This is a genomic window from Pacificimonas aurantium (genome assembly GCF_020092905.1).
Taxonomy (GTDB): domain Bacteria; phylum Pseudomonadota; class Alphaproteobacteria; order Sphingomonadales; family Sphingomonadaceae; genus Pacificimonas; species Pacificimonas aurantium.
The window spans coordinates 168736-226406 of the sequence record NZ_JAGSGB010000002.1 but is presented as its reverse complement, the minus strand read 5'-3'; the positions used below and the strand labels follow the sequence as shown (position 1 = coordinate 226406).

General features: G+C 63.8%; 50 protein-coding genes and 1 tRNA gene (2 of these 51 only partly in view). 26 read left to right on the top strand and 25 right to left on the bottom strand.

What is annotated here, in order from left to right; all coding sequences use genetic code 11:
* Positions 1-1308, bottom strand: the 5' portion of a protein-coding gene (locus tag KCN53_RS07905) for an LPS-assembly protein LptD (protein WP_088713474.1). The gene continues 879 nt to the left of window position 1, outside the view; the window shows 1308 of its 2187 coding nt (coding positions 1-1308); it begins with the start codon at positions 1306-1308; the stop codon falls past the left edge of the window.
* A gap of 194 nt (positions 1309-1502) precedes the next feature.
* On the opposite strand from KCN53_RS07905, the gene KCN53_RS07900 reads away from it, so the two are divergent.
* The 3 genes from KCN53_RS07900 to ndk all read left to right on the top strand — a co-directional run bounded on the left by KCN53_RS07900 (position 1503) and on the right by ndk (position 3980).
* Positions 1503-2996 (top strand): leucyl aminopeptidase, encoded by a 1494-nt coding sequence (locus KCN53_RS07900; RefSeq protein ID WP_088712859.1) that lies wholly within the window; start codon positions 1503-1505, stop codon positions 2994-2996.
* Positions 2997-3020: 24 nt separating this feature from the next.
* A complete protein-coding gene (locus KCN53_RS07895) occupies positions 3021-3470 on the top strand; it encodes a DNA polymerase III subunit chi (RefSeq protein ID WP_088712860.1) in 450 nt (149 codons plus the stop codon).
* Positions 3471-3557: 87 nt separating this feature from the next.
* Complete coding sequence (gene ndk / locus KCN53_RS07890) at positions 3558-3980, top strand: nucleoside-diphosphate kinase (RefSeq protein WP_088712861.1); 423 nt, start codon at positions 3558-3560, stop codon at positions 3978-3980.
* Between the two features lie 50 nt (positions 3981-4030).
* Here the strand turns inward: ndk and purN are convergent, their stop codons facing one another.
* Together purN and purM are read right to left on the bottom strand one after the other, a co-directional pair.
* Complete coding sequence (gene purN / locus KCN53_RS07885) at positions 4031-4987, bottom strand: phosphoribosylglycinamide formyltransferase (protein WP_088712862.1); 957 nt, start codon at positions 4985-4987, stop codon at positions 4031-4033.
* A complete protein-coding gene (gene purM / locus KCN53_RS07880) occupies positions 4980-6086 on the bottom strand; it encodes a phosphoribosylformylglycinamidine cyclo-ligase (protein ID WP_088712863.1) in 1107 nt (368 codons plus the stop codon). The genes purN and purM overlap by 8 nt, the downstream gene beginning before the upstream one ends.
* 109 nt (positions 6087-6195) lie before the next feature.
* Here purM and KCN53_RS07875 point away from each other — a divergent pair, with 109 nt between their 5' ends.
* The 5 genes from KCN53_RS07875 to KCN53_RS07855 are packed head-to-tail and all read left to right on the top strand — an operon-like array spanning position 6196 to position 12938.
* Entirely contained in the window at positions 6196-7527 is a 1332-nt protein-coding gene (locus tag KCN53_RS07875) for a hypothetical protein (protein ID WP_088712864.1), read from the top strand.
* Positions 7524-8624, top strand: a complete 1101-nt coding sequence (locus KCN53_RS07870; protein ID WP_088712865.1) for an AI-2E family transporter — start codon at positions 7524-7526, stop codon at positions 8622-8624. The genes KCN53_RS07875 and KCN53_RS07870 overlap by 4 nt, the downstream gene beginning before the upstream one ends.
* Positions 8621-9247, top strand: a complete 627-nt coding sequence (locus KCN53_RS07865; RefSeq protein WP_088712866.1) for an HdaA/DnaA family protein — start codon at positions 8621-8623, stop codon at positions 9245-9247. Before KCN53_RS07870 ends, KCN53_RS07865 begins: the two co-directional genes overlap by 4 nt.
* Positions 9244-11424: an RNA degradosome polyphosphate kinase gene (locus tag KCN53_RS07860; RefSeq protein WP_088712867.1), complete on the top strand. Its 2181-nt coding sequence runs from the start codon at positions 9244-9246 to the stop codon at positions 11422-11424. The genes KCN53_RS07865 and KCN53_RS07860 overlap by 4 nt, the downstream gene beginning before the upstream one ends.
* Entirely contained in the window at positions 11421-12938 is a 1518-nt protein-coding gene (locus KCN53_RS07855; RefSeq protein WP_088712868.1) for a Ppx/GppA family phosphatase, read from the top strand. Before KCN53_RS07860 ends, KCN53_RS07855 begins: the two co-directional genes overlap by 4 nt.
* Before the next feature lie 5 nt (positions 12939-12943).
* Here KCN53_RS07855 and rnd read toward each other — a convergent pair whose 3' ends face one another.
* Entirely contained in the window at positions 12944-14107 is a 1164-nt protein-coding gene (gene rnd, locus KCN53_RS07850; protein WP_088712869.1) for a ribonuclease D, read from the bottom strand.
* A 93-nt stretch (positions 14108-14200) separates the two neighbouring features.
* Between rnd and aspS the strand changes: the two genes are divergently transcribed.
* Entirely contained in the window at positions 14201-16015 is a 1815-nt protein-coding gene (aspS, locus tag KCN53_RS07845) for an aspartate--tRNA ligase (RefSeq protein ID WP_088712870.1), read from the top strand.
* Positions 16016-16037: 22 nt separating this feature from the next.
* Here aspS and KCN53_RS07840 read toward each other — a convergent pair whose 3' ends face one another.
* A complete protein-coding gene (locus tag KCN53_RS07840; protein ID WP_088712871.1) occupies positions 16038-18149 on the bottom strand; it encodes a lytic transglycosylase domain-containing protein in 2112 nt (703 codons plus the stop codon).
* 80 nt (positions 18150-18229) lie between these two features.
* Here KCN53_RS07840 and dapA point away from each other — a divergent pair, with 80 nt between their 5' ends.
* From dapA to KCN53_RS07800, 8 genes are all read left to right on the top strand, one after another.
* Positions 18230-19120 carry a 4-hydroxy-tetrahydrodipicolinate synthase gene (dapA, locus tag KCN53_RS07835; protein ID WP_088712872.1) on the top strand — a complete coding sequence of 297 codons (891 nt, stop codon included), beginning with the start codon at positions 18230-18232 and terminating at the stop codon, positions 19118-19120.
* Positions 19120-19590 carry an SsrA-binding protein SmpB gene (gene smpB / locus KCN53_RS07830; protein ID WP_088712873.1) on the top strand — a complete coding sequence of 157 codons (471 nt, stop codon included), beginning with the start codon at positions 19120-19122 and terminating at the stop codon, positions 19588-19590. The genes dapA and smpB overlap by 1 nt, the downstream gene beginning before the upstream one ends.
* Before the next feature lie 154 nt (positions 19591-19744).
* Positions 19745-20272: a DUF2062 domain-containing protein gene (locus KCN53_RS07825; RefSeq protein WP_088712874.1), complete on the top strand. Its 528-nt coding sequence runs from the start codon at positions 19745-19747 to the stop codon at positions 20270-20272.
* A gap of 11 nt (positions 20273-20283) precedes the next feature.
* Positions 20284-20931, top strand: coding sequence for a sulfite oxidase-like oxidoreductase (locus KCN53_RS07820; RefSeq protein ID WP_088712875.1), 648 nt, complete (start codon positions 20284-20286; stop codon positions 20929-20931).
* Positions 20932-21163: 232 nt separating this feature from the next.
* A complete protein-coding gene (locus KCN53_RS07815; protein ID WP_088712876.1) occupies positions 21164-23482 on the top strand; it encodes a TonB-dependent receptor in 2319 nt (772 codons plus the stop codon).
* Positions 23479-24048, top strand: a complete 570-nt coding sequence (locus tag KCN53_RS07810) for a hypothetical protein (RefSeq protein ID WP_224199513.1) — start codon at positions 23479-23481, stop codon at positions 24046-24048. Before KCN53_RS07815 ends, KCN53_RS07810 begins: the two co-directional genes overlap by 4 nt.
* Positions 24045-25544, top strand: a complete 1500-nt coding sequence (locus KCN53_RS07805; RefSeq protein WP_224199511.1) for a PepSY-associated TM helix domain-containing protein — start codon at positions 24045-24047, stop codon at positions 25542-25544. The genes KCN53_RS07810 and KCN53_RS07805 overlap by 4 nt, the downstream gene beginning before the upstream one ends.
* A gap of 196 nt (positions 25545-25740) precedes the next feature.
* Positions 25741-25817: transfer RNA gene (locus KCN53_RS07800), tRNA-Pro, on the top strand.
* Between the two features lie 124 nt (positions 25818-25941).
* Here the strand turns inward: KCN53_RS07800 and KCN53_RS07795 are convergent.
* Positions 25942-26466, bottom strand: a complete 525-nt coding sequence (locus tag KCN53_RS07795) for a GNAT family N-acetyltransferase (protein ID WP_207790613.1) — start codon at positions 26464-26466, stop codon at positions 25942-25944.
* A gap of 153 nt (positions 26467-26619) precedes the next feature.
* Between KCN53_RS07795 and KCN53_RS07790 the strand changes: the two genes are divergently transcribed.
* The gene (locus tag KCN53_RS07790; RefSeq protein ID WP_088712877.1) at positions 26620-28053 is read left to right on the top strand and encodes a P1 family peptidase; all 1434 of its coding nucleotides are present in this window, start codon (positions 26620-26622) and stop codon (positions 28051-28053) included.
* A 106-nt stretch (positions 28054-28159) separates the two neighbouring features.
* Positions 28160-30292, top strand: a complete 2133-nt coding sequence (locus KCN53_RS07785; RefSeq protein WP_172406252.1) for a TonB-dependent receptor — start codon at positions 28160-28162, stop codon at positions 30290-30292.
* 388 nt (positions 30293-30680) lie between these two features.
* Here the strand turns inward: KCN53_RS07785 and KCN53_RS07780 are convergent, their stop codons facing one another.
* The gene (locus tag KCN53_RS07780; protein ID WP_088712879.1) at positions 30681-32111 is read right to left on the bottom strand and encodes a peptide MFS transporter; all 1431 of its coding nucleotides are present in this window, start codon (positions 32109-32111) and stop codon (positions 30681-30683) included.
* A gap of 332 nt (positions 32112-32443) precedes the next feature.
* Between KCN53_RS07780 and ald the strand changes: the two genes are divergently transcribed.
* Positions 32444-33547: an alanine dehydrogenase gene (ald, locus tag KCN53_RS07775; RefSeq protein WP_088712880.1), complete on the top strand. Its 1104-nt coding sequence runs from the start codon at positions 32444-32446 to the stop codon at positions 33545-33547.
* A gap of 142 nt (positions 33548-33689) precedes the next feature.
* On the opposite strand, the gene KCN53_RS07770 is transcribed toward ald, so the two are convergent.
* Both KCN53_RS07770 and KCN53_RS07765 read right to left on the bottom strand, forming a co-directional pair.
* Positions 33690-35063, bottom strand: a complete 1374-nt coding sequence (locus KCN53_RS07770) for an aminotransferase (RefSeq protein WP_088712881.1) — start codon at positions 35061-35063, stop codon at positions 33690-33692.
* 110 nt (positions 35064-35173) lie between these two features.
* Positions 35174-35833 carry an FMN-binding negative transcriptional regulator gene (locus KCN53_RS07765; RefSeq protein ID WP_088712882.1) on the bottom strand — a complete coding sequence of 220 codons (660 nt, stop codon included), beginning with the start codon at positions 35831-35833 and terminating at the stop codon, positions 35174-35176.
* Between the two features lie 176 nt (positions 35834-36009).
* On the opposite strand from KCN53_RS07765, the gene KCN53_RS07760 reads away from it, so the two are divergent.
* A complete protein-coding gene (locus KCN53_RS07760) occupies positions 36010-37149 on the top strand; it encodes a serine hydrolase domain-containing protein (RefSeq protein ID WP_088712883.1) in 1140 nt (379 codons plus the stop codon).
* A gap of 12 nt (positions 37150-37161) precedes the next feature.
* Here the strand turns inward: KCN53_RS07760 and KCN53_RS07755 are convergent, their stop codons facing one another.
* Positions 37162-38133, bottom strand: a complete 972-nt coding sequence (locus KCN53_RS07755) for a LysR substrate-binding domain-containing protein (RefSeq protein WP_088713478.1) — start codon at positions 38131-38133, stop codon at positions 37162-37164.
* Positions 38134-38438: 305 nt separating this feature from the next.
* Between KCN53_RS07755 and KCN53_RS07750 the strand changes: the two genes are divergently transcribed.
* Complete coding sequence (locus KCN53_RS07750; protein ID WP_088712884.1) at positions 38439-39872, top strand: NAD-dependent succinate-semialdehyde dehydrogenase; 1434 nt, start codon at positions 38439-38441, stop codon at positions 39870-39872.
* A 14-nt stretch (positions 39873-39886) separates the two neighbouring features.
* On the opposite strand, the gene KCN53_RS07745 is transcribed toward KCN53_RS07750, so the two are convergent.
* The gene (locus tag KCN53_RS07745) at positions 39887-41020 is read right to left on the bottom strand and encodes a CaiB/BaiF CoA transferase family protein (protein ID WP_088712885.1); all 1134 of its coding nucleotides are present in this window, start codon (positions 41018-41020) and stop codon (positions 39887-39889) included.
* A complete protein-coding gene (locus KCN53_RS07740; protein ID WP_088712886.1) occupies positions 41020-42204 on the bottom strand; it encodes an acyl-CoA dehydrogenase in 1185 nt (394 codons plus the stop codon). Before KCN53_RS07740 ends, KCN53_RS07745 begins: the two co-directional genes overlap by 1 nt.
* Positions 42205-42560: 356 nt before the next feature.
* Here KCN53_RS07740 and KCN53_RS07735 point away from each other — a divergent pair, with 356 nt between their 5' ends.
* Together KCN53_RS07735 and KCN53_RS07730 are read left to right on the top strand one after the other, a co-directional pair.
* Entirely contained in the window at positions 42561-43349 is a 789-nt protein-coding gene (locus KCN53_RS07735; RefSeq protein ID WP_088712887.1) for an AraC family transcriptional regulator, read from the top strand.
* 66 nt (positions 43350-43415) lie between these two features.
* The gene (locus KCN53_RS07730) at positions 43416-44048 is read left to right on the top strand and encodes a hypothetical protein (RefSeq protein WP_143712242.1); all 633 of its coding nucleotides are present in this window, start codon (positions 43416-43418) and stop codon (positions 44046-44048) included.
* Between the two features lie 87 nt (positions 44049-44135).
* On the opposite strand, the gene KCN53_RS07725 is transcribed toward KCN53_RS07730, so the two are convergent.
* The gene (locus tag KCN53_RS07725; protein WP_088712889.1) at positions 44136-45869 is read right to left on the bottom strand and encodes a cation:proton antiporter domain-containing protein; all 1734 of its coding nucleotides are present in this window, start codon (positions 45867-45869) and stop codon (positions 44136-44138) included.
* Between the two features lie 62 nt (positions 45870-45931).
* The gene (locus KCN53_RS07720) at positions 45932-47260 is read right to left on the bottom strand and encodes a lipopolysaccharide biosynthesis protein (protein ID WP_088712890.1); all 1329 of its coding nucleotides are present in this window, start codon (positions 47258-47260) and stop codon (positions 45932-45934) included.
* A gap of 161 nt (positions 47261-47421) precedes the next feature.
* On the opposite strand from KCN53_RS07720, the gene KCN53_RS07715 reads away from it, so the two are divergent.
* Positions 47422-48165, top strand: a complete 744-nt coding sequence (locus KCN53_RS07715; protein WP_088712891.1) for a phosphocholine cytidylyltransferase family protein — start codon at positions 47422-47424, stop codon at positions 48163-48165.
* A 12-nt stretch (positions 48166-48177) separates the two neighbouring features.
* Here KCN53_RS07715 and KCN53_RS07710 read toward each other — a convergent pair whose 3' ends face one another.
* From KCN53_RS07710 to KCN53_RS07665, 10 genes are all read right to left on the bottom strand, one after another.
* A complete protein-coding gene (locus KCN53_RS07710) occupies positions 48178-48606 on the bottom strand; it encodes an HIT family protein (protein ID WP_088712892.1) in 429 nt (142 codons plus the stop codon).
* Between the two features lie 4 nt (positions 48607-48610).
* Positions 48611-49744 carry a CDP-alcohol phosphatidyltransferase family protein gene (locus KCN53_RS07705; RefSeq protein WP_088712893.1) on the bottom strand — a complete coding sequence of 378 codons (1134 nt, stop codon included), beginning with the start codon at positions 49742-49744 and terminating at the stop codon, positions 48611-48613.
* 62 nt (positions 49745-49806) lie between these two features.
* Positions 49807-50553: a metallophosphoesterase family protein gene (locus KCN53_RS07700; protein WP_088712894.1), complete on the bottom strand. Its 747-nt coding sequence runs from the start codon at positions 50551-50553 to the stop codon at positions 49807-49809.
* Positions 50550-51308 carry a nucleotidyltransferase family protein gene (locus KCN53_RS07695; protein WP_088712895.1) on the bottom strand — a complete coding sequence of 253 codons (759 nt, stop codon included), beginning with the start codon at positions 51306-51308 and terminating at the stop codon, positions 50550-50552. Before KCN53_RS07695 ends, KCN53_RS07700 begins: the two co-directional genes overlap by 4 nt.
* Entirely contained in the window at positions 51305-52222 is a 918-nt protein-coding gene (locus KCN53_RS07690; RefSeq protein ID WP_224199509.1) for a hypothetical protein, read from the bottom strand. Before KCN53_RS07690 ends, KCN53_RS07695 begins: the two co-directional genes overlap by 4 nt.
* On the bottom strand, positions 52219-53283 hold the full coding sequence (locus KCN53_RS07685; protein WP_088712896.1) for a diacylglycerol/lipid kinase family protein: 1065 nt from the start codon (positions 53281-53283) through the stop codon (positions 52219-52221). The genes KCN53_RS07690 and KCN53_RS07685 overlap by 4 nt, the downstream gene beginning before the upstream one ends.
* A 134-nt stretch (positions 53284-53417) precedes the next feature.
* Positions 53418-53897, bottom strand: a complete 480-nt coding sequence (locus KCN53_RS07680; RefSeq protein ID WP_088712897.1) for a DUF2141 domain-containing protein — start codon at positions 53895-53897, stop codon at positions 53418-53420.
* 148 nt (positions 53898-54045) lie between these two features.
* On the bottom strand, positions 54046-54459 hold the full coding sequence (locus KCN53_RS07675) for a hypothetical protein (protein WP_088712898.1): 414 nt from the start codon (positions 54457-54459) through the stop codon (positions 54046-54048).
* Positions 54449-54928, bottom strand: a complete 480-nt coding sequence (locus KCN53_RS07670) for a hypothetical protein (RefSeq protein ID WP_088712899.1) — start codon at positions 54926-54928, stop codon at positions 54449-54451. The genes KCN53_RS07675 and KCN53_RS07670 overlap by 11 nt, the downstream gene beginning before the upstream one ends.
* Before the next feature lie 269 nt (positions 54929-55197).
* Entirely contained in the window at positions 55198-55485 is a 288-nt protein-coding gene (locus KCN53_RS07665; RefSeq protein ID WP_088712900.1) for a hypothetical protein, read from the bottom strand.
* A 431-nt stretch (positions 55486-55916) separates the two neighbouring features.
* Here KCN53_RS07665 and ettA point away from each other — a divergent pair, with 431 nt between their 5' ends.
* A complete protein-coding gene (gene ettA, locus KCN53_RS07660) occupies positions 55917-57599 on the top strand; it encodes an energy-dependent translational throttle protein EttA (RefSeq protein WP_088712901.1) in 1683 nt (560 codons plus the stop codon).
* 54 nt (positions 57600-57653) lie between these two features.
* Here ettA and KCN53_RS07655 read toward each other — a convergent pair whose 3' ends face one another.
* A protein-coding gene (locus KCN53_RS07655; RefSeq protein WP_088712902.1) for a TadE/TadG family type IV pilus assembly protein crosses the window boundary here: on the bottom strand, positions 57654-57671 show its final stretch. Its footprint extends 642 nt past the window's final position; the window shows 18 of its 660 coding nt (coding positions 643-660); its start codon lies off the right edge, out of view — the gene reads right to left on this strand; its stop codon occupies positions 57654-57656.

Genomic DNA, 57671 nt, shown 5'->3' with positions numbered 1-57671 from the left:
GACATCGCCGCGCACGAGCCCCTCGAACGTGACCACCTGGCCCAGCGAAGTGATCTCCTGCCGCCACCAGGATGCCCCGCTCGTCAACCGGAACGTATCCATTCCGTCGGCGCGCGTGACGGTCGCGGAGGATGCCTCGATTTCGGCGCGGCCACCGGCAACGCGGGCTGCGGGGCGGTAGCTGAAATCCAGAAGCGGCAGGGCGACCGGAATCAGGCCCTGCTCGTCGTCCTGCGCCAGGCCCTGAAACGCCCAGGCCTCGGCCGACAGATAAGTTTCGGAATCGAGCATTTCCGTGCGCGCGAAATTGCGCAGCGTCGTATCGCGGCTGATCTCGTACCGGCGCAGGAACGTATCGTCGGTGGTCAGGCGCAGTCCGAACTCGCTGGACCAGCGCTCGTCATGCTGGAAGCGGCCATTGCCGTAGATATAGCCGCGGAACTGCTCGGCGCTTTCCTCGAACTCGCCCTCGTCGACTCGCCGTTCGATGCTTGCGACGGTGGCGATGCCGCCGAGCTGGAATGCGCCATTCGCCGCCGCCCGGCGATACTCCGCGCCCAGACTTGGCGCGACTTCCGTATAGACGGTCGGACGCAGGGTCAGGTCGCTCTGTTCGTTCAATGCCAGGAAATAGGGCAGCGTCGCCGATACGCCGACGTCATTGTCGATCTGGAAATCGGGAATGAGAATGCCGTCCGCGCGCGCGTCCACCCGGTCGGCATGCGACAGGGCAGGAAGCGACAGGACGGGTATCCCCAGAAACTCGAAGCGGGGATTCTGATAGCTGATCCGTTGGCGTTCGGGGTCGTGAACGACCCGCGACGCCTTGATCTGCCACAGCGGTTCACGCGGACAGCCGCTGCCGTCGACGACCCGGCACGGCGAATAGACCCCTTGCTCCACGGTCGAGACATTGTCCTCGCGCCGGCCTCGGGTCGCCGCAAGCCGTCCGCCATCGCCCAGGATCAGCAGGAAGCCTTCGATGGCGCCATCGCGAAGATCGTCCTCCAGCGCGACCTCTTCGGCGTAGAGTTGGTTGCCGGCCAGATCGACACCCTCGACGCGCCCGCGCGCCAGCACCTCTCCGCTGTTGCGGTCATAGGTGATCTCGTCGGCGCGGACCCGGTACGGTCCTCGGACCACTACCACATTACCGCGTGCGGTAACGATCCTGTCGTCGGCGTCATAGTCGATGCTGTCGGCGGCGAAGTCGATCGTCTGCTCGGAACTGGGTGCCGCAGACTCGGCATATGAGTCGTCACCCGACGGCCCTTCCTGCGCGGATACGACGCCGGGCAGGGCTGCCATCGCCGCAACGATGCTTGCCCTCGACAAAAATGCGACCTTGCGGGGAATGAAGCGCGCCTTCACGAACCGAAACCAGTCGGGCGTCTGTAGGTCGCGCCGACCTTCCCGGCAAGAACGGGGTGCGCTTGCCGCAGCGGCTGTCGCCGCTAGAACCGGGCGCGCACCATGTGGATCAAGAAGGATATCGTCGTTTCATGAACATCGAATTTCTGTCCGAAGCCCCGGCCGAGGGCGCGGCGCTGGTCGTGCTTAGCGCCAAGGACCTCGTCCTCTCGGAAGCGGCGCAGCGAATCGACGAAGCGGGCGACGGGGCATTGCGGCGGGCGGCCAAGGCCGCGCGTTTCTCTGGTGAGGAAGGCAAGAGCGTCGAATTGCTGGCACCTGCGGGGAGTAACGCGAGCCGCGTTATTCTGATGGGCACCGGCGCGCAGGGCCGCGGCACCGCCTATGCCTTCGAAAAGCTAGGCGCGGGGATCGCCGCGCAGCTGTCGCGGTCCGGCACCGTGCGTGCGGTGGTCGACCTCGGCGGCGCTGCCGATCTCGGCATCTCCAAGGAGGAAGCCGCCGCGCGGATCGCCAACGGCATCCAGATGCGGAATTACGCTTTCGACGGATACAAGACCAAGCTTCCCGAATCGAAGAAGGTGTCGCTCGACCATGTGCAGGTCGTTGGCTGCGGCGATGAAGCGGCGAAGATCTTCGCCGAGCTGGAGGCGATCAATCGCGGCGTCGCGATCGCCAAGGAACTGGTCTCGGAGCCGGCAAACATTATCTATCCGGAAAGCTTCGTCGAACGGGTGAAGGGTCTCGGCATCGACGGGCTGAAGGTCGACGTCCTGACCGAGGAGCAGATGCAGGAGAAGGGCATGAATGCCCTGCTCGGTGTCTCTCTCGGGTCCGAGAAGGAAGCGCGCCTCCTCGTCATGGAATGGGACGGCACCAACGGCGATACCGAGGTGGAGACGGTGTTCGTCGGCAAGGGCGTGACATTCGATTCAGGCGGCATCTCCATCAAGCCCGGGGCGGGCATGGAGGATATGAAATGGGACATGGGCGGCGCCGGCGCCGTCACAGGCGCCATGGTTGCTCTGGCCAGCCGCAAGGCAAAGGTGCGTATCGTCGGCGTGTGCGGACTTGTCGAGAATATGCCTGACGGCAAGGCGCAGCGCCCAGGTGACGTGGTCAAGTCCATGTCGGGCCAGACCATCGAGGTGATCAATACGGACGCGGAAGGCCGCCTTGTCCTGTGCGATGCGATGTGGTGGGCCCAGGAAACCTACAAGCCGAAGCGTCTCATCGACCTCGCAACCCTGACCGGCGCGATCATCATCGGCCTTGGACATCATCATGCGGGCGTTTTCACGAATGACGACGACCTCTGGTCGGGACTCGATGCTGCCGGCAGGGAAACCGGCGACAAGGTATGGCGCCTGCCGATCGGCGATGACTACGACAAGCAGATCGACAGCCAGATCGCCGATATGAAGAATGTCGGCGGCCGCGATGCCGGCTCCATCACGGCGGCCCAGTTTCTCGGTCGCTTCGTACAGGACGGCGTGAAGTGGGCGCATATCGATGTGGCCGGGACCGTCTGGGCCACGAAGCCGGGACCTCTCTACGACAAGGGCGCTACCGGCTTCGGGGTGCGCTTGCTCGACGAGTTCGTACGCAAGACCTGCGAAGGCTGACGGGCGCACGAGAAGGGCAGGTCCGTGGACGTCGGCTTCTACCATTGCACGCGTTCCAGTCCTGAGACGGTGGTTCCGCAGCTCGCCGAGAAGGCAATGGCGGCGAACTACCGTCTTCTGGTGCGCGTTGCTGGACCCGAGGAAGCCGGGCGTCTGGATGAACTGTTGTGGAACTACCGCGCGGACAGCTTTCTACCGCATGGCGTTGCGGGTGTAGGGGATGAGGATGCCCGTCAGCCGCTTCTGATCTCAACCGACTTCTCGCCGGTGAACGACGCGACGCTGGCGATTTCGATGTCTCAAGGTCTGCCCTTCGGAGAGGCGAAGTTCGACCGTGTGCTCCTACTGTTCGACGGGTCCGACGAGGAGGAAACCCGGCGCGCACGGGGCCATTGGCGGGCAGTGGCTGAGCGCGAGGATGTGAGCCGAACCTACTGGCAGCAGATGGAGCGGGGCTGGTCGAAGAGCGCCTGACGTCTTGCCGCTTGCTTCGCCGGGCGGGGAGACCTAATTCCCGCCCGCAAACTTCCCCCCAAATCAATTGCAATTCGGAGACGAACCATGGCGCTCGAGCGCACCTTTTCGATCATCAAGCCTGACGCCACGCGTCGTAACCTGACCGGCGCGGTCACGAAGAAACTCGAAGATGCCGGCCTGCGCGTTGTCGCCAGCCGCCGCATCCAGATGACGGAAGACCAGGCCAAGAAGTTCTACGAAGTTCACGCGGAGCGTCCCTTCTACAACGACCTCGTCAGCTTCATGTCCTCCGGCCCGGTTGTCGTTCAGGTGCTGGAAGGTGAAGACGCCATTGCCAAGAATCGCGAAGTGATGGGCGCCACCAACCCGAAGGACGCCGCCCCCGGTACGATCCGCGCCGAATATGCTGAGTCGATCGATGCGAACTCGGTTCACGGGTCCGACAGCGCCGAAAACGCTCAGATCGAGATCGCGCAGTTCTTCACCGAAGACCAGATCGTCGGTTGATCACATTCTGTTCTGATCGGAGTCCGCAGGCCCGAAGCGCCGGGCTTCGTTTAGAATTCGTCGGCGGCGTCCAGCAGCTTCGTCAGGCTTTTGGACGCCGTGCGGCGCCAGCTTGACTGCAGCCAGGACGCGACATGGTCCCAGTCGGTGTCTTTGCGATCGAGCCGCAGGCCGATCCAGCCGGACGCGCCATAATAGGCCGGGCGGTGATAGAGGTCGGGCTCAGCCCCGATCAGGGCCGACATTTCATCTTCGCCGCTCGTCTTCACCAGCAGGGCGATTCGCTCCTCACCGTGATGACGGTCGGAGAAATGTGCGAAGAACTTTCCCTTTTTCGTCTTGAAGGCGGGCGACCCGTGAGAAGGGGCCTCCTCCGCCTCGGGCAGCTCCAGAGCCAGGTCGCGCACCTGCTCCAGCAGCCAGTCGGCATCGAGGTGCCGCGCCACATAGGCTGAGAGGGCCGCGGGGTAGAGCTGATGCTCCGCATGGAGGACGCGGGCGGCCAAGGTGTCGGGCGTGTCGCTTGGCAAGATGGCGACTTCGATCTGACCGAGCACCGGCCCGTCGTCCAGCTCCGGCGTAACGAGGTGGACCGAGCACCCCGCGACCGGGTCACCCGCATCGATCGCCCGGGCGTGGGTGTCCAGACCCTTGTATTTCGGCAGCAATGAGGGGTGGATGTTGACGATGCGGCCCGACCAGCGCTCGACGAATTCGGGAGAAAGCACGCGCATGAACCCGCACAGGGCGACATAGTCGGTCTCCGCCGCTTCGAGCGTCGCCGTCAACGCCGCCTCGAAGTCCGCTTTGGCAATTCCCTTGTGCGACAGCGCCCAAGTCTCGATGCCTTCGGCTTTGGCTAGCGACAGGCCCGCCGCCTCGGGCTTGTTCGAGGCCACAAGGCACAGCTCGTAAGGGCAGTCCCTCAGGCGCGACGCATAGAGAAGCGCGGCCATGTTCGAACCGCGTCCCGACAAAATTGCCGCGACCCGCAGTCTCTCAGCCATGATGCGTCGCGGACCATGAGTCGGCTTCGCCCCACGCGCCGGCCGGGCCGCTGACCGTCGCGCCGCGGCCGCCGTCTCCGATTTCGCCGATCCGGAACACGCGCTCACCTGCGCCTTCCAGCGAGGCGGATACATCGTCCGCATGTTCCGGGCCGCAAACCAGAACCATCCCTACGCCGCAGTTGAAGGTTCGCGCCATTTCGGCGGCGGCGATATCTCCTTCCTCCTTCAGCCAGGCGAAAATCGGCGGGAAAGGCGCGCCTGACAGGTCGACATGCGCATGCGTACCGTCGGGAAGGATGCGCGGGATATTCTCTAGCAGACCGCCGCCCGTAATATGTGCGAGGCCCTTCACCCGGCCGGACCGGATCGCCGGTAGCAGGCTCTTCACATAGATACGGGTTGGCTCGCGCAATGCTTCGCCAAGGGTACGGTCCGCTTCGAAGGGCGCCGAGGCGGCAAGGTCGAAACCACGGTCCGCCACGATTCTGCGCACCAGCGAATAGCCGTTCGAATGAAATCCGCTCGATGCGAGCCCAAGAAGCACATCGCCAGCTGCGATGGACTGTCCCGTAAGGGCCTCGTCGCGTTCAACGGCGCCGACGCAGAATCCCGCAAGGTCATAGTCGCCTTCGCCGTACATGCCCGGCATTTCGGCTGTTTCGCCGCCGATCAAGGCGCATCCCGCCTGGCGGCATCCCTCGGCAATTCCGGTGACCACATCGCCTGCCACGCCTTCGTCGAGCCGTCCGCTGGCGAAATAGTCCAGAAAGAAGAGCGGCTCGGCACCCTGTACGATCAGGTCGTTGACGCACATGGCGACGAGGTCGATGCCAACGGTATCGTGAACCCCGGTGTCGATGGCGAGGCGCAGCTTCGTGCCGACGCCGTCGGTAGCGGCCACCAGCAGCGGGTCGCGGTAGCCGGCGGCCTTCGGATCGAAAAAGGCGCCGAACCCGCCGATATCCGCATCGGCGCCCGGACGGCGGGTCGCGGCGACCAGCGGTTTGATGCGCTCGACGAGACGGTTGCCTGCATCGATCGAGACGCCGGCCTGCTCATAGGTATAGCCCCCTTCGGGGCGCTCTTTCTGGGTCATGGACGGCCCTCTATCGCTCTCGCGGCGAAGAGGCGAGACTCATCGAGACCGCAGCTCGCCTTCTAAGACTTGGGAGGCTCTCGATAAGCGGCTAGAGAACGCGCCACATATGCTGAGATCCCTTCTTCCCCTGCTGGTCCTTGCGGCCGCCGGCATTCTGGGGCCCGCCACCGGCCGGGCACAGGATGAATCAACGCTCACGTCAGAAGCCTTTACGGTGACCGGCATCGAACTCGACATCAGTGCCGACAGCAATGATGCGGCGCGGCAGGCCGCGTTTCGCGAAGCGCCTCGGCGGGCCTGGCCGCGGCTCTGGGCGCGGCTTAGCGGCGGCGCCGAAGATGCCGCGCCGTCCCTGTCCGATGCGGCGCTCAGTGCGATGGTCGAGGCGATAGAGGTAGAGGAAGAGCTGATCGGAGGAGGCCGCTACCTGGCTACGCTTGGCGTGGTGTTCGACCGTCGGCGAACCGGGCGCCGCCTTCCCGCAGGCGCTCGCGTGCTCCAGAGCGAGCCCATGCTGCTGATCCCGCTTCTTGCAGATGCGGGGGCGCTCAGCACCTTCGATCAGGAGAGCGAATGGTATGAGGCCTGGCGGCGTGCCTCGCTTGGCGGAACCATCGATTACATCCAGCCCAGTGCCTCGTTGGGCGACCGCATCGTCGTGCCGGGATGGCAGGGGATTCGCACCAGTCGCCGCGCCTGGCGCACGGTTCTGGGGCGATTCCGCGCGGAAAATGTGCTGATTGCCGAGGCTCGTATCCAGCGCAGCTACCCGGGCGGACCGATCGCTGGCCGCTTTACGGCGAGATACGGCCCCGACGGAATCTCGCTGGGCAGCTTTTCCCTCCGCGCGTCCTCGGCAGGTGAATATATGGATATGCTGACAACGGCGGTGCAGCGTATCGACAGGCTCTATGCCGAAGCTCTCGAGCGCGGTCTTCTGGAAACCGAAGAGCAGCTCCGCGTGTCGCTGGCGAGCATTTCCGGACCTGACCTGGAGATCGACGATGGACGCGCCGCGCTTGGCACGGTGACCGTGGCCGTTTCGACGCCGGATATCGAAGCGTGGCAGGATGTCGAAGCGGCGCTGTCGTCGCTGCCGGCGCTGGAGCAGGTGGCGCTGACCAGCTTCGCCATCGGGGGCACATCTCGAGTGAGGCTCGATTATAATGGCAGCGAGGACGAACTGCGCAGCGCGCTGGCACGGCGCGGGCTGCGCGTCACGTCGGGCACCAATGGACTTACGCTAAGCCTGCTCAGCGAGGCTGCACCTTCCGGCGATAGTGTCGGGGAGCAGGGAGTTCAGCCCTCGCAAACAGGTTCCTCTGACGCGGCTGCGCAACCTGCCGCCACTTCTGAACAGGCGCCTCAGCCCGCCAACCAGAGCGAGAACTCTTCCGCTCGCGACCTTCTTCCCGACACGGAGGATAACGGTCAGTGACCGGAGAGCTGCCTGTCAGGGTCCGGTTTCACTGGGGATGGCTTGTCGTTCTTGCCATTCTCGCCTGGTTCTTTTGGGAAACGGCAGCGATCCTCCCGCCGTTTCTCGCGGGCCTCGTGATCGCCTATCTTCTCGATCCGGTGGTGGACCGTCTGGAGAGGCGGAAATGGCCGCGCTGGCTTGCGACCACGTGCGTTTTGGTACTGTTCTTCGCGATCATCGGCGGCGCCCTCGTGCTGGTCGCGCCGCTCGCGACCTCGCAGTTCACCGCGCTGCTCGAAGCTTTGCCGGAAATCGTCGGCGAGCTGCGCCCCCATATCGAAAGCTGGTATGACCAGCTCAACCGCATGGGCACGTTCCAGGATATGGGCGCGGGCATTCTGGAGCGGGCCGCCGAAGTCGCAGCGAACGTCGCCCGCTCTCTGCTCGTGCAGACCCTCGCCGTCTTCAACGTGCTGGCGCTCGTGATCATTGTTCCCGTCGTGGCCTTCTATGCGCTTCTCGACTTCGACCGCATGACCGGCAGTGTGCAGAGCTGGATCCCGCCCCGTTTCGCGCCTTCCGCCGCGCGCCTGTTCGGGGAGGCCGATACGGCCCTGTCCGGGTTCATTCGCGGTCAGTCGCTCGTCTGCGCCGCGCTGGCGGTCTTCTACGCGGCGGGCTGGGGACTGACGGGCCTCGACTATGCACTCGTACTTGGCCTCGTGGCTGGGATCCTGTCCTTCGTCCCCTATCTCGGCGCCGTCATTTCCGTCGCCCTCGCGCTGATCGTCGGGCTGGGGCAGTTCGGCTTCGACTGGGTGCACCTCATCCTGATCTTCGCGGTGTTTCAACTCGGCCAGATTCTCGAAGGCTCGGTCCTTACCCCCAATCTCATCGGCGAGCGGATCGGCCTCCACCCCCTTTGGGTTCTTTTCGCCGTGTTCGCGGGCGGTGAAATTGCCGGACTGGTGGGTGTTTTCCTGGCCGTTCCGGTTGCCGCCGTGGTCGCTGTCGTCGTGCGCGCCGTTATGCGGGCTTACCTGGCCAGCCCTATCTATGCGCCGGCAGCGCGTTCTGCAGAATCTGCGCGGGATACCGGCCCGCCCGCACAATGAGCGGGCAACTGGGCTTGCCTCTGGCGTTTCAGGGACAGGAGGTCGGCGACTTCATCGTCACGCCTGCCAATGAGGATGCCGCAAAGGGAGTTTCCGGCTGGGCAGACTGGCCCGATGGGGCCGCGCTGCTCGTCGCGCCGGCGAAAAGCGGCGCGTTGCGGCTTGCGCGCTCGGTCGAGCGAGAGTCCGCTGGGGCTGTCACGCTCTGGCCCGATGCCGACAGCGCCGCAGGGGAGGGAGCGCCGGAAACACAACTTTTCCACGCGCTCAACCGGGCTCGCGAAGGGGAAACCGTGCTGCTTCTGCTTGCCGAAAGCATGCCCGGATGCTGGCCGGTCGGCCTGCCCGACCTGCGCTCGCGGCTTCTCGCGCTGCCGATCTTCGAGATCGGTGCGCCGGATGACGAACTTGTGGCGGAACTTCTCCACCTCAAATTCACCGAGCGGGGGCTCGCCGTCGCCCCGGACGTCATCGAATATCTGCAGCAGCGCGCCGAGCGAGACTATCTCATGCTCGACCGGCTCGCTGAGGAGATCGACCGCGCCGCACTGGAACAGGGCCGCCGTGTCACCGTTCCGCTGGTATCGCCGATATTGAACAGAAATCACGAGGGGGAGGAATGAGCGGGGAATCCACCGAAACGCAAAGTGTCGAGGCTTTCCCTGCCGCGGAGCGCTTTTTCAACCGGGAGCTCTCCTGGCTGAAGTTCAACGAGCGTGTGCTCGAGGAGGCCAATAACTCGGCCTACCCGCTGCTCGAACGCCTGAAATTCCTCGCCATCTGCGGCGACAATCTCGACGAATTCTACATGGTGCGCGTCGCCGGCCTGCATGGGCAGGTCGAAGAGGGCGTGGAAACCCTGACGCCGGAAGGGCAGACTCCGGCCCAGCAGCTGAAGGCGGTGCGGCGAGAAGCCGACCAGCTGACGGCTCGGCAGCAGGATATCTGGAACGCACTCCACGGCGAACTCGATGATGTGGGGATCGAGGTGCTCGTTCCGGACACGATCAATGCCGACGAGAAGGCCTGGCTGGAACGCTATTTTCTCGAACAGATCTTTCCGGTGCTGACGCCCCAGACGCTCGATCCCGCCCACCCGTTTCCGTTCATTCCGAATCTCGGCTTCGGCCTCATCATGGAGCTTGAGCATCCCGACGTGGACGAGGAGCGGCTGACGCTCGTCATCATGCCGCCATCGCTCGACCGCTTCGTACGCCTCCCCGGAACCGAAGCGCGTTACGTCGCGCTCGAGAACATCGTGCGCCTGTTCGTCCACGAGGTGTTTCCCGGCTACGCGATCACGGGCGACGGCGTCTTTCGCATCATTCGCGACAGCGACATCGAGGTCGAGGAGGAGGCCGAGGACCTGGTCCGCTATTTCCAGACTGCAATCAAGCGGCGCCGGCGCGGCGACGTCATCCGCTTGAAGGTCGAGGAGCGCATGCCGACGCACTTGCGCCGCTATGTGCGCAAGGCGTTCCGCATCGACGAAGAGGACATGTCCGTCCTGAAGGGCATGATCGGTCTTTCCGATCTCATGCAGCTATACGGCGAGGAACGGCCCGAGCTGAAATTTCCGCCCTACGATCCGAGGTTTCCCGAGCGCATCCGCGAACATGGCGGCGACTGTTTCTCCGCCATCGGCGAAAAGGACATCATCGTCCATCACCCCTATGAGAGTTTCGAGGTCGTGGTGGCGTTCCTGCGGCAGGCCGCGGCGGATCCGAATGTGGTCGCCATCAAGCAGACGCTCTACCGCGCCGGCAAGCAGTCGGCCGTCATCCGCGCGCTGATCGATGCTGCCGAGGCGGGGAAATCGGTAACGGCCGTGGTCGAGCTGAAGGCCCGCTTCGACGAGGAGCAGAACCTGGCCTGGGCCGCGGAACTGGAACGCGCCGGCGTGCAGGTGGTCTACGGCTTCATCGAGTGGAAGACCCACGCGAAGATGTCGCTCGTCGTCCGGCGGGAGGGGCAGGGCATGCGCACCTACTGCCACTTCGGCACCGGCAATTATCACCCGGTCACTGCGAAGATCTACACCGACCTCAGCCTGTTTACGTCCGATCCGGTTCTCGGGCGCGATGTCGCGCAGGTCTTCAACTACATCACTTCCTACGTCGAACCGTCCCGCCTTGAAGCCATGTCGATCGCGCCCGTCGGGATTCGGGCTCGCATCGAAGGCCTGATCGACCGCGAAATCGAAAATTTGAAGTCGGGCAAACCCGCCGGCATCTGGATGAAGATGAACTCCCTTGTCGACGCGGAGATGATCGACAAGCTGTACGAGGCGAGCATGGCGGGTGTGCCCATCGAGCTCGTCGTTCGCGGCATTTGTTGCCTGCGACCGGGGGTCGAGGGGCTGTCGCCGACCATTCGCGTTCGGTCGATCGTCGGACGGTTCCTGGAGCACAGCCGCATTTACGCCTTTGCAAACGGCGCGGAGCTGCCCTCCAGAACGGCGAAGGTCTTTATTTCCTCGGCCGACCTGATGCCGCGCAACCTCAACCGCAGGGTCGAGGCTCTTGTGCCCATTTCCAATCACACGGTTCATGCGCAGGTGCTCGATCAGGTCATGCTCGCCAATCTGAAGGATACCGAACAGAGCTGGGAGATGATGCCCGACGGGTCCTATGTCCGGATCAGCGCCGCCGGCGAGCAGTTCAACGTCCATCACTATTTCATGAACAATCCGTCACTGTCCGGACGCGGGACGGTGATCGACGAGGCACCCGACGTGCCGCGGCTCGACTTGACCGGGCCGCCCCCTTCACCGGCTTCGGCAGGCGGTACCGACGAGTGACGGGCAACGATCGTGCCGCCCCCGGGGCCTTGGAGGCTGCCGGTCCGCCGATCCGCGCGGTCGTCGATATCGGGTCCAACTCGATCCGGCTCGTCGCCTTTCGCGGTGACCGACGCACCCCCATGACCCTGTTCAACGAGAAGGTCATGGCCGGCCTTGGCGCGGGTGTCGGAACTACCGGCAAGCTGCAGGAAGAGCGCATGGAGATCGGCGAAGATGCCCTCCGGCGCTTCGCGCTCCTCTGCAAGGACATGAACACGCAGAAGGTGGAAGCCTTTGCCACCGCCGCCGTTCGCAACGCAGCGAACGGCCCAGACTTCGTGCGGCGCGTTCGCGAGATTTGCGGTATCGACATCGAAATTATCGATGGCCGCGAGGAGGGTCGCTTCTCCGCCCTCGGCGTCCTCGCCGGTATTCCGGACGCGGACGGCGTGATCGGCGACCTTGGCGGCGGCAGCCTGGAACTCGTGCGGCTGAAGAAGGGCAAGCCGCAGGACATCGTTTCGCTGCCGATCGGCGCTCTGAAACTTGCCGAAGCGCGCGCCAGCGGGGGCGACACGATGCGCAAGCTGATCAAGAAGACTTTGGCCGATGCCGGCTGGGAAGGGCGCGGGAAGAACCTGCCCTTCTACATGGTAGGCGGGTCATGGCGCGCGCTCGCGCAGCTTCAGATGCACCTGATCGACTTTCCGCTCCCAATTGCTCATCAATATGAACTGGACCGCGCGGAAATCGACCGGCTGGCGCGCTCTGTACCGAAGCTCAGCGAAAAGCGTCTGGCCGTGATCCGCCAGGTGTCCTCGCAGCGTGTCCCGCACCTTGCCGGCGCCGCTCTGCTGCTCCGGGCGGTCGTAAAGCATCTCAAATCCAGTCATGCGGTGGTATCCGCCTATGGCATCCGCGAAGGGGTGTTCTTCGAAGGCTTGCCATCCGACCTTGCCGCCAAGGACCCGCTGCTGACCGCTGTGCGCGCAGAAGGGCGCAAGCATGCCCGCTTCCCGCACCATGCCGGTGCATTGCACCGTTGGACCGATCAGCTCTTCGCAGATGATACGGAGGAACAGAAGCGGCTTCGCCGCGCCGTTTGCGAACTGGTCGATGTCGCGGCCAGCGCGCATCCGGATTTCCGCGCCGAGCGGGCGCTTGAGGTAGGTCTTCGGGGCAATTGGGTTGCCGTCGATCATGCCGGACGCGCCCAGCTCGGCGCGGCGCTCTTCGCCCTGAATGGGGGACAGGTGACGGATACGGCAAGAACCGCGCTCGCCCCGCTTGCTCCGTTCGAGGACCTGGACCGCGCGACAGGGTGGGGCCTTGCCCTGCGTCTGGCGCAGCGCCTGACAGGGGGAACCGTTGCGCCGCTGGGCGGCAGCGCGCTTTCGCTCGATCAGAAGGGGCTGGTCTTGAAGCTGACGCCGGCCTGCGCGCCGCTATGGTCGAATGCCGTCGAGAAACGGCTTGCGCAGTTGGCACTTCACATGGGTCTCGACTGGAGGGTCGACACGGGCTCGGGTTAGTCCGTTCAGTCCGGCTTGCCCTTCATCTTCAGCTTGCCCTTTTTCACCGCGAAACTCAGCTGGCCTTCGACCAAGGCCAGCGCGTCTTCCCCGAAGACTTCGTAGCGCCAGCCTTCCAGCAAGGGCAGGTCTTCGCGCTCTCCATTTGCCAGCCGCTCCAGATCCTCCGCGCGTCCGATCAGCTTTGCGGCCACACCCGCTTCTTTCGACCTGACTTTCAGGAGGAGCTTGAGAAGGTCCGCGATCAGGGCTGCATCGGGTCCCAGCCGAGGACGGCCGCGCGCCTTATCTGGAATTTCGTCGGCGGAAAGCGGCTCGGCGTCTTCGATCGCGAACATGAGCCGCTCGCCGATATCGTTCGTCGCCCAGGTCTTCGACAGCCCTCGCACCCGCGCAAGGCCGGACTGGTCTTTCGGGGGATGGCCGGCAAGGTCGGCCAGCGTTTCATCCTTCACGATGCGCCCGCGCGGCAGGTTCTTCTCGCGCGCTTCGCGTTCGCGCCAGGCCGCAAGCGATTTCAGCCTGCCTAGCGCCTCGGCGTTGCGGCCCTGGAATTTCACCCGCCGCCATGCCTTTTCCGGCGGGCTGTCGTAATTCTCCGGATCGGTCAGGCGCTGCATGTCCTGATCGAGCCACGCGCCGCGGTCGGTCTGACGCAGCTGCTCGAGCATTTCCGGGAACAGCTCGGCGAGGTGGGTCACATCGGCAACGGCATAATCGAGCTGGCGCTTCTCCAGCGGGCGCCGCGACCAGTCGGTAAAGCGCGCACCCTTGTCGAGCGAGATGCCGAGATAATGATTGACCAGCGCGGCGTAGGAAATCTGCTCGCCCATCCCCAGCGCCATGGAGGCGATCTGAGTATCGAATAGTGGCCAAGGCGTTTTCTTGGTCAGGTTGTAGACGATTTCCACGTCCTGACCGGCCGCGTGCATCACCTTCAGGATATCGCTTTCCACGATCAGGTCGAGAAGCGGCGTCAGGTCGATATCGGCCAGAGGGTCGACGGCGGCGGCCACGTCCGGGCTCGCGATCTGCACGAGGCACAGCTCGGGATAATAGGTGCTCTCGCGCATGAATTCCGTGTCGACTGCGAGGAAGGGGGCACCTTCCAGGTCGCGGCACAAGGCTTTCAGGCTGGCAGTGTCGGTGATCAGTTGATATTCGGCCATCGACGCCTCTTAGGGCCGCGCGGATCGCGATTCCAGCGCGCGCCTCATGTGACCAGCCTGCCTGCTGCAGTTTTTGATTGGAGTGGTTCTTCCATGCACCCGTTTCGTTCGCACACTTGCGCCGCCCTTCGGAAAGAAGATGTCGGCGAAACCGTCCGGCTTTCGGGCTGGGTGCATCGCAAGCGCGATCATGGCGGCCTGTTGTTCGTCGACCTGCGCGATCATTACGGCATCACCCAGATCGTCTCGGAAGAGGGCGAAGATGCCTTCTCCGCTCTCGACCGTCTGCGGGTGGAAAGCGTGGTCACCGTGACCGGGAAGGTCGTGGCGCGCTCTGCGGAGACGGTGAACGAGGACCTCCCGACCGGTGAAGTCGAGGTCCAGGCCGAGCAGGTGGCTGTGCAGTCCAGTGCCGCCGAATTGCCGATGCCGGTCTTCGGCGATGCCGAATATCCCGAGGATATCCGCCTGAAGCACCGCTACCTCGACCTGCGCCGGGAAAAGATGCACGCGAACATGATGCTGCGCTCGAACGTCATCGCATCGATCCGGCGCCGCATGATCGAGCAGGGCTTCACGGAATTCCAGACGCCGATCCTGACTGCGTCGTCGCCCGAAGGTGCGCGCGACTATCTCGTTCCCAGCCGCGTTCATCCCGGCAAGTTCTACGCGCTCCCCCAGGCGCCGCAGATGTTCAAGCAGCTGCTTATGGTCGCCGGCTTCGACCGCTATTTCCAGATTGCGCCTTGTTTCCGCGACGAGGACGCGCGCGCTGATCGCAGTCCCGGCGAATTCTACCAACTCGATTTCGAGATGAGCTTCGTCACGCAGGACGATGTTTTCAACGCTATCGAACCGGTTCTCGAGGGCATTTTCAACGAGTTTTCCGACAAGAAGGTCACTCCGGCGCCGTTCCCGCGCATTCCCTTTGCCGAGGCGATGCTCAAATACGGGTCCGACAAGCCCGACCTGCGCAATCCCATCGAGATCAGCGACGTGACCTCGCATTTCGAAGGAAGCGGCTTCGGCCTCTTCGCGAAGCTCGTATCGTCAGGTAATGTCGTGCGTGCCGTGCCGGCGCCCAAAGCGGGTGAGAAGAGCCGCAAATTCTTCGATGATATGAACGAGTGGGCGCGCGGCGAGGGCTATGCGGGTCTGGGCTACATCAACATCAAGGACGGCGTGCCGGGCGGACCGATCGCCAAGAACCATGGCGAGGAGAAAACCGCAAAGCTGATCGAGGAACTGGGCCTCGGCGAGAATGACGGCGTCTTCTTCGCGGCCGGGAAGGAGAGCGAGGCGGCCAAACTTGCGGGTGCTGCGCGGACGCGCGTCGGCGAACAGCTAGACCTGATCACCGACGAGGAGTTCAAATTCTGCTGGATCGTCGACTTTCCGATGTATGAAAAGGATGAGGATACCGGCGAGGTCATCTTCTCCCATAACCCATTCTCGATGCCCCAAGGCGAGATGGAAGCGCTGGAGACGAAGGACCCTCTCGACATCCTCGCCTGGCAGTATGACATCGTCTGCAACGGCGTCGAACTTTCCTCCGGCGCAATCCGGAACCACCGCCCGGACATCATGTACAAGGCGTTCGAAATCGCCGGCTATTCGAAGGAAGATGTCGACCGCGACTTCGCCGGCATGATCGGTGCGTTCCAGTACGGGGCACCGCCGCATGGCGGTTCCGCGCCCGGTGTCGACCGGATCGTGATGCTGCTCGCCGACGAACCGAACATTCGCGAGGTGGTGCTGTTCCCGATGAACCAGCGCGCCGAGGATCTGATGATGAACGCGCCGTCGCCGGTTTCGGAACGGCAGTTGAAAGAGCTCCACCTGAAGCTCAACCTGCCGAAGCCGAAGGTTGCACCGAAGGCGGGCGAAAAGCTGGTCGAGGAACGCTAGGCCGGGATCAGCCGGGAGGGTCTCAGCCGCGCGTTCCGCGGCTGAGATACCAGGTCAGCCGCTCGGTTTCGGGCCCGGCCCGGCGATATTCGGGTGCCAGCTGCTCATACACGACGAAGTTCGACAGCACGTTCCGGACGTATGTCTTGGTCTCGTAGAACGGGATTTCCTCGATCCACTTGAGCACATCGGTTCCAGGGTCGCGCGGATCGCCATGCTCGCGAACCCAGCGCCGCACATTTCCGGGGCCGGCATTGTAGCTCGCCACGGCCAAGACGACGCTGCCGTCCCAATAGTCGATCATGTCGTCGAAATAGGCGGCGCCCAGCCGCACATTATAGTCCGGATCGCCGGTCAGGCCGCTATAGCGATAGCCGATTCCCTCGCGCCGGGCCTGTTCCTGCGCCGTAGCGGGCATAAGCTGCAGCAGACCGCGCGCACCCGCGTGGCTGACCGCATCGCTTTCGAACTGGCTCTCCTGCCGGGCGATGCCGTGCACGTAAATCCACTGCTGCTCGGTGGCCGCATTCGTTTCCAGGCGGGGATAGCTGATGGCAACGATCTCGGACGGGCCGGTCGTGTCCGAACCCCGGGTAGAGCGCACCGCCACCCGCTCGTTCCCAGTGCGATTGGCCAGCTCCGACACCAGCCGCAGCGTAGTGCGATCCGCTGTCTCGGCCAGTTGCTGCAGAAAGACTCGCTGCATGCCCTCATTGCCTTGGTTCCCGTATATCTGCACGGCCTCCACGCGCGGGTCGGCGTAGAAGCGGCTGCGAAGCTCGTCGGAAACGGCGGGAAGGTCGTCCGATGCTATGCCGTAGGTCAGCCCGGCACGCTCATGCGCAAGCTGGCCGTAGAAGGTGAGGGGGTAGCGCGCCGCGTCGGTATAATAGCCGCGCGCAGCCGCGTTGCCGGCCGCTTCGGCAGACCGTCCTGCCCAGTATAGGCCGCGCGCCCGGGTCGGCGCGAACTTCGCGGCGTCCTTGAAATTGCGGAAGTGCTGCAGCGCGTCGGCGGGTCGGTCGAGATCATGCAGGGCGATCCAGCCGGCCAGCCATTCCAGGCTGGTGAAGGTATCGCGCTCATCCGCGCTGTTTTCGATTAGCGGCTCCGCAAAGGACAGCCCGCCATGGTGGGCGGCGATCCGGTAGGCGAGGTCCGGCTGCCGGTCGTTCAGCGCCGCCTCCGCAGCCTGCAGATGGGCCTGCATCCACTTGTCGGCATCGCCCGCGCTGCCGGGCGCGATACGCGTGTCGGCAAGCAGTTCGCGGGCATAAGCGAAATTGCCGGTCGAACGGGCGAATACATACTGGTCGTAGATCAGACCCGGGTGGCGCCGAAGAGATCCCGGGACCTGCTCGATCAGCGCGCGCGCGCGGTCGGTATCCCCGCCACGCTCGCTTCCGCGTTGCAGGGCAAGGCGGCTCTCGGCAAGCGCGCGGTCCGCCGGATCCAGGATGGACAGCAAAGCTTCGGCAGCGCTGCGCTTCTGCGCCCACAGAAGCAGGTTCGCGCGCTCCGCATGATCTTCGGCTGCAAACACCTCGCCGAAGTCGGCTAGCACTTCGGCCTGGCTTTCCTGGTCCAATCCGGAAGAGCGCCAGGCATCGATCAGGAGGGCTCTACCGTCCTCGCGGCGGCCCACAGCCATCAGCGCCCGCGCGTTCACCAGCTTCGCTTCGGCGCTCAGCGGCTCGCTGACGTCGAAGAAGGCGACAGCCTGCGAGGGCGGCGATTCCAGGGCGAGCGCCGCGCCGCGTGCTTTCAACTCGGCGAGGCGCGGGAACTCCGGATAGGTGCTAAGGAAGTTGGTCAGCTCTTCCAGCCTGACGTCGGCCTGGGGGTTCAACAGCCGCTCCCACTCGGTGAGGATGAACGCGGTCGGGACCCGCGGGGTGGGGGCCGGGACCGACTCGGTAATTTGCGGCGGGCTGTCCTCGGCGACAGTTTCGGGCTGGGGGGCAGGGGGTGTATTCGGCCGCGGATCGGTCAGCAGCATGGCGGCCACCGGAACCGAGACGATCAGCGCTCCCAATGCGGCTCCGGAACTTAGCGACTTCCGCGACGCGCGCTGGCTACGAGGCGGGGTCTTCTGCTTGGTCTTCGGGCTGGACAGGTGGCTTCCGGGCTTCATAGGGGGAATATCTGAACTCTCTTCGGTGACGCGAGTATGAACACTATGCCTCACCAACGATCAGAACGGCGAAAAGTTTGATGGAAAACCGCGCGCGCTACGCCGGGTCGATGCCCGCTCTCGTGACTCCCTTTTCGGGCGGCAAGGTCGACTATGACTGCCTCGAGGAACTTGTCGAATGGCAGATCGCGTCCGGGACGACCGGGCTGGTGCCCTGCGGCACGACCGGCGAATCGCCGACGCTGTCGATCGAGGAGCATCATGACGTCGTCCGCTGCGTGGCGAAGGCTGCCGCCGGCCGCGTCCCCGTCATTGCCGGTGCCGGCTCGAACGACACGCTGACTGCCTGCATGCATGCGCGCGAGGCGGAGGATGCGGGCGCCGACGCGCTGCTGGTCATTGCGCCCTACTATAACAAGCCCAACCAGGAGGGGATGTACTGGCATTTCCGCTCCGTGGCGGAGGCCTCCTCGCTTCCCGTCTTCCTCTACAACGTGCCCGGACGTACCGTGGCCGACATCGCTCCGGATACCGTGAAGCGGCTGTCCGAGCTGCCCAATGTGATCGGCATCAAGGATGCCAGCGGCAATGTCGCGCGCGTAACCGAGGCGCGCCTCGATTGCGGTGAGGAATTCTGCATTCTCTCCGGCGCCGATGAACTGACGCTCGGCATCATGGTTGCGGGGGGCTGCGGCGCGATTTCGGTCACTGCCAATGTCGCGCCCGCGCTGTGCGCCGAATTCATGGGCCATTGCCGCGAAGGGCGCTGGGACGAAGCGCGGGCGCTCAACGATCGCCTGCACAGGCTGCACCTTGCCATGTTCGCAGATCCCAGCCCGGCACCGGCCAAATATGCCATGAAGAAACTCGGGCGGCTTGCCGACGATGCAGTACGCTTGCCGATCGTCGAATGTTCGCCGCGCGCGAAAGAGATTGTCGATACCGCTCTAGCGGAGACGGGCCTGCTATAATGGCACGGACGGCGGACAAGTATCGGCTGGTCGCGGAGAACCGCAAGGCGCGCCATGAATACAGCCTCGAGGATGTTTTCGAGGCCGGGCTCGTTCTGCAGGGAACCGAGGTCAAGTCCCTGCGTGAGGGCAAGTCGACCATCGCCGAATCCTATGCGGAGATACGCGGGAACGAGGCATGGCTGGTCAACGCGAATATCCCGGAATACGCCTTTGGCAATCGGCAGAATCACGATCCGAAGCGGCCGCGCAAATTGCTGCTGCACAGGCGGCAGATCGACAAGCTGGCGGGGGCGGTACAGCGAGAGGGGATGACTATCGTCCCGCTGAAACTCTACTTCGACGATGGCGGACGGGCAAAGATCGAGATCGCGCTCGCCAAGGGCAAGCAGCTCCACGACAAACGGCAGGCAGCGAAGGACCGCGACTGGAAGCGGCAGCAGGCCCGTCTGCTCCGGGAACGCGGCTGAGGGCCGCTGCCTTGTGCCGGAAATTGACGCATATCGAAGCCGGGCAGGCCAGCTGCGTGATGCCGGTCACTGGTAAAATTCTTCGATCGTTCACATCTTCGTCAGCAGGGACGTGCTATCGGCGTCTCATGTTCGAGCTGGAAAGCTGACGGTCATGGCGGGTCATATCGGCCGCTTCATTCAAAGATATGTGCCCACGCGGGAGCATCTCGCGGGCAACCGCTTCCTGCGTCCTGTCTCGCGCTATGTCGGCAACCCGAACGTCTGGCACTTCAATCGGCATTCGGTCGCGCGGGGCGTCGCGCTCGGACTGTTCCTGGGGTTCGCGATCCCTATGGGCCTGCAGCTGATCGTCGCTGCGCTGACGGCCGTTTCGACGCGGGCGAACCTCGCCGTGACAGCGTTGTTCACCTCTGTCTCCAACCCGTTCACCGTGGTTCCGATCTATTTCGCCGCGCTGAAGACCGGCGACTGGCTGCTTGGCTATAGGGAGCGCCCGCACCCCGGTAAGGAGCAGCTGCTCGACATCATCGCCGGCGCGCCGGTGCCGATGCTGGTGGGCGGTGTCTTTTTCGCCGCGATCTCGGCTGCCGTCGGCTTTCTCGCGGTGCATTTCGCCTGGCGCTGGTGGGTCGCCCGGCGTTGGCGCGCCCGGCTTGCCCGTCACCGCGCGGCGGCCTAATCGCTGCGCTCATGACCGGCGAACTCAAGACGAAGCTTATCGAAACCAAGAAGGCCTGGGCGCGTGCGGGGCGCCTGCTCACGGGCAAGACGGCCGAGCATGGTGTCGACCGTCTGCCACCTGGGCAGCGCCTGGTCGAGAACTGGCCGGTACTAGACCTCGGTATCCAGCCGCACGTTCCCAGGGATGATTGGCGCCTTAGCGTGGGCGGCCTGGTGGAAACCGAACTGGCCTGGGGCTGGGACGACCTCTTGCGGCAACCGCAGGTAGAAATGGTCTCGGACATCCACTGCGTTACCCAGTGGTCGCGCTACGATAATCGCTGGACCGGGGTGACCACGCGCCACCTTGCAGAGATGGTGACGCCGAAGCCCGAGGCGCGCTTCGTGCTGCTGTCCGCTTATGACGGCTATACGACGAATCTGCGCATCGAAGACTTCCTCGACGAAGATTGCCTACTTGCCCATGCGCATGACGGCGAACAGATCGAGCGCGAACATGGCGGCCCGGTGCGACTGGTGGTGCCGCGCTATTATTTCTGGAAAAGCCCAAAGTGGCTGAAGCGGATCACGTTCGCCGCCGAGGACAAGCCCGGCTTCTGGGAAGAGCGCGGATATCACAATGTCGGCGATCCATGGCTCGAGCAGCGCTACGAATAACCTCGCGCGCGCAGTCGGCGCTTCAAGTTCGGCAGCGAAGTCCATAGCGCTGTGAGGGCCATGTTTCGGTCGGAAGAGAGTGAGAACCTGCTGTTCGCCGCGAGGAATTGCGGTGAACTTGATGGCTGAAGTGCCGCCTTGGTTAGCGAGAAATTCGACAGCATTGCAGGCGCGCATTGCGATTGACTTGCAGAAGCGCTTTCAATAGCGCGCCCCGAAAAAGGGGGTTTCGATGAAAAACACTGCACTGCTCGCCGCGGCGAGCTTGCTGGCACTCACTCCGTCTGTCGCACAGGCTCAGGCGTCGGACGCTCTCGATCCCGGGGCGGCTGGCACCACCCAGGCACCCGAGGAGCTTCCCGGCACGATCATCGTTAGCGGCGAGAAGATCGACCGCACGCTTCAGGACACCGTCACCAGTGTGTCCGTCACGACAGCAGAGCAGATTGCCGTACGAAACATTCAGACCTTGCAGGAGGTCTATAACCGCACGGCGAACGTCTCCGAGACTTATGGTTCGTACGGCTTCACGATCCGGGGCATGGACAATCGCGGCGTCAGCGGCGGCGGCGACGCGGCGCTGGCAACGGTGTATGTCGACGGCGCGCCGATCCCGTCGACCGCGCTCCATGGAGCGCCGACCGACACTTGGGATGTCGAACAGGTCGAGATCTTCCGTGGTCCCCAGTCTACGCTACAAGGCCTGAACTCGCTTGCCGGAGCGGTGCATGTCCGCACGCGCGATCCCCAGTTTTACTGGGGCGGGCGGGCGCAGGCACGCGCTACGCTCGAAGAGGAATTCCAGGTCTCTGCGGCGGGCGGGGGCCCCCTGGTCGAAGATGAGCTCGCATTTCGCGTCTCGGCTGATTTTCGCGACGAACGCGGACTGATCTACAATCCCACCCGAGACGAATATTCCGATGCACTGGAGGCGGTAAATCTGCGCGGCAAGTTGCGCTGGACACCCGAAGCCCTGCCAGGCTTCGACGCGGTGCTCAGCTACACACATTACGATCGCGACGGGGCATATTATTACAGCTACTCGGATTTGAGCGTCGACGACATCTACGATGACCGCCGGAATTTCTCCGATACCGAGAATACCGGCAAGACGAACGTCGACATCGCGACGGCCGAACTCAGCTACGAGATCAGCCCGCAGCTTACGCTGACCAGCATCACCTCCTACAATGACGTGGTCGAAGACAATCAGTTCGATGCGGATTTCTCGCCCGCGACCGACGGCTTCGGGTCGCAGGATCGTGCGTTTGAAACGCTGACCGAAGAGTTGAGGCTGACTTATGAAGGCGAACGGCTGAACGGCGTATTCGGCTTGTTCTACTACGACCGCGATCAGGTTCTGCAGACCGATAGCCGCTCGCTCGTTCCCGTGCCGACCGCAACCGCCGAAGCCCTGCTGGTGTCGGGGCTCGTGGGCATGGGCTTCCCTCAGGCACAGGCCGAAGCATTGGCGCCCACCATAGTGTCGGCTTACACCGCGCAGCTTCCTGTCATTCCGGTGGACTACGTCAGCTATGCGCCGAACAGTGTTGAGACCTATGCGGTGTTCGCCGATGCGAATTTCGCTCTCACCGACCGCGTCAATGTGATTGCGGGCTTCCGCTACGATCATGAGGACAGCCGCATCGCCGTCGAGCAGGACGGTATCTTTGCAGGAACCTACCCGACGAGTACGGATCCGCTTTTCGCGCAAGCCTTTCTGGCACTCAACGCCGGTATCGAGGGACTGATCAGCAGCGCGAGCGGATCGCTGCCGGAAACCGACGAAAGCTTCGATGCCTTCCTTCCGAAGCTCGGTGTCGAGCTAAGCTGGTCTGATGACCTGACGACCGCTTTCGTGGTTCAGCGGGGGTATCGCTCGGGTGGTACCAGCTTCAACGTCCAGACCTCGACCCCCTACAGTTACGACCCGGAATATACGTGGAACTACGAGCTGTCCTTGCGGGCGCGACCTGCTCCCGGCGTCCAGATTCTCGCGAACGCATTCTACGTCGACTGGTCCGACCAGCAGGTTACGGTTCAGGGTCCCAGCGGCATCTACGACACATTCACGGCCAATGCCGGCGAGTCCCATGTCTACGGCTTTGAGCTGGAGGCGCAGCACCATGTGAACGCATCTTTCGACTGGTACGCATCGGTAGGGCATGTTCAGACCGAGTTCGACGAGTTCACGGTTGACCCGAACGAAGGCGCCGTTACCGATTTGTCGGACACTGAATTTGCTTATGCGCCCGACTGGACGCTGGCGGCCGGTGCAAATTTCCGTAGCGGGAATTTCGTCGGCAATATCAACGCCAGTTATCGAAGCTCGGTATATTCGACCACCGGCGTAAACCAGGTACAGCAGCGCCTCGACGAGCGGACGGTGGTCAATGCCAGGATCGGCTATGACTTTGGCGACGCCATGCTCTACGTCTTCGCCAACAACCTCCTGGACGAGGACTATATTCAGTATCTGAACCCAGTCTATAACGTCGCTGTCGTCGGCGACCCCCGGATCGTCGGCATCGGGTTGGAAGTGGGCTTTTGAGCGAAGCGGCAGTCATGTCGATGATGGCCGCCCTTGCCGCCGGTGGCGGCATCTCGCTGCGCCGGTCATGGGGGAGTAGAGGCAAGGGCGGCGGCGTCGCGAAAGCCGGCGGCTGGGCGCTACTTCTGGCCGCCTGCACGCTCGGGAGCGTTACCCTCGGCAGTATACGCGGCGTGTTTGTGGCTATGACCCTCGCCTCCGTCGCCGTACTGGCCGTCGTAGCTGGCGGCATGGTCGTGCGCGAGCCCAGGCGTTCGGCGCGCAACAAAAGCCTCGCGCCCGAACCGCTCGAGCGTAAACCGAGCTGGTGGCGGAGCACGCTCCGCTGGCTGCTTGCCGGGCCGATTGGCATGGTAGCGGCAATGGCTGTCGGCATCTTCTGGTCGGTATGGGCCGGCGGGGCCGAGCAGACCCGTCTGGTCATCGGGGGGCTGCTCGTCCCGGTGACCTGGGGCGCTGCGATGGCGTGGACGCTTGCAGACAATCGCATTCTGCGCGCAACGGCCGTACTGGTTGGTGTTGCCGTGCTCGGGTTCGGGCTTTCGATCCTGAAAGGCTTCGGATGAGCGTCGAGGCACGCCGCAAGCCTTTGATGTCCCGGATCCCGCCGGGCTTCGTGCAAGCCGTACTCAAGGGGCATAGTGCCCTCGGTCTTGCCTTCGCCGCGGCGATCTACATCGTATGCCTGTCGGGGACTCTGGCGGTCTTCGTCCACGAGTTCGCCGCGTGGGAGAACCCCAAGGTACAACGGACCAGCCAGGTAACGCCCGCCGACCTCCAGCGGGCGTTGGAGCGTTCAATCGAACAGGCTTCGGGCGAGGTGCATCACGTCCGACTCGCCATACCCACCGCGGATCAGCCCTTTCTTACCCTCTATGTGGATGCCGAGGAGGGGCGCACCGCCTTCGTTGCCGATGCCGATGGAGATGTCGCCCCTCTGAAACGGGCCTGGAGCGAGTTTGTCACGCGCCTGCATATCTTCCTGCATCTGCCGTCGGCATGGGGCATATTCATCGTCGGGATGACGGGGGTGGCGCTGCTCTCGTCGCTGATCTCCGGTCTCTGCGCGCATCCGCGCATCTTTCGCGACGCCTTTCACCTGCGCGTCGGCGGATCCGAACGTCTGCAGGAGGCGGACCTTCACAACCGGATCGGCGTATGGGGCCTCCCATTCCATCTTGTCGTGTCACTCACCGGCGCATTTCTGGGGCTGACGACAATCATTGTCGGCGTGTTGGGCATGGCCATGTTCAGTGGTGACACCGGACGTATCTACGCCCTTTTCACGCCGCCCGAACCGCCAGAAAATTCGGCAGCCGCGCCAATTCTCGACTTGCAGCCCATGTTCGAACGCTTGCCCGACGGCGATATGCTGGAACGCATTACCGTGGAGCATCCCACCGAAGCGGGCGCGGCCGCAATCTTCGACCTCCGGAACGAACAAGCACTGGCCGGGGTACGCAGCGTTGGGATCACTCGGTCCGGGGACATCTATTACAAGAAGAACATCGCCGACGGCTCGCTTGGCGAGCGTGTTTTCGGTGCTCTCGGTCCCTTGCATTTCGGTTGGTTCGGCGGGGGCATCGTCAAGATCGCCTACGGACTTCTTGGCCTCGGCATGACCTATCTTGCTGTAGGCGGCGTGAACATCTGGCTGGTACGCAGGCGCGACAAGGGGCGTCCGGCGCCGGGCTGGGAGCGCGTTTGGGCGGCAGTGGTCTGGGGACAGCCTGTCGGACTGGCCGCCGCGGCCCTCTGCGCGGTCCTCTTCCCTGGCGGGCACTACACCGCCCTGATCGCTATATGGGGCGGGGTCTGCCTTGCCATGCTCGCTGCCGCGGCCTTTTTCTCCCCGAACAGTCTCACTCTGGGAGGAAAGGCGGCCGCGGCTGGGCTTGCGGTCGCAATCGGCCTCGTTCACGCGGTGAGCCTTGGCGGCGCTCGGGTGTCTGGCCTGGTATGGCTGGTGGACGCGCTCCTGATCGCAGTGGGGGGCGGGGTCCTCTACTATCTTGCCCGGCAGGGTCGCAGGCAGCGGCGTCCCGATCCAGTTCGCGAGTAGGTTCGAAGGTTCGACCGATGAGGCGCCGGCGATGCCGGAGGAGGTTCGACGAACCGCCAGCGGCTCAGGGGAGCCGGGTGTTCGGGGACTATTTCGGCCTTCTTGGGTTCGGGTTTGGCAGTTCGTCAGCCTGTGCCGACGAAATCCGATTGCGGGTTGGCCTGAACAGACCGGAAAGCTAAGGCTCCCCGGGCGTCGGGGAGTAGCGCAGCCTGGTAGCGCATCTGCTTTGGGAGCAGAGGGTCGCAGGTTCGAATCCTGTCTCCCCGACCATTTTACCAGAGCGTTCCATCGCTCCGAAGCTCAACAAAGATATATACAGCGTCCGGATTGCTGCTGCGGCTTCCGGGAGGGTGGAATCGGGCTTCCTGAGGAAAACCCCTCGCGATCAGGGACCTTAGCGCAGATCGCGGACCATATATTGCGCTCCCGGGCCATAGGCGGTGAGGGGGGCTTCGTCGCTCAGAAGCGTGCCGTGCCTAAAGCCCGCTGCGCGCCAGAAGGCCGTAGACCCTGCCAGGGACGTGAGCGCCAGCCTCTCGAAAGCGGCCTGCCGCGCATGAGTTTCCAGCCGGCGCACCATGGCGCCGGCCAGGCCTTGTCCGCGCCGGGCCGGCGCGAGCGTAAGATCATGCAGGTAGAGGCAATCACACTGCGGCGGCAGTGCGCCCAGCTTCTGGTTCAGCGCGGGCACGCGGCCCGTTATCCACGGATGTGAGAAGACATATCCGCCCACATTCTCCGTATCGAGAGGGAGCACGAAACAACCCTCCGGGTAGAGCCAGAGCTTTTCGGCGAACACGGCCCGGTCTTCACGGTAGTCCGGAAAGACCTCGTCCGCGAGCCGAACTGTGGCGGCAAGGTCTGCCGGCCGCATGGGCTGCCACGCCCCAATGGCGTCGTTGACCGGCGTACACGTCATTTTTCCACACTACTCCAAATCGGGAAGCTGCCACGTGCCAAGCTTCAGCGCGATGGTGCCAAGCATGCACCGCCTTCCACCGGTTTCGCAAATGGCTGGAGCGCTTCGCCATTGCCAATAAGCTGCGGAAAAAGAGCCCGAGGAGGTCCATCTATGTTCCCCAAGATCATCGCGAAGCGCGCCGGCGCGCGGTCAATCCTTACTGCCGCAACCGCGCTGACGGTATTTTCGTCGGCTTCTCCAGCCAGCGGGCAGACGCAGACAGACCCCGCCACGCCGCAGGCCGAGTTGCCGTTGACGATCAACGACGGCTTCGACGGCCCGGACGCGCTGCGCTTCGACTGGCCCGAAATCCTCATCGGTACGGGCCAGTATGAAGACGGTCCGACGGGCGCCACGGTGATCCGCTTCAAGGAGGGCGCACAAGTCGCGATGGACGCGAGCGGCGGGGGGCCCGGTACGCTCAACAGCGACTATGTCGCAATCGGCTATCCGCATGCCCTCGTCGACGCCATCGTGCTGTCCGGGGGGACGTTCTACGGCCTGGAAACGGCAACGGCGCTGAACACGGCCCTGCTCGATGACGGCACGCGCAGCGGGGCCTGGAACAATGTCGGGCTGACGCTCGGCTCGATCATCTACGACATGGGTCCGCGCCGCTATAACGAGATCTATCCCGACAAGCGGCTCGCTCAGGCGGCGTTGCGGGCGGCGGAGCCGGGGGTGTTCCCGCGCGGCGCCTATGGAGGGGGGCGTTTCGCTGTGAACGGGGCGCTGTGGGGCTGTCACGCGAAATCGGGCCAGGGCGCCGCGTTTCGGCAGATCGGCGACATCAAGGTAGCGGTGTTCACCGTGGTCAATGCGCTTGGCGCGGTGACCGACCGCGACGGTAACATCGTCGCCTGCTACAAGCGTCCGGGCTGGCCCGACAACCTCACCGCGCACGACCTGATGAGCGCGACGCCGGATAGCCTGCAACCCGACTGGGACGGCGAGCATGACGAAGATCCCGACCGGCTGAACACCACGATCAGCGTCGTCGTCACCAATCGCAAGATGAGCCAGGTGGAACTGAAAAGGCTGGCGGTACAGGTGAACACATCGATGGCCCGCGCGATCCAGCCTTACGCCACCGAGCTGGACGGCGATGTGCTGTACGCCGTTTCGACCGGCGAGGTCCAGGCCGGGCCGGGAGACAGCCTCGTTACTGCCGAGATCGGCACCGTCGCCTCGGAGCTGATGTGGGACGCCATCTTGTCGGCCGTTCCGGAGCAGCCCGAGGTGGTCCAGCCTCTCGCCGGCGCACGGCCCGACCCGGCGCTTCTCGCCGGTTATGCGGGCGACTACCGCTTCAGCGACTATGCAAGTTTTCGCGTTACGGCTCGCGGCGGAAAGCTTTACGCGGAGGGAACCGGCAACCGCGAGATACGCTACCTTCCGTCGGGCGAACAGACCGAGCTGCAACCGGCAGAAGGCGGGCTGTTCACGGTGCCCAGACGCTATCCGATGGTTCTGCGGTTCGAGGCGGATCGGGTGGTCGTCAATCCTGGCCGCTGGCAACAGGTGGGCACGCGCACAGGCGAGTAAGCCAGCGGGTGGTGCCGGGGATGCACCACGGCTTTCCTGTTTTCGCATCTCGTATGATGCGCCCAAAGATCATTCACTTCAGGAACCGTTCGACCAGGGGGGTTTCATGCGCAAGTTTATTCTTCTTTCCGGCACTGCCGTCCTTTTTGCCTCGGCCAGTCCGGCCAGCGCGCAGACAGAATCGCAGACCGAAGACGACCAGTATTCTGGTGACGTCATCGTCGTCACCGCACTGAAGCGGGAGCAGAGCATCACCGAGGTGCCAACGGGCATTTCGGTGCTCGGCGGCCAGGAATTGGAGGAGCGGGGGATCGAGACGATCCAGGACCTGTCCTTCGCCGTTCCCGGCCTCACAATGCGTGAGGACGGACCGGGCAGCTACACCATCTTCCTGCGCGGCCTCGCGAACCAGTCGGGTTCGGGCGCGCTCGTGGGCATGTATCTTGACGAAGCCCCGCTGTCGCTCTCCGGCTATGACCAGCTCTCTCCCGCCACGCTCGACTTCGAGCGCGTCGAGGTCCTGAAGGGGCCGCAAGGCACCCTTTATGGCCAGAATTCGGCCGGCGGCGTTGTACGCTTCATTTCCAACAAACCCGACCTTTACGAGGTGGGCGGCAGTGTCTCGGGTGAGTTGTACACGGTCGAGGAAGGCGAAGTGGGAGCGCGCGGCACTGCCGTCGTGAACCTGCCGGTCAGCGAGGGCACCTTCGGCATTCGCCTCGCCGCCCTTTACGAGGATGGCGGCGGCTGGATCGACCAGCCCGAGGCCGGCATCGAGGATGGAAATGGCACGCAGCGCGTCGTCTTCCGCGGCCGCGCCCGCTGGCAGCCGAGCAGGGCCTTTACGGCAGATGCGATGGTCCAGGTGCACCGCGCCGATACGAAGCTGGGCGCCGGTTATGAGGAACCCGACCGCACTGTCGACATCGGCGCGGATCGCAGCAAAGTGCTCATTCCGAAGCAGTTCGACTTCACCATCTACAATCTCGAACTGAACTATGATTTCGGCTTCGCACAGCTGGTCAGTTCGACGACCTACGCTGATCACGACCATGATTATCCGTTCCCGTACATCGCCCGGCCGGGCAACGTCGACTACGGCTATACCGAGGGGAATGACGACCGCTATATCGAGGGCGACCAGTTCTCGCAGGAATTGCGCCTCGTTTCCGACAGCGGGCCGCTCGCCTGGACGCTTGGCGCATTCTACACCGACGGCGATCGCAGCCTGACGGCGGATTACGAATATGTATATGCGCCGAACGGCGACCTCTATGAGGGCGGGGGCGTGCTTTATGACGATCTCTACTATTATTCGGAGAACTCGTCCGAGACCTACGCCTTCTTCGCCGACGCGGCCTATGACCTGACCGACCGGCTGACGGTCGGTGCCGGCGTCCGCTACTTTCACGACGAGCAGACCAGCCTGATCGAGTATGCGCCGGGCACCGGCACTCCGCAGGAGGGCAAGTTCGAGTCGACCGACCCGCGCGTCTATGCCTCTTACGACGTTTCCGACGATGCCAGTATCTACGCCAGCTTCGGCGAAGGTTTCCGGAGCGGCGGCTTCAATACCGCCCCGTTCGACCCGTATGGTCCCGAGGACATCGCGACCTACGAGATCGGCACACGCGGTGCGGTGATGAACGGTGCGGTGCGGTTCGATATTGCCGCGTTCCACACCGATTATAACGACATGATCCGTCGCCGGCTCGTGAACGTGAATGGCCAGCTTCTTGGCGAAAGCAGCAATATCGGCAAGGTCGAGGCGGAAGGCGTCGAGCTGGGCCTGCAGGTGGAGCCCGTCCGCGGCCTGACGCTGGGCTTCAACGGTGCCTATATCGACAGTGAAGTGGTCGACACAGCAGGTACAGACCCGGTGAACGATCCCGGTGACCGCACCGACTATGTGCCGAAATTCTCCTCTACCGTCAGCGCGCAGTACGACTTTCTGGTGGGCGGCACGAACGAGGCCTTCTTCCGCGTCGACTGGAACCACCGCGACAAGCTGAGCTATATCGACCGGTCGTCCTTCATCCCTTCGGCCTTGCCGCAAACCTCGGACGAGCTGGACCTGATCAACATGCGCCTCGGCTTCGACTTCGGCCAGATGAATGTCGAACTGTACGGCCAGAACCTGACCGACCAGAACAAGGCGATCGACCCCTATGTCGGCTGGGCGAACTCCAACCGCACGCGCCCGCGCACGTTCGGCGTCAAGCTAGGTCGGGAATTCTAGCGAGCCAGGCACCTTTCCGGGGGCTCTCCCGGTCAAAGGTCGAGAAGCGCCGGTTCCTGCGGGAGCCGGCGTTTTTCTTTGCGCCTGGCCCTGCCGGCAAGGCGCGGGGCGCGGACCTTCGCCTCCACAGTGGAAGCAGGCGAGGGGCCTGAGAGGTTCGGGGGTGAGAGGGCAACGGCCGCCTCGCCGATGCCCGATATCGATGCGAGCTTCAGGAGTTAGGTGCTGCCGACGGCTTTTAGGGCCGATCAGTTGGAAGCCGAACGTGCCAGGGCCCTTTAAGATGTACGCGAAGCTGTCCTCTGGCGACTGGCCAAGAAGCGCGCACCGGACCTGTAGCTATTGCTCTTGCGCATCTCGTGCAGAACGGGGGGCAGCGTCGCTGCGCCTATGCGCCGGCGTCGCCGTTCTGGCCGCGCATGGCACGATGCAGCGGCCGCGCGAGCAGGATGAGCAGCACCGCGCCCGACCCTACCACTGCCGCATGCAGCAGCCAGAAATAGGCTGCGTCCATCCGTTCGAAGAAGCGACCGAGAAAGCCGCTGCCGAAGCCCCCGACGAAGATACCCAGATAATAGCAGCTTACCATCATCGCGTTGACCGAGGGCGGGGCCACCCGAGAGGTAAGCGCCATAGCCACCGGACCGACATAGAGAAACCCGATGGCGCAGACGAAATGGAAGAGGATCGGCCAGATGATCGCCACCCGGGCAGATCCGGCCAGTATTTCTCCGGCGACGAGCATCAGACAGGCCCCGGCGAAGACGGCGCAGCCAAAGGCGATCTTGGCCAGGTCGCTCGGCGCCGTTCGCCGTTTCGCCTGGCGCTGCCAGAACCAGATGACCGGCGGCGCGAGAACGAGCACGGCGAGGGAATCGAGCGACTGAAACCAGGTGACCGGCATTTCGAACCAGCCGAAATCGCGCATCACCCGGTCTTGCACCCATAGCGGGTAGGTGTTCCAGACCTGTGTCTGCACCGTCCAATAAAGCGCGGTAATGACCAGGATGACGAGCACGGCCATGATCCGCCGCCCGTCGCCAGGTTGCAGGCCGGCGACCGGTGCATCGGTCGCTGCGGCGCGATTGTCGGGCAAGTGGCGGGTGCCGGATCGATAGATTGCGAGCGACAGGGCCATGCCGATCCCCGCCAGGCCAAAGCCGTAGTGCCAGCCGTAAAGTTCGCCCAGCGTTCCGCAAGCGAGCGGCGCCAGGAATGCCCCGACATTGATCGCCATGTTGTACAGCGAAAAGCCGGCGTCGCGCCGCTGGTCGTCGCGCGCATAAAGATCGCCTACCTGCGCGGCCAGATTGCCCTTCAACAGGCCCGACCCGATGATGAGTGCCGCGAGCGCCGCCAGAAACACCACGTCGAAGGCCATCATGAAATGGCCCACGCACATGAAGATGGCGCCGAGCGATACGGCCTGCCGCCGACCGAGCCAGCGGTCGCCCAGCAAACCTCCGAGCACCGGCGCGAAATAGACCAGCCCGACATAGATGCCGAAGGTCTGCGTCGCCAGCGCCTGCGGGCTGAGGTCTCCGAAGACGCCGTGCATGACGCTGCGAAAGGCGTCGAACCCGGCCACTTTCTCGCTATGTTCGGGCAGGAACAGATAGCCGGTCATGTAGAGCACTAGGAGCGCCTGCATGCCGTAGAAGGAGAATCGCTCCCACGCCTCGGTGAAGACGATGAAGCCAAGGCCCACCGGATGGCCGAAAAATCCGCGCCCACTCCGGGCTTCGCTGCGGTCTGCTGCGGGCAGGGGGGAGGGAGATGAACTCGCCACCCTAGCGGCCGGGACCGAAGCTGGCGTCATGGCGGGGGGCATGGCAAGCGTGGCTTGCTAGGGCATGATGGACGAGCGGTAAGCCTGGGTCGCTGGCCGGCAGCATCGATATCCGTCGTCGCATGGTCCACACCCCTTGGTTGCGCCTGACAGGCAGTTGGGAATGATTGCTTCCCCTGCGCGAGGGCATAAGGAGCATTGCGTGTGGATAGCGGTGTGCGCAGCGCACCCCCCTCCGCGGCGATTGGTAAATGGGGCGCGGTTCGCACCATCACCGGCCCTTTACACATCTCGCCTCGTCTCCGCGAGCGGGCGACTGTTCCTCCAGCAAGGACAGATCAGCCCGCGCGGCAGGAGGAAATATGCGCATCGGAGTACCCAAGGAAATCAAGACGCACGAATACCGAGTGGGCCTTACGCCCCATTCAGTGGCCCAGCTTTGCCGCGACGGCCATGACGTGATTGTCGAGCGAGATGCCGGTCTGCGCATCGATTTCAGCGATAGCGACTATATCGCCGCCGGTGCCGACATCGCGGATGACGCCGCGACGGTGTTCGACGCCGCCGAGATGGTCGTGAAGGTCAAGGAACCTCAACCGGAAGAGTACGGCATGCTGAGCGAAGGCCAGACGCTGTTCACCTATCTCCACCTCGCCGCCGACCGCCAGCAGACCGAAGGCCTGATTGCCTCGGGTGCGACATGCATTGCCTATGAGACCGTGACCGAAACAGGCGGGGGCCTGCCCCTGCTGCGTCCGATGTCGCAGGTCGCGGGGCGGATGAGCGTCCAGGTCGGCGCGCATTTCCTGGAGATCGCTCAGGGCGGGCGCGGCCTATTGCTTAGCGGCGTGCCCGGTGTGGAGCCCGCCCGGGTGGTCATTTTGGGCGGCGGCGTCGCCGGCCAATGCGCCGCCGAGATGGCGCTAGGCATGCGAGCATCGGTCACGATCTTCGACATTTCGGCGACACGACTTGGCGAGCTGGATGCCATGTTCGGCGGACGTATCCGGACCCGGTTTTCGACCCCGCAGGCCATCGAGGACGCGATCACCGAAGCCGATCTGGTGATCGGCGCGGTGCTGGTGCCCGGTGCTCGTGCACCGCATCTGATAACCCGGGGCGACCTTTCGAGCATGCGGCCGGGCGCTGTTCTCGTCGACATCGCGATCGACCAGGGCGGCTGTTTCGAAACCTCCCGCCCGACAACGCATGACAGGCAGAGCTTCATCGTCGACGACGTGGTGCATTACTGTGTCGCGAACATGCCCGGCGCAGTGGCGCGTACCAGCACCATCGCGCTGAACAACGTCACGCTCCCTTATGTCCGAGCAATGGCGGCGCTGGGTATCAAGGAAGCACTCGCTGCCGATTCACATCTGGCGGGAGGGGTCAATGTCGACGCCCATCGCATTGTTCATCCCGCGGTGGGTCAGACTTTCGAGGATTTGCCGAGCCTAGCCGCCTGACCCAAGGTCCGCCGACGAAATAGAAAAGGCCGGTGCCGCGAGGCACCGGCCTCTTTTCATGTTCGCGACCCTTTCATGATCGCTCGATGCGATCCCGCGAGACGGTGACAGCCTACCGATCGCCCGCTGAGCGGCGACGGGGTCAGGCGATGCCGTAGGCTTTCGCCGTGGCGTCCAGGCTGGCCGCAGTGATGTCGGCCAGTTCGTCGATCTCCTGCCGTGTGATCACGAGAGGCGGGCACAAGACCATGGCGCTGCCGACCGCGCGAAAGATCAAGCCCTTCTGAAGCGCGGTCTCGCGGCAGTCGATGGCGACCGGTTCGGACGGCTCGAAGAAGGTCTTGCTATCGCGGTCCTTCATCAACTGCATGGCTGCGAGCAGTCCCTGGCCGCGCAATTCCCCGACAAGCGGGTGAGCGTCGGCGATCTGCTGCAGCACCTTGCGGAAGTAGGGCGCAATCTCCTCACGCGTGCGCGGTACCAGATTCTCGCGCTCGATGATGTCGATATTGGCCTCGGCGACGGCGCAGGATACCGGATGTCCCGAATAGGTGAAGCCGTGCGTCAGCGTTCCGCCCATCCGCAGCGCCTCGCTGATGCGTTCGTTGAAGGCGACGGCCGAAATCGGCAGGTATCCCGAAGACAGGCCCTTCGCCATCGGCATAATATCGGGCGTGACGTCATAATATTGGCTGCCGAACCATTCGCCGAGCCGGCCGAAACCGCAAATGACCTCGTCGACGACCAGAAGCACGTCGTGCTTGCGGCAGATACGCTGGATTTCAGGCCAGTAGCCGGGCGGAGGATCGATTACCCCGCCGGCACCCTGGATCGGCTCGGCTATGAAGGCGGCGACGTTCTTGGCACCAAGCTCTACGATCTTGGTCTCCAGTTCCGCCGCCGCTTTTTTCGCGAACTCCTCCGGGGACAGGTCACCACCGCGCACATAGTGATGCGGTTCGGGAATATGGTGGAAATCCGGCAGGACCTCGTGGCCGAGCGCCTGCATCGCTTTCATGCCGCCCAGGCTTACCGCAGCGAGCGTACTGCCGTGATAACCAAGGTTCCGGCCAATGAAGAGCCGCTTTTCCGGCTGACCCTCGGTCTTCCAGAAGTGAACGACAAGACGGACGATCGAATCGTTCGCCTCCGAACCCGAATTGGCGAAGAAGAAATGGTTCAGCCCCTCCGGCGTGATTTCCGCCAGACGCTTGGCCAGCGAGATCTGCGCGGGCGTCGTCGACTGGAAGAACATGTTGTAAAAGGGCAGTTCGCGCATCTGGCTCGATGCCACGTCCGCCAGCTCGTCCCGGCCATAGCCGATATTCACGCACCACAGCCCGGCCATGCCGTCGAGAATACGGTTGCCGTCGCTGTCCCACACATAGCTGCCCGAACCCTTGGCGATGATCGTGGCGCCGCGTTCGTGAAGCTCCTTTCCGTCGCAGAAAGGGTGGATGTTGTATTGGTCGTCGAGCTGACGAAGCTCAGCCGTGCGGGTCTGCAGGTCGGGCATGAAACCGGTATCCTCTCCAGTATAGTTCTGAAGCGAAAAATGACCCGGCGGAGCTCAGGCAAATAGATGTGTTCAGAATGCGCGGCGGTGTGTTCACGACACCAGTGGGATCAGTCGCCGAGGCCCTCGATCAGGGCGGCAATGGCGCGGTCGCCCTCGCTGCCTCTGCGCTGCAGTGCGCCCACTATCCGCGCCCGGTCGCCGGCGGGATGAGTCTGGCTGAGCTTGGCCACGCCCTCGATCGTCTCTGCCTCGATGCGAAAGGAACGGATCCGGGGAAGCAGTTGGTCGACCTTGCCTTCAGGCGCGTCCGCCATGGTCCAGTTGGTGCCGTTGAATGCCTCCGATGCCGCGATCACGCGTTCCAGAACCGCAAGCTGCCCGGCATCGTCGTCGATCGGCGTCAGACGCCCCCGCACCTGAGCGCTGACATAGTCCCAGGTGGGCACCGTCGGCTGCTCGACATAACAGGTCGATGAAATATAGGCGTGCGGACCGGTGAACAGAGCGAGAACCGGCATGCCCGGGGATAGCAGCGCGGCCTGAGGATTGGCGCGCGCCAAGTGACCGATCAGGCGCACTTCATCTGGCGCATCGGTTTCGAAATGCATCGGCGTCTGGGTCGCATAGGGGTGCCCGTCCGCAGCCGCGATGATCAGGCTGGCAAAGGGATATCCAGCGATAATCCGGCGTGGGTTCCCCGCTCGATAGGCTTCGGGGGCGTACATGGCCCAGCGCGCGTCGTCGCCTGGCAAGCTGCTGTCTTCCATCCGCGCGATTATGGGCGCGCTTCATCCGGCAGCCCAGATGTAAAAGCAGGAGCGCGCGTTGACCTCGCCGCACCGGAGGGGTGAGCCTCTCACAACGCCTTCACGCGGCTTGGCACCGCCCGCCCGCACAAAGCGCAGGCTATGCTCGCGGCAGGAAATGAGGAGGACCGTCGCACGTGGATTTCGAGCAGGAACCGCCGCACGATATTACTTTGGCCTATGCCGGCAAGCTGTTTCCCCAGGAGCAGCTGAGCACCTTTGGGGCGACCGACCGCATCTTCCCCACCCGTACGATTTCCCGGGGGGACACGCCGTCCCGCCCGATCCCGGTCGCGCGGCAGCCCCTCGAGGATCTGTGCGTCAGGGCAAACGGAGGCGAGCAAGATCTGATCGACTATGTCTCACGGAACAGGGTCGTGGGGCTGTTGATCGCGAAGGACGGCGAAACGCTGTTCGAGACGTACGAAACCGGCCTCACCCCGGCGACAAGGTGGATGTCGATGTCGATGGCCAAATCGGCGGCAACCACATTGGTCGGCTGCGCGATCGCCGACGGGCATATCGGTTCGGTGGAGGATCCGCTGACCGAATATCTGCCCATCCTTTCCGGTTCGTATGAAGGCGTCTCGATCCGCCATCTGATGCAGATGACGTCGGGCGTCGAATGGGACGATACGCACACCACCGCCGGGTCTCACCGGCGAAAAATGTTGCAAATGCAGGTGGACCAGCAGCCCGGCGCGATCCTGGAATACATGGCGTCGCTGCCCCGTGTTGCCGAACCCGGCACCCGCTGGAACTACAGCACCGGCGAGACGCACCTCGTCGGCGCGCTCGTCAAGGCGGCCACGGGCAAGTGGCTCGCCGACTATCTCAGCGAAAAAATCTGGTCGCGTATCGGCGCCGAGCAGGACGCCGCCTGGTGGCTGGAGGCGCCCGACGGGCTGGAAGTTGCAGGCAGCGGCATTTGCGCGACTTTGCGCGACTATGCCCGCTTCGGTTTGTTCGCCATGGACGGCGGCTCAATCGACGGTCGGCGTGCGGTCCCCGAGGGCTGGTTTACCGAAGCAACCACTCCGCGCGATGCCGGCGGCGAGCCGCTCAACTATGGCTATATGTGGTGGCCGGTGCCGGACCGTGACGGCAGTCATGCGGACGGCGCATTCAGCGCACGCGGTATTTTCGGGCAGTATATCTACGTCAATCCGGCGCGGCGCATCCTCGTGACCACATTAAGTGCACGCGCCAAGCCGAAAGGGGCCGAAGCGATCCTCGACAACGACTTCTTCAATTCGGTCGTCGAAGCGCTGGGCTAGGCATCACCGCCATCAGCCCCCGGGCGCGACGTCCGGCATATCCTTGAGGAGCCGGTCCTTTAGCCAGCCGCGAAACCGGCGCACGAGGCTGTCGTTCCACCGGTCCTTGCGCGCGATGAGGACATATTGGCCGGTCCGGCGCGGAAATTCGGGTTTGTTCGCCGCCATGTTGACCAGTGCGCCGCTTTCGAGTTCGGCCCGCGCGACCAGCGTGTTAGCAAGCGCGATGCCGTTCCCATGGTGCGCCGCATCCATGGTCAGATGGCCCTGCCACAAGCGAGGACCGGTGACCTTCCCCTCGGTGTCGACGCCGTAGGACTTCAGCCACTCTTCCCAGTTGGTATAGCCGCTTTCGTGCAGCAGCTGGTGTTGCAGAAGGTCCGAAGGGCTTTTGACGGAAGGTTGTTCGTCACGATAGGCCCGGCTGGCGACCGCGATGATTTCAGCCTCGGCTATGGGTTCGTGGCGCAGCGCGGGATTGTCGTCCAGTTCGTCCTCATAGGTGGCGACGAACCGAATATCGATGTCGGCCTGGTGGCTTGCGAAGTCGGGCGAGCTGTCGGCCGGACGCACTTCGATATCGAGGCCGGGGACCTTGCGCTCGAACTCGTTCAGGCGGCGCGACAGCCAGTGCAGCGCGAACCCCGGGCTGCTCCAGACAACCAGCCGGTTGTGCTGACCCTGATTGAGCAGGTCGAGCGTGGCGTGCGCGATGTCGTCGAGCGCACAGGCCAGTGCCTTGTGGTAGACACGCCCTGCCTCGGTCAGCACGACGCCGGCAGGGGTGCGGTCGACGAGCTTCACGCCGCTCCACGTCTCGATGACGCGCAAATGGCGGCTAACCACCGCATGGTCGCGCGAAAGCCAACGCGCCGCGCGCCGTATCCCTCCCAGCCGCGCCACCGCGTCGAAGGCGCGCAGCGCCTCGAACGGCGGAAGGGCCTTGCGCTCGGGCGGATTCTTCGCGGCGACGGGAGCCGTCATCTGTTCATTCCCAGAGACCTTTGCCTGCATTGTGCTGCCTTGTTGCGATATTATGAAATGCGCGGTCAATCGAGCCGCTACTCGCTTTGTCGGCGGACATGGCCGAAACCGCCGTGCCCTCCGGTCGGGAGCTCCCACGTCCCGATCCCCTCGGTCATGATCAATAGAAGGCAGGGCGGCATCCGCGAGCCGCGAAGTCGCTTTTTGCCGGTGCGGCAACCGCACCACCAATCGGCGCAAAGACCGCTTCCGTCGCCGGCGGCCATTCCGTTGACTTGCGGAAACCGAAAAAGAGGCGCGCTGAAATGACCTACCCGACCCAATTGTCCTCCTGCATCGACGGCGAATGGATTGGCGGGAAAGGCCGCGAGACCGAGACGGTGATCGAACCGGCAACCGGAGAAGCGCTGGCCGATCTGCCGCACGTGACCGCCGCCGATCTCGACCGCGCGCTCGAAGCAGCCGACCGCGGCTGGCAGGGCTGGCGCAGCCAGACGGTCGCCGAGCGCGGCGCGCTTTTGAACAAGGCACCGGACCTTCTTGCCGGGCGCACCGACGAAATCGCCGTGATGCTGTCGCGCGAGCAAGGTAAGCCGCTCTCCCAGGCGAAGGCCGACGTGGCGGTCGGCATCAACATTCTGCGGCTGCATCCCGAGGAAGCAAAGCGAGCTTATGGCCGGACCCTTGTGCGGGGCCCCGGCAAGCGGGCCAGCGTAACCTATGAGCCGGTCGGACCGGCAGCCGGCTTTGCGCCGTGGAACTTCCCGTTCTTCAACGTCGCGCGAAAGGTCGCGCCCGCTCTGGCCGCGGGCTGTTCGATCATTTCGAAGCCTGCCGAGGAAACGCCGGCCTCAGCGATCATGCTCCAGAGAGCGTTGCTCGACGCAGGCGTGCCGGGCAGCGCGAGCCAGCTCGTTTTCGGCGATCCCGACATGATCAGCCGGCATCTGATCGCATCGCCCGTCATCCGAAAGATCAGCTTTACCGGTTCAGTACCTGTCGGACGCCACCTCGCGAAGCTGGCAGGAGAGGCGCTGAAACGCACGACGATGGAGCTGGGCGGCCATGCCCCCGTCATTATTTTCGACGATGCCGACCTCGACAAATATCTCGACCTTCTCGTGACGACCAAGTTCCGCAACGCTGGACAGGTGTGCGTGTCGCCGACCCGCTATTATGTGCAGGAGGGTATCTACGAGCGGTTCGCCGCTGAATTCGCCAGGCGCACCGAGGAGATGGTGAAGCTCGGCAGTCCGCTCGATGAAGACACGGTGATGGGCCCGCTTGCGAATGCGCGCCGCCCGGTCGCGGTGGGCGGGATCATCGACGACGCAGTCTCATGCGGCGCCCGGGTTCTTACGGGCGCCGAACCGGGGCAGGGGCCGGGCTACTTCTATCGGCCGACAGTCCTCATCGACGTTCCGGAGGCCGCCCGTATCATGCAGGAGGAGCCGTTCGGCCCGGTCGCGTCGATGCGGCCCTTCAAAACGCTCGACGAGGCGGTCGCGATGGCCAATCGGCTACCGTACGGCCTCGCCGCCTATGTCTTCACCGAAAATCTCAACCGCGCGCTTCTCGCCTCCGGCGCGATCGAGGCCGGCATGGTGGCGGTCAATTCAATGACGCTGGCATCGGGCGACGCCCCGTTTGGCGGCATCAAGGATTCGGGCCACGGCATGGAGGACGGGCCGGAGGGTCTGCAGGCATATATGGTGCCGAAGGTCGTCCATATCGGCTGACCTTGGCGCGCCGCCTATTCTCCAGCGTCGCGATGCGGCAATCGGGGCGACGGTTCGGGATCGGCCAGCGCCGAACGCGAAAAGCGGATCGGCAGTTTCACGCCTGGAATAACGTTGCCGGCGGGATCGCTCATCTCGAGTGCCATGCCGCGATGGCGTACGTGCGGGTCGGCGAACGCATCGGCGACGCTGTTGATCGGTCCGGCGGGGATGCCTTCACCTTCGAGCCGCGCCAGCAGATCGTCGCGGCGCCAGCCCGTCACCGCCTCTGCGATCAGTGCGCTGAGCGCCTCTCGCCTTGCCACCCGGCCGGCATTGGTTGCGAACTCCGCCACTGGCTCGAGGGACAGGACCTCGCACAGCCGGGCGAACTGCGCGTCATTGCCGACGGCGAGGATGATCCAGCTGTCCGACGTACAGAAGGCCTCATATGGAGCGATGTTCGGGTGCGCGTTGCCGAGCCGCTTCGGCGGCGCGCCCGAGGTCAGGTAATTCATTGCCTGGTTGGCAAGTGTACCGACCATCACGTCGAGCAGCGACACGTCGATATGTTGTCCGCGGCCGCTCCGCTCCCGCTCGGCGAGTGCGGCCGGGATGCCGATGACGGCGTAGAGGCCGGTCATCACGTCGGCATAGGCGACGCCGATCTTCTGCGGCGGGCCGTCCGCTTCGCCCGTCAAGTCCATGATCCCGCTCATTCCCTGGACAATGAAGTCGTAGCCCGCCCGCTTCGCATAGGGTCCATCCTGGCCGAAGCCGGTGATCGAACAGTAGACGAGACGCGGGTTGAGCGCCGCCAGACTTTGGTAGTCCAAGCCGAATTTGCGGAGACCGCCCACTTTGAAATTCTCGATCACGACATCGGCGTCCTGAACGAGAGCGTGTGCCTCGGCCTGACCGCGCGGTGTGGAGAAGTTCACGATCCGCGAGCGCTTGTTCCGGTTGGCGGCATGGAAATAGGCCGCATCGCGGCCACCGTCCTGATAGTCGACGAAGGGCGGGCCCCACCGCCGCGTATCGTCGCCAAGGGGCGCCTCGACCTTGATCACTTCGGCGCCAAGGTCGGCCAGCACCTGCCCCGCCCATGGCCCGGCCAGAATCCGCGCGAATTCGACGACCCTGATCCCCTTCAGCGGCGGCCCGTCCATCAGAAGGCCGCGAGGCCGGTAATCGCCCGCCCCAGGATCAGCGCATGCACGTCGTGCGTGCCCTCATAGGTGTTCACGGTTTCAAGGTTCACCATATGGCGGATCACCTGATATTCCTCCGAAATCCCGTTGCCCCCATGCATGTCGCGAGCCGCGCGCGCGATATCCAGCGCCTTGCCGACATTGTTGCGCTTCACCATCGAGATCATCTCGGGGGCAAAGGCACCGTCGTCCATCAGTCGGCCGACCCTGAGCGAGGCGTGCAGACCCATGGTGATGTCGGTCGCCATGTCGGCGAGCTTTTTCTGAAACAGCTGCGTCCCGGCAAGCGGCCGGCCGAATTGGATACGGTCGAGGCCATATTCGCGTGCGGCGGCATAGCAATATTCCGCCGCGCCCAGTGCCCCCCAGCTGATCCCGTAACGCGCGCGGTTGAGGCATCCGAACGGCCCCTTCAGTCCTTCGACACCGGGTAGCAAGGCGTCGGCGCCGACGACGACATCGTCCATCAGGATCATTCCGGTAGGCGATGCGCGTAGCGAAATCTTGCCCTTGATCGCCGGTGCCGACAGGCCCTTAATGCCCTTTTCCAGGATGAAGCCGCGAACGGCGCCGTCATGCGCCTCGCTTTTCGCCCAGACGACAAAGACATCGGCGAAGGGCGAATTGGTGATCCACGTCTTCGAGCCCGTGATCCGATAGCCGTCGCCATCGCGTCGCGCCACGGTCTTCATACCGCCGGGATCCGACCCGGCATCGGGCTCGGTCAGGCCGAAACAGCCGATCAGGTCGCCGGAGGCCAGCCCCGGCAGGTATCTGGCCCGCTGCTCCTCGCTGCCATAGGCGTAGATCGGAAACATGACGAGGCTCGACTGGACGGAGGCCATCGACCGATAGCCCGAGTCCACCCGTTCGATTTCGCGTGCGATCAGCCCATAGGCAACGTAGCTCGCGCCCGCGCCGCCATATTGTTCCGGCACCGTCGCGCCCAGCAGGCCGGCCTGGCCGAACAACCGGAACAGCGAAGGGTCACTGCGTTCCTCGCTGAACGCATCTATCACGCGGGGTTGCAGTTGATTCTGAGCAAAGCCGCGCGCGGAATCGCGCACCATCCGCTCTTCCTCGCTGAGCTCTTGCTCGAGCGCCAACGGGTCTTGCCAGTCGAACTGCGCCATGCCCGCCATCCGGGTGCCTCCTGTCGCTTGCGGTCGATCTGGCTCGGTGCACCCATGCATCCGAGCCACCCTTCCAGTCACAGCGAAGCAATCCCGGTACGCCCAGCCGCCTATGCCGCAACGAGCGTTGCGCGGGACGCGCCGGGCAATCGACCTCGGCGCGACATTTTCTGGCAGATCGTCCAGAAGCATGGCGTCACGCAAGAATGGTACGCAAGAATGGAGTTCCGAGCCTTTGCGTTGCTTCCAGAGAGGGATCGTCAGCAGGCCAGGCGATTGCAGGCATCACACGGGCTCGCGCTATAGCCGACCGCGACGGTCGACGAGCGTTGCGATGCAATCGCTTATCTGCCTAGGGCGATCAGATGCACAACGGATCGTTCGCGCGCTTCACTCGCCCCGAACATATCGACATGGAACTTGTTTCCGTCGCATATCGCGACCGCAAGTTCCCCGCGCATATCCATCACCAGTACGTGGTTGGAGGGGTCGAAAACGGAGTGGAAAGACTTGACGTCCACGGCGGGTCTCATGTGGTCGGTGAAGGCGACATAATTACCCTTGATCCAGGCTTGGCCCATTCAAACTGCTCGGTCGGGAACGATGTCCTGAAGTACCGGGTCTTTTACCTGCCACCCGACCTGGTGAAGAGGTTTACCGGGCGCTCCGACCTTCGCTTCAATGCACCATCGCGCTCGGATGAGTCAGCTGTCCAACGACTTCTGAGATTGCACCGATGGTTCGAGCTCGAAGCGGGGGAAAGGTTCGAACAGGAAAGCGCGGTGGCTGAGATTATCGAAATCGCTTTCGATGGGGCAGGGCGGCCAGAGCGCGAAGATCTGTTTCCCGAGGTGGTACGACGGGCACGGTGTTATATCGATGAGCATTACCAGGAAAATTTCGGCCTCGATGAGCTTGCTCGATCAGCCGGAGCAAGCAAGTTCCATCTGGCGCGCAGCTTCAAACGCGCACACGGATTGAGCCCGTTCGCCTACCGGACCCAGCGCAGGATCCACGAGGCACAGCACATGGTTCTGGCAGGCCGCCCTCTGGTGAAAATCGCGACTGACCTTGGGTTTTCGGACCAGAGCCATCTGACGCGCCAGTTCCAATCGATGGTGGGAATTTCACCTGCCCGCTACAGAGAGCAATGAGGTTCAAGACATTGGCCCACACAGCAGGCTAGGGCGTCGCCCATAATGCTTGCGAAGGATTGTCCAATGACGAGTTTCTGCAAGAGTAGCGACATTGCTATTCCCCAGCGAACGGAACTAGCGCCACTTCGAACAGTGCTTCTGGCTTGCGCCGTGATGACTGCGAGCACGCCATTCACGGCCGATGCGTTCACCCGTGTCGCGGAATCCCACGCAGACCACCGGGCTCCCGATGGACAGGGTGACCAATACGCACGGTTCTTCGACAAATACGTCGAATGGGCGAGAACCATCGAAGCTGAGGGACAGGAACGCGGCACACGGCTTACACCCGGACAAGTGGAACTCGGCCGTCAGATCGGAATCGAGCATCCCGAAAGGGTGCGCCTGGTGTTTGTCGACGCCGTACCGTTCCCTGCGCATGACGAGGAAATGCGAAGGATCGGCGAAAGTTTAGGCTTCATCGGGCCTGGCGTCACCAACAATGCGCAGGCATTTGGCTATACCGTCTGGGTGCGCAACGGCTTCGCTCTCGATCGCCCCAGCCTGGCTCACGAACTGGTCCACGTTGCGCAGATCGAACGCAGTGAGAGTTTTGGTGCGTACGTGCGGCAGTACATGATGGAATTGATTGAGCACGGCCATTTAGACATGCCTCTGGAAGTCGAAGCATACGAAGCAAATCGGGAATATGAATGAAATAGGATCGCCAACGCGGCCGGTTCCCGGGGTTCTGAAGCGCTAGGACCTCGCCGTACTTTGAAATTACACGTCGACCCTAGGCGTTCACCCTGTCTCGATGGCGCTGCGTTCAAGGTCTATGCGCCGCGCCACCACCTCTTCGTCGGCGCCGCAGCCGGCGAGGACGCGGGCGGCCAGCTGGAAGCTACCCTCGACGGTTTCCGGAATGGCCGCGGTCGCGCCCGCGGCGCGCAGTCGCTCGGCATGCGCGGTATCCCTCGCGCGAACATATAGCGGAATTTGCGGAGCGGCGCGGCGAATGTCCGCTGTCAGCTGCTTGGTGCGCTCCCGTTCCCCGATGGTAACAACCACGGCTGCTGCATGATCCAGCCTGGCAGCGGTCAGTACCTCGAGGCGAGAGGCGTCGCCGAACCGGACCGGCGTTCCGTCCGCGCGTTTCTGCCGGGCGATGGCAGGATCGGTATCTACCGCGACGTAGGGGATTTGCTCAGCGTCCAGGACGGCGGCGACCGTCTGTCCCACGCGGCCGAACCCTGCTAGGATGACATGCCCCTCCAACTCGGCTTCGCTTTCCGCGCTATCCCCGGTCGCTGCCTCAGAGGCAAGACTGCGCCGCTCCATCGCCGCCGCAATCCGGCGTGCCGCCGTCGCAATGCCGGGGGTGAGCAGCATGGTGAGACTCGCGACGATAAGCATGAACTGGCCTGTCCGCTCCGGCATCAGCCCCAGCGACATAGCGAGGCCGACAACGACGAATGCGAACTCGCCTGCCTGTGAAAGCAGCAGTCCGGCTTCCAGAGCGCGGTGGCGCGGCAGGCCCCAGAGCAGGCAGAGCCCGGTATTGATCAGCGCCTTCAGCAGCAGGAGCCCGGCGACCGACGCAATGATCCAGAAGGGTTCCTCCCCCACTGTGCGCAGGTCGATGCCCATGCCCACCGACATGAAGAACAGCCCAAGCATCAGCCCCTTGAACGGCTCGATATCCACCTCGACCTGGTGACGATATTCGGTCTCCGCGATCAGGAGGCCCGCCAGGAAAGCGCCAAGCGCCATGGAGAGCCCGGCCACGCCTGTCAGCGCAGCCGTGCCCACCGACAGGAGCAGGATAACGGCCATGAATGCCTCTCGACTGCCCGTCTTTGCGACGAAGCGGAGCAGAGGGCGAATGAGAAGACGTCCGGCGGCGTAAATCACCGCTATGGTCACCATGGCTTCGCCCACGGCAAGACCGAGCCCCGCAGCGAGGCTGCCGGACGCGCTTGCACCGATGACCCCGATGGCGAACAGGATCGGGACCACTGCCAGATCCTGCATCAGAAGCACCGAGAAGGCGGCTCGTCCGACGGGCGTGCCCAGGCGGCGCGATTCCACGAGCAGCTGGCTGACGATGGCGGTGGAGGAGAGGGCGAAGCTCGAGCCGAGCAGCACGGCAACCCCGACGGGATTGTCCCAGCCAAGCGCGATGAAGCCGATCGCGGCGCCCGTCACCAGGATTTGCGCGCTGCCAAGACCGAAGACGAGGCGCCGCATTGTCCACAGCCGCGACAACGACAGTTCCAGACCGATGGTGAACAATAGGAAGACGACGCCTAGCTCCGCCAGCGCGCGGACCCCTTCGATCTCGGTGATGACGAACTGGCCTACCAGCGGATATTCATCGGCGATCAGGCCAAGGCCATAGGGGCCGATCAGCCCGCCAAGGAGCAGATATCCGAGTACCGGGCTGATCTTGCGCTGCAGAAGCGGCACCACCAGCCCCGCCGCCGCCAGGAACAGGAGAACCTCTCTGAGATGAGGAATGTGGCCATGCGCATCCATGGCGCCTGTCTAGCAGCTTGGATGGTGCCTGTGCGACCCGTCAGGCCCCCCGCCGGGAACGCTCAGCGCGTGCGGCGTAGCGTGCCGAGCGTCAGGCCACCGAGGAGCAGGTAGCTCACCCCGCCGCCAACGGCCACGCACCAGGCGATCGCCGCGGCGGAGTCGGTGCCCGCGACCGCAAAGATGGCGGCAACCATCGCGGCCAGCCCCACCAACCGTGCAACGAGGGCGGCCTTGGCCCTGTCCCTGGCGTGCAGCACTGGCTCGAACGCCACGGCCGCAAGTTCGAAACAGGCGGCGGCCGTCAATGGGATCAGGATCAGATAGCCCTGACTGAATTCCGCGCCGCCCAGAAGTTCGATCAGCGGGCGACCAAGGAGAATGGCGAGCGCGATGACCGCCGCGCTGGCAATGGCCGCGACCTTCGTCGTCTGCACGGCCAGCCGGCGGAACTCCTCCGGTCCGGCGGCGGCATGGGCGCGGGTGATCTCGGCATAGGCGGCGCGCATCAGAAGGGTGGAGAGTTTCGACAGTCCCTGGGCGAGCTGGTGGGCGAGCCGGTAGAGCCCGGCGGCGCTGGTTCCCACGAAATAGCCCACTGCGAGAAGCGGACCCTGCTTCATCGCCGCCATGACCGAGGAACTGGAATAGGTGACGAAGAAGAACCGGATGACGCCAGGATTGTCGGCCAGCCCTCGCCGCCACTCGGACAGTCGGCTCAGCCGGACGGCGACGGGCGACAGGCGCTTCGCAACGATCCAGTAAATGGCCGCTTCCACAAGGTCGATCACGGCCCAGGCGATGAGGAAACGTAGGAGGCTTGGGCCGGTCAGCCAGATGGCGACCGCCGCCGCCAGCCTGCCCAGCGGCACGATTGCCTCGACGTAAACGGCGAGGTCGAAACGGTCGAGCGCGCGGACGATGCCCGTCGGCGCAGACGCCAGCGCCCATAGCGCCGCCACGTTGAACCAGAAGGCCAGGTCGACAAGATCCGGGTTGAGGTTCAACGTGTCGCCGAACTGGTAGATAGCGACATATGCGAGCAGGCAACCGATCGCAGCGCCCGCGGCGTCGATCAGGCCTGCGAGCATGCTGAGGCGGCCGAACGCGCCCCAGTCCTTTCGCTCGATATGGTCGACGCCGTATCGCACCACGACCCGCCAGCTCTGGAACCCGGCAAGCGCGACGAGCGCCTGCGAGGTCCCGAAAATCAGTGAGAAGTGGCCGAACTCCTTCACCCCGAGCGACCGGGTCAGAATGGCCAGATAGATGAGACTGCAGACCGCGCCGAACCCCTTGCCTCCGACCAGCCAGGCCGTATTGGCGAACAGGCGCCCCAGCAGAGATTGCGGACGCGGCGATGCTGGTGGGGGCGGGGCCTCTTGCGGCATGGGAAGCGGTCCCTTACTCCGTGCCTTCCGCGATGCAAGCCGGCACGCGCGGACGGTGCGCGGCGCGTGCCCTAAGGTTCGCAGAAAGACGCTTCGAGCCCGGTCTTGCCGCCGCGCTTTGCCGGGCCGCCCCTAGTTTGAGTACGAAACAGAAAAACCCCATGAATATCGAACATGCAATCTTGCTGAGCGCGGGGCAGGGGTCCCGCATGCTGCCGCTGACCGCCGAGCAGCCAAAATGCCTGATCGACTTTTCCGGCCTTACGCTGATCGAGTGGCAGATCGAGATGCTTGCACGCTCCGGTGTGAAGTTCATCGACGTCGTGACCGGCTTCAAGGACGAGATGGTCGACGAAGTCCTGGCGGGCATCGACCATCCGGGCGTCGATATTCGAACCCAGTTCAACCCTTTCTACAAGGTTGCCGACAATCTCGGCAGCTGCTGGATCGCCCGCTCTGCCATGACCGGCGACTTCATGATCCTAAACGGCGATACCCTCGTTTCCGAAGAGATCGTCCAGCGTGTGCAGCAGGGCACGGAATGGCCCATCGCGGTGACGGTGGACATGAAACCGGACTATGATTCCGACGATATGAAAGTTCAGCTGGACGGCGAGCGCCTGCTTCAGATCGGCAAAACGCTCACCGCAGATGAAACCGACGCCGAATCGATCGGCTTCCTGGCCTTTCGCGGCGAGGGTAGCGAGCTCTTTCGCAATGCCGTGCGCAGCGCCATGCGCACGCCCGAGGGCGTACAGCACTGGTATCTGAAGGTAATCGACAAGCTTGCGGCGACCGGAAAGGTGGGAACGGTGTCGATCGAGGGAATGGACTGGGCCGAAGTCGACTTCCTGACCGACATCGAGATCGCGCGCGATCTGACCGATCGCTGGACCGCGTCCTAGCGGCGCGGCCACCTAGCCGAACGCGGCTGCGACCTCGTCCCGAAGTGCGGCGAGATCGGTCGCCTCCAGCTTGACCGCGCTGCCAAGATCCGGCGTTTTCGGCCAGCCGGCATCCGGGAAACTCTGTCCTTCCCAGCTTCGCTCGCCCTCGTAGCGGGGAATGACGTGAAAATGGACATGCGGATCGACCATCATAAGCATCAGATAGTTGATCTTCTGATAGCCCGTGAAGGACGTGAGGGCAGCTTCGATCTTCGCGGTCACCTCGGCCAGCTCGGCATGCGCTGCGGACGGCAGCTTGCCAAAGGCGGTTTCTTCCGAGCGCGCTGCAAGGACCAGGCTGCCGAGGGTCGGCTGCGCGGGCCGCAGCAGTACAACCCAATGTTCGAATTCGGCGACTACCGTCTCGGGTGCGCCGAAGTTCCGGATCGTTTCGTTCATGGATTCATGCCTCCGCAAGCCAGGATGTGAGCGGCCCCGCTTTCCGCGCCGCCGCCATCGCCTGCGCCAGCCGTACCGCGTGGACCAGACAGGAAATCACCGTCCACCACGCAACGGCGATCAGCCCCAGGTCGGGACGCGAGAACAGCATGGAGACGAACAGGATCACCATGTTCGGGTTTCGCCGCGCGGTGATCAGCCGGAACTGACTGTCGAAGCGGCGCCAGACATGGATATGCATGCCGCCATTGCGGCGCATGAAGACGCCCTCGATCACGCGCTGAACCACATAGCCGCCGATGATCGCCGCCATCACCGCGGCAAAGCGCTCGCCGTCCAACCCCAGGCCCCAGTGAACGAGGCCCGTGCCCCAGAACCAGTACCAGAAGGGGGGATGTACGAGGTCGATCCCATGGTCGAAGATATTGCCCCACCAGGAGGAGGTGATCGTACAGCGGGCCAGCTTTCCATCGACGGTGTCGAGGACCATGAAGACCAGGCCGAGCGCCATGCCGAGCCAGTAGGCGCCCTCGGCGAAGGCGAAGGTGGCAGCGATGCAGAATGCGGCGCCGATCGCGGTCACCATATTCGGGGTCATGCCGATGCGGGCGGCGATCCGGGTCAGCCAGAGCGCCCATTCCGGCCACAAATATTTGGTCAGAAGGTCGGTGACGCCCTTATAGGCGCCGAAATAGCTGGCGCGCTCCGCCTTCGCCCGCGTCTCTGGGGTCAGCGGCAGCAGGAAAGGGGTCTCGCGCTTGCGAAGCCGCTTGTCTTCGATGGTTGGCCGCTCGTCATATTCGATGATCTGGAACCCGGCTCGCTCGCTCTCCGCCAAGGGGCGGGCCTCGCTCATTGCCGCGCGTAGCCTGTCCGCTTCATCCTGTGACCGGGCATTTGCGAGCGCAGGCACACCGCTGGCAGTCAGCACGAGGCCGGGATGCTCGGCAATGTGGCGCAGCCAGCTAGGGTCGGCGGCGAAGTCCGCATTTGCAAGCAGAACCGGGGGCTCGGCGCCCGGCTCCAGGCCGGCGGAGACACCGATCCGCCGCGTCCGCTCTTCGATGCCAAGTCCCCACAGACGCGTGGGATTCTCGCCGACTGTTTCGATATGAAGTGAGGGGGACGGCTCGGTCATAGGCGAGGGCGGTTAGGTTCAGTCGCGCGATTTCGCAAGGCGAAGGAAAGGAAAGCGCCAGGTCAGGACGTGCGATGACGGACGGAAATATGCGTGCCGCCGACGTCGATCTGGTTGAAGCTCACTGGATGGGAGCGCACCCGCGTCGACAAAGTTCCGGCACCGATCAGGTGGACCTCGCGCCCGGCCACTTCTTTCAGACGATGATAGGGCTCGTGGACATGGCCGCTCAAGAACGCCGATGCGCCTGCCACCGCCAGCCGTTCGAGCGCGCCGCTGCCCCCTCTCGTGCTGCTTTCCTTGTAGCTTGCATCCGGCGTCGCCGAGAGCCGAATATCGAATAGTGGATGGTGGCTTGCCACGATCATGACCTCTCCCGGTCGTGCCGTCTCCGCCTGCCTTACCGCATGGCCGAGTGCCTTGCCGCCGACGACACCCTGGCTCCAGTTGGTCGTCGCCTGCGCGCGCGCAGTGGTGTTCAGTTCCACGATAGTACAGCCCGGCCAGCGCTGCTGCTTGCGGGCCGCGCGCTCCACGCGCCGCATGCGCCGGTAGGGCAGGGCGAAGCGCTCGGCGAGATTATAGTAGGGCATATCGTGATTGCCCGGCTGGACGAAGACCGGCGCGGCTAGCGCGGCAAGATAGGCGGCTGCCGCATCGAACTCCCGGCGCCGCGCACGCTGGGTAATGTCACCCGTGATGATCACGCCGTCCGGCTGCTCCCGCGCAACAGCATCGGCAAACCAGGACAGTGCCCGGCGGTCCTCGATCCCGAAATGGAGGTCGGATGCATGGAAGAAGACGGTCATGCGGCGCCGTCCCGAAGCAGCGCGCGAACAAGTTCCAGGTCTGCGGGCTTGTCCACATCCACCGCAGCCAGTCCGTCGCGAGCCGGCACGGCGGCTACGCGCAGACCCGCCGTACCGCCGAGTGAGGCCAGTGCACGGGCAAGCGTCAGGCGCCCGAACAGATAGGCGAGGAGAAGGCGCGGTCCGATGCGGGCCACGATCTTCCACGGCCGCTTTCGATCGCGCTCTACCGACCGCCACAGCGCGAGGCCGCGGGCGGCGGACGGACCGCGCAGGTAGAACAGGTTGCAGCCCGACCATTCGCCGTCGGCAAATCGCAGATAGGTTCGCTTGTTGCCGGGAACAGCCGCTTCGATATCGGCTCTGCGGGCCAGGAGGATTGCTGCATCGCAATCGTCGGGCACGTCCTTGATGAAGCTTTCGATCCATGCGGGCCGCAGCAGCGCATGGTCGGCTGTGGTGAGAAGCATGGGACTTCCGAGAGCCGCGAACCCGCTGCGCGCGCTTTCGCTTGGCCCCTCGGCCGCGGGAAGAACCTCCGCCCCGCGCAAGGCGGCAAGCCGCCCGGTGTCTTCGTCATTGCTGGATATGGCGACACGACCCGCACCCGCCGCCTTCACCGCATCGATGACGCGCGCCAGCATAGGCTCGCCCCCAACCTCGACCAGAGCCTTGTGCGCGGCGCCTGCCGCTCGGGCGACCGGATCGATCTCGTCGCGCGACCCTGCCAGGATCAGCGCATTCCACCGCGTCACCGCTCGGCCGATCGCCAGACGCGGAAGAAGACGCCGGGGGCAGCGAGAATGGGATGTTTCTCACGGAAGGGGGTCAGCGGAACCGTCACGCCAGTATGCTTCTCGACCTTCTGCAGGCCGTAGCGGGCCGCGCCCTTGACGGTGAAGGCCGCTTTCACGAGCCGCGACAGGTTCAACAGCTTCCCCGCATTCTGCTGACGCAGCCACCAGTTCAGGACCCCGGTGGCGGTCTCGGCGGACATTTCGCTTCGTAGTTCCTCGCCGACGACGCGGTAGGGAATATCTGCTGCCGACCAGGCCAGGGGCAGCAATTCTTCGTAGTAGCTAGGTGCGTAAGCGATAATCTGCCGGCTCCGGTCCGCGCGCTCGACCCGGAATTCGGTGGCGTAGGTCTGGCGGAACAAGTCGTGCCAGAAGTCGATGGGCCGCGCCTGTACCGGCCCGCCCGCGGCCGCAACGGACGCGGCGGTGACCGCTGCGGAGGCGACCGCTTCGACAGCATGATGACGGCTACGCTCGTCGCGCGACCATGACAGTGCCGCCGGCTGAACGAAGCGGGTCCAGACGGTGCTATCGAGATACTCGCCGGCTGCCGCGCGCGAAAAGGTCGAAAGAGGCATGGTTGCCACTTTCGCGCGCACGATGCCGCTCGTCGTGGAGACTTCCTCGAAACTGATGTCGGGCCACAGATGGCGCGACAGGAATCCCCGAACGCCCGGCGTCTCCTTGTCCGGGGTTAGCACATAGAAGTCGAGCAGCGCGTCCATGTCGCCGGTGCGCAAGACGGAACCGTAGAACAGCACCGCTACGCCCCCCAGACGCTCGGCAAGCTCTTTCGACGCCTCCGCGATAGCAGGCGGCAGGGCGGTGCCCGTCAGGCTGTCGGCGACGAAGTCGTAAAGCGAGCCGCTCATGGCACCACAAACCGCAGCGGGGTCCCCCGGCGCACCGTGAAGGCACCGCCGTGATAGAGTTCTCCGTCCAGAATGAAGCCGCTGTCCAGTTCCAGGTCGAACGCGTCGACACCCATCCGGTGATAGCCATGCCGGGCGAGGAGCGGATCATCGGACCCGAACAGCAGGGGGCGAAGGCTGGACAGAACCTTGCGCGGCGGCGCGTCGATCGCCAGCAGGCGCAGGTCACTCTCCAGGCTCCCGAAGGGCTTCAAGCCCATTGGCAGGCTGTTCAGAGCCGATGCGAGCAGCAAATAGAAATGATCATGTACCAGTTGTCCGTCGCGGCCGATGCGCATGGCCTCTCCACGCCGCCAGTCATTCTGTTCGCCGCCGAACATCGTCTGACCGATCGCCGCAGCCAGCGAGACACCGACGGCCAGATTGTTGAACGCGCCCATCTTATGGGTGCGCTGCGCGAGTGAGGTCGCGCGCACGAAAGCGCCCGCGCCGAACAGGAACCCCTTCAGTGCCGGCATCTGCGACCCTGCGCGGACGATTTCCAGCGGGGCCCGCTCCACCAGCTTGCCTTGCCGCTGGGCGCGCAGCGCGTCTTCCACGGTCCAATTGTGGGGAATCCCGAGATCCTGGGCGAGCGCGTTGGTCTTACCGGCCGGAACGACCGCGATCTGCGGCACGCCGTCCGGAAAGGTCTGCGCCGCGCAGGTGATGACGTCCCTGACCGTGCCGTCACCGCCATCGACGATGAGCAGTTCGATCCCGGCATTGGCGAAGTCGATCAGCGCTTCGGTAAGGGCCGCAATGCTCTGGGGATGGCGAACGAGAAGCTCGCTGCCGGATCCGGACGGGGCGCGCAGCTTTCCGGCGGTTTTGTTTCGGTGGCTCTTACGGTTGCCGATCAGGCCTGCCCGGTATGTGGGAGCAGGCATGCGTGGATGACTGGTCCTGCCGGGAATCCGCTCCAGAACCGGTGCGGCAAGCTTCAGGACATCGAGCTGGAAGTCGAGATGCTCATGCCAGGCAAGCCCTACCTGAGCAGACCCTTTTTGCCCTTGAGCCACAATTCGTTACCTTTGCCACCGGATCGAATGCGACAATCTGGTGACCGGGACATGTCACGTCAATGTCATTGGCGTGACCGGATAGTGACAAACGTTAAGGCGAGACACGGAAGTTCGCGAGCGGGGAAGAACCGCTAACGCTGGTAACGTGTTTTGATCATGATGGTTTTCCCCGAAGCAGGGAGCTCGAACCGTGCCGATTTGAGCGAGGGCAGACCAAGGGTCGTCGGCGCATCGTTGGAGAAGCCGAAGCCCTCCTTGATGGAGAAAAGCGTTCGGTTGAAGTCGTGATCGGCATTCTCGTCATGATAGGTCGCGACCGCATAGCTCCCGACCGGAAGCCAGAAGCAGGCGGTCGTCAGCGGCTCGATCGTCTTCGTGCGCACCCGGGCCAGCTTCCCGCCGCCGGCAAGGAAGCGCGAGCGGTCGTCGGGATAAACGGTGAAGGCGACTTCGCCCTCGGCATTTTTCAGATCTGTGGCGATGATCTCAAGCTTCGCCTTGCCGGTCCCGGGCGTCCCTTCGCATGGCTCGGCAGCGATTGCCTGGGTCGGCAACGCAGCGAGAAGTGCACCTGCGACAGTGGCCAGCAGGGGGTGCGCGTTGAACGACATATGCAAAAATCTCCAGCATCCTGAATAGTGAGCGAAGCGCTCATGTAGGTGCTTCTTTAGTCAGTCCAACTGAACCTCGGCTGTATTGGGGCGATTGCGGCATGTTCGCTCCCGCTCGTCGGTTTCCCTGCGACCAGGCTCGGCTCACTCACAGGCTCATCGTGCGTATCAACCTCCGGATCGCGGCCCACAACGACCGGCGCTGCATGGGTGAAACCATCTCGCGTAGGAGGAAGTCGAACGTATCACTGTCGCCGGATGCTCCTGCACTTGCCAGGTCGAGCATCAGCATTTCATCATAGCTGAGGAGAGGCTGGCAGGGTGGGTTGACCGTGAAGGGTTCCGGCCACGCCTGGCCGAGTTGGTCGACCAGGGCGCGGAACGCGCGGATTGCGTTCTGATCTTCGCGGCTTCCCAGCAGGAGCTTGATGCGGTCCGCGGCATCGCGTCGTCCCCGGCTTGCCATCACGCCGCAGCGAAACGCCGTGACCAGGCGATGCTGCCAGCAGGGAAGGGTGCGGATGTCGGGAGTGCTCGACAGGGCAGCGAGACTAGCGGCCATGACCACCGGCCTGTACGTTCAGGCTGTTTGACCGAACGCCGGTGTCGAACGGGCAGTGCTGATCTGTGTCGCGGGAAATCGGCGTCGTCTCCGGCCATTCCCAGTCGAACAGGGCGTTGAGGCTTCGTGCGGCCCAGTGCAGCGCCGCCGGAAGACCGTGAGGAACCGCAGCGCTCGTGGTGACCGGAGAAGGGGACTGCCCGGCCGCGTGGCGCAGCAGCGAGAGTGCGGCGCGCTCGTCCGGCGACAAGTCGGTACTGCAGCAGCATTCGGGCTCTAGAGGACGACCGAGCCGCGCTTCGATCAGGCCGAAATAGCTGTCGAGGACTACCGGAATTTCCGGCGAAAGGTCCATCGAGGCGAGGCGGTCCGCAATGACGGCTACCGGCGGCAGGCCAGCTTCGCGGGCGGCGACCCAGCTTCGCATGGCCATGACGATTGCGAGTCCGCTTTGTTCGAATCTGTTCATAGGCTCCTCCTGCGAACCAGTGCTAATGCGACGAACTCGCAATAGCAACTGATCATTCGGCAGGAGGTGGGGATGGGCGTGGCGGCTCGTTGACGTCGGAACACCGGATCCGCTCAGAATGAGAGACACGGCGCCGGTACGAACGTCCGGAAGGGCACCAACCCGTCACGGCGACCCTGGTCCTCGCGAAAAGGCAGGACCAAAGAAAAGGGGGCGCAGCCACCGGCTACGCCCCCAAATCAGGCTCGAAATCGAACCGGGAAGCGAGATTACATCTCGTCTTCGACCGGCTCCTCGACTTCCATGTCGCCTTCTTCCATCAGATTGGCGTCATCGCCGACTTCGTCAGCCATCTCGCCCATCTCGTCTGCCTGCTCGTCGAGCATTTCTTCCTCGGCTTCCATGCCCAGTTCGTCGGCCATGTCAGCTTCTTCCTCGAGGATGTCTTCCTGCGACTCCAGTTCCTGCTCCTGCACTTCCTCGGCAGCTTCCTGCGGGCCGCAAGCGGTCAGGGCGATGGCGCCAGCAGCGGCAACGGCGAATGCGATCTTTTTCATTTTACTCTCCTTCGTGATCATGCCCGGTTTTGATTCAGATTATTCCGGGCGGAAGATGGTGGAAAACTTTGGGATTTTTGAAAGATTGGTGAAGCGTCCCTGTTTCATGCGTGGCTATGGGCCTGCGCACCTCCGGTCTCACCAATAAATGCCTCCCTCGGCACATTGACATCGCCAAGGGGATACCCTGTCGCGTTCCCCCTCGCGTCGCCAACCTTTAGCAGCCCGTTTTGTTCATGCAAGATTCATTCACAGGCGGCTGAATCCGCGACATACGGGGATATCCTGCCCGCAGCCGACCCCACCGCTCCGCGCGCACGCGAACAGCGCCGTTGAACCTGCACCGCCTGCGCCCTAAGTCGCAGGCTAGACTGCTGCCCGCGACGGGCGCATCCGCCCTGCCTATTCCCGCCTACCGGAGAGCTTTACGCATGACAGCCGGCCAATATTCCTTCGTCATGAAGGAACTGACCAAGACCTATCCCGGTCAGTCCAAGCCCGTTCTTTCGAATCTGACCCTGCAATTCTACCCGGGGGCGAAAATCGCCATCGTCGGTCCGAACGGCACCGGCAAGTCGACCCTGATGAAGATCATGGCCGGCCGCGATACCGACTTTCAGGGTGAAGCCTGGGCCGGCGAGAATATCACCGTCGGCTATCTTGAGCAGGAGCCCGAGCTCGATTCCTCCAAGACGGTGAAGGAAAACGTCATGGAGGGAGTCGGCGAAATCGCCGGCAAGATCGACAGGTTCAATGAGATCACCGCTCTAATGGGCGATCCTCCGGAAGACGCCGACTTCGATGCGCTGATGTCCGAAATGGGCGAATTGCAGGAGCAGATCGACGCGGTCGACGGCTGGAATCTCGATACGACCCTTGAAATCGCCATGGATGCACTGCGCTGCCCGCCCGGCGACTCCGGTGTCGAGAGGTTGTCCGGCGGCGAGAAGCGCCGGGTCGCTCTGTGCCGCCTTCTGTTGTCGAAGCCCGATATTCTCCTGCTCGACGAGCCCACCAACCACCTCGACGCGGAAAGCGTATCCTGGCTCGAAAAGCATCTCGTCGACTATAGCGGCAACGTCATCCTCGTGACCCACGACCGCTACTTCCTGGATAACGTCGTCAACTGGGTGCTCGAGCTCGACCGTGGGCGCTACTACACCTACGAATCGAACTATTCCGGCTATCTGGAGAAAAAGGCGAAGCGTCTCGAGCAGGAACAGCGCGAGGACGAGGGCAAGCAGAAGGCCATCAAGGAAGAACTCGAGTGGATTCGCAAATCCGCCAAGGGACGCCAGACCAAGTCCAAGGCTCGTATCCAGGCCTTCGACGATCTCGTCGAAAGCCAGGAAAACCGTAAAGTCGGCCAGGCGGAAATCCTCATTCAGAACCCCGAACGTCTCGGCGGCAAGGTCATCGAGGCGCACGGCCTGTCAAAGGCGTTCGGCGACAAGCTGCTGTTCGAGGACCTCGATTTCATCCTGCCGCGCGGCGGCATCGTCGGTGTGATCGGTCCGAACGGCGCCGGTAAGTCTACCCTGTTCAAGATGATCACCGGTCAGGAGCAGCCCGACTCCGGCAAGATCGAGATCGGCGACACCGTGCATCTCGGCTATGTCGATCAGAGCCGCGACGAGCTCGATGCCAACAAGAATGTCTGGGAAGAGATTTCCGACGGCATGGACTATTTCGAGTTCGGGAAGGAGAAGATCTCCAGCCGGGCCTATGTCGGCGCGTTCAACTTCAAGGGGCCCGACCAGCAGAAGAAGGTGGGGCAGCTTTCGGGCGGCGAACGCAACCGTGTGCACATCGCCAAGATGCTGCGGAAGGGCGGCAACGTCCTTCTTCTCGACGAACCCACGAACGATCTCGACGTCGAGACGCTGCGCGCGCTCGAGGTCGCGCTCGAGAATTTCGCCGGCTGCGCCGTGGTTATCTCGCACGACCGCTTCTTCCTTGACCGCCTCGCCACTCACATCCTGGCCTTCGAAGGCGACAGCCATGTCGAATGGTTCGAAGGCAACTTCGAGGCCTATGAGGAAGACAAACGCCGGCGGCTCGGCGACGCTGCGGATCGGCCTCACCGGATGACCTACCGCAAGCTGACGCGCTGAACCTGGGCGCGGCGACGGGAAGGGCGGCACCGCGACCCTTCCGCTAGTCGCGCCTCAGTCGCAAAGGCTGGG

Bases quoted from the DNA above. Each gene is read 5' to 3' on its own strand.
- KCN53_RS07900 (WP_088712859.1), top strand. From the start codon at position 1,503: ATGAACATCGAATTTCTGTCCGAAGCCCCGGCCGAGGGCGCGGCGCTG.
- ndk (WP_088712861.1), top strand. From the start codon at position 3,558: ATGGCGCTCGAGCGCACCTTTTCGATCATCAAGCCTGACGCCACGCGT.
- purN (WP_088712862.1), bottom strand. From the start codon at position 4,987: ATGGCTGAGAGACTGCGGGTCGCGGCAATTTTGTCGGGACGCGGTTCG.
- purM (WP_088712863.1), bottom strand. From the start codon at position 6,086: ATGACCCAGAAAGAGCGCCCCGAAGGGGGCTATACCTATGAGCAGGCC.
- KCN53_RS07875 (WP_088712864.1), top strand. From the start codon at position 6,196: ATGCTGAGATCCCTTCTTCCCCTGCTGGTCCTTGCGGCCGCCGGCATT.
- KCN53_RS07865 (WP_088712866.1), top strand. From the start codon at position 8,621: ATGAGCGGGCAACTGGGCTTGCCTCTGGCGTTTCAGGGACAGGAGGTC.
- KCN53_RS07860 (WP_088712867.1), top strand. From the start codon at position 9,244: ATGAGCGGGGAATCCACCGAAACGCAAAGTGTCGAGGCTTTCCCTGCC.
- rnd (WP_088712869.1), bottom strand. From the start codon at position 14,107: ATGGCCGAATATCAACTGATCACCGACACTGCCAGCCTGAAAGCCTTG.
- aspS (WP_088712870.1), top strand. From the start codon at position 14,201: ATGCACCCGTTTCGTTCGCACACTTGCGCCGCCCTTCGGAAAGAAGAT.
- KCN53_RS07840 (WP_088712871.1), bottom strand. From the start codon at position 18,149: ATGAAGCCCGGAAGCCACCTGTCCAGCCCGAAGACCAAGCAGAAGACC.
- dapA (WP_088712872.1), top strand. From the start codon at position 18,230: ATGGAAAACCGCGCGCGCTACGCCGGGTCGATGCCCGCTCTCGTGACT.
- smpB (WP_088712873.1), top strand. From the start codon at position 19,120: ATGGCACGGACGGCGGACAAGTATCGGCTGGTCGCGGAGAACCGCAAG.
- KCN53_RS07825 (WP_088712874.1), top strand. From the start codon at position 19,745: ATGGCGGGTCATATCGGCCGCTTCATTCAAAGATATGTGCCCACGCGG.
- KCN53_RS07820 (WP_088712875.1), top strand. From the start codon at position 20,284: ATGACCGGCGAACTCAAGACGAAGCTTATCGAAACCAAGAAGGCCTGG.
- KCN53_RS07815 (WP_088712876.1), top strand. From the start codon at position 21,164: ATGAAAAACACTGCACTGCTCGCCGCGGCGAGCTTGCTGGCACTCACT.
- KCN53_RS07805 (WP_224199511.1), top strand. From the start codon at position 24,045: ATGAGCGTCGAGGCACGCCGCAAGCCTTTGATGTCCCGGATCCCGCCG.
- KCN53_RS07795 (WP_207790613.1), bottom strand. From the start codon at position 26,466: ATGACGTGTACGCCGGTCAACGACGCCATTGGGGCGTGGCAGCCCATG.
- KCN53_RS07790 (WP_088712877.1), top strand. From the start codon at position 26,620: ATGTTCCCCAAGATCATCGCGAAGCGCGCCGGCGCGCGGTCAATCCTT.
- KCN53_RS07785 (WP_172406252.1), top strand. From the start codon at position 28,160: ATGCGCAAGTTTATTCTTCTTTCCGGCACTGCCGTCCTTTTTGCCTCG.
- KCN53_RS07780 (WP_088712879.1), bottom strand. From the start codon at position 32,111: ATGACGCCAGCTTCGGTCCCGGCCGCTAGGGTGGCGAGTTCATCTCCC.
- ald (WP_088712880.1), top strand. From the start codon at position 32,444: ATGCGCATCGGAGTACCCAAGGAAATCAAGACGCACGAATACCGAGTG.
- KCN53_RS07770 (WP_088712881.1), bottom strand. From the start codon at position 35,063: ATGCCCGACCTGCAGACCCGCACGGCTGAGCTTCGTCAGCTCGACGAC.
- KCN53_RS07765 (WP_088712882.1), bottom strand. From the start codon at position 35,833: ATGGAAGACAGCAGCTTGCCAGGCGACGACGCGCGCTGGGCCATGTAC.
- KCN53_RS07755 (WP_088713478.1), bottom strand. From the start codon at position 38,133: ATGACGGCTCCCGTCGCCGCGAAGAATCCGCCCGAGCGCAAGGCCCTT.
- KCN53_RS07750 (WP_088712884.1), top strand. From the start codon at position 38,439: ATGACCTACCCGACCCAATTGTCCTCCTGCATCGACGGCGAATGGATT.
- KCN53_RS07745 (WP_088712885.1), bottom strand. From the start codon at position 41,020: ATGGACGGGCCGCCGCTGAAGGGGATCAGGGTCGTCGAATTCGCGCGG.
- KCN53_RS07740 (WP_088712886.1), bottom strand. From the start codon at position 42,204: ATGGCGGGCATGGCGCAGTTCGACTGGCAAGACCCGTTGGCGCTCGAG.
- KCN53_RS07735 (WP_088712887.1), top strand. From the start codon at position 42,561: ATGCACAACGGATCGTTCGCGCGCTTCACTCGCCCCGAACATATCGAC.
- KCN53_RS07730 (WP_143712242.1), top strand. From the start codon at position 43,416: ATGACGAGTTTCTGCAAGAGTAGCGACATTGCTATTCCCCAGCGAACG.
- KCN53_RS07725 (WP_088712889.1), bottom strand. From the start codon at position 45,869: ATGGATGCGCATGGCCACATTCCTCATCTCAGAGAGGTTCTCCTGTTC.
- KCN53_RS07720 (WP_088712890.1), bottom strand. From the start codon at position 47,260: ATGCCGCAAGAGGCCCCGCCCCCACCAGCATCGCCGCGTCCGCAATCT.
- KCN53_RS07715 (WP_088712891.1), top strand. From the start codon at position 47,422: ATGAATATCGAACATGCAATCTTGCTGAGCGCGGGGCAGGGGTCCCGC.
- KCN53_RS07710 (WP_088712892.1), bottom strand. From the start codon at position 48,606: ATGAACGAAACGATCCGGAACTTCGGCGCACCCGAGACGGTAGTCGCC.
- KCN53_RS07705 (WP_088712893.1), bottom strand. From the start codon at position 49,744: ATGACCGAGCCGTCCCCCTCACTTCATATCGAAACAGTCGGCGAGAAT.
- KCN53_RS07700 (WP_088712894.1), bottom strand. From the start codon at position 50,553: ATGACCGTCTTCTTCCATGCATCCGACCTCCATTTCGGGATCGAGGAC.
- KCN53_RS07690 (WP_224199509.1), bottom strand. From the start codon at position 52,222: ATGAGCGGCTCGCTTTACGACTTCGTCGCCGACAGCCTGACGGGCACC.
- KCN53_RS07680 (WP_088712897.1), bottom strand. From the start codon at position 53,897: ATGTCGTTCAACGCGCACCCCCTGCTGGCCACTGTCGCAGGTGCACTT.
- KCN53_RS07675 (WP_088712898.1), bottom strand. From the start codon at position 54,459: ATGGCCGCTAGTCTCGCTGCCCTGTCGAGCACTCCCGACATCCGCACC.
- KCN53_RS07670 (WP_088712899.1), bottom strand. From the start codon at position 54,928: ATGAACAGATTCGAACAAAGCGGACTCGCAATCGTCATGGCCATGCGA.
- KCN53_RS07665 (WP_088712900.1), bottom strand. From the start codon at position 55,485: ATGAAAAAGATCGCATTCGCCGTTGCCGCTGCTGGCGCCATCGCCCTG.
- ettA (WP_088712901.1), top strand. From the start codon at position 55,917: ATGACAGCCGGCCAATATTCCTTCGTCATGAAGGAACTGACCAAGACC.